At 40.6% G+C, this 57,671-nt stretch carries 56 protein-coding genes (2 of these 56 running past the window's edge); 47 read left to right on the top strand and 9 right to left on the bottom strand.

Features of this window, described 5'->3' with window-relative positions:
* The 11 genes from BN6559_RS09105 to BN6559_RS09055 all read left to right on the top strand — a co-directional run.
* Nucleotides 1-394, top strand: the final stretch of a protein-coding gene (locus tag BN6559_RS09105; protein WP_110954423.1) for an SLC13 family permease. 890 nt of this gene lie to the left of the window's left edge; the window shows 394 of its 1,284 coding nt (coding positions 891-1,284); the start codon falls outside the window, past its left edge; it ends in the stop codon at nt 392-394.
* Between the two features lie 40 nt (nt 395-434).
* Nucleotides 435-935, top strand: coding sequence for a hypothetical protein (locus BN6559_RS09100; RefSeq protein ID WP_110954422.1), 501 nt, complete (start codon nt 435-437; stop codon nt 933-935).
* A 12-nt stretch (nt 936-947) separates the two neighbouring features.
* Complete coding sequence (locus tag BN6559_RS09095) at nt 948-1,217, top strand: hypothetical protein (RefSeq protein ID WP_234407823.1); 270 nt, start codon at nt 948-950, stop codon at nt 1,215-1,217.
* Nucleotides 1,218-1,460: 243 nt separating this feature from the next.
* Nucleotides 1,461-1,964 (top strand): TraR/DksA C4-type zinc finger protein, encoded by a 504-nt coding sequence (locus BN6559_RS09090; RefSeq protein ID WP_199883883.1) that lies wholly within the window; start codon nt 1,461-1,463, stop codon nt 1,962-1,964.
* Between the two features lie 163 nt (nt 1,965-2,127).
* Nucleotides 2,128-3,225 (top strand): hydrogenase small subunit, encoded by a 1,098-nt coding sequence (locus tag BN6559_RS09085; RefSeq protein WP_110956349.1) that lies wholly within the window; start codon nt 2,128-2,130, stop codon nt 3,223-3,225.
* On the top strand, nt 3,225-5,129 hold the full coding sequence (locus BN6559_RS09080; protein ID WP_110954419.1) for a nickel-dependent hydrogenase large subunit: 1,905 nt from the start codon (nt 3,225-3,227) through the stop codon (nt 5,127-5,129). The genes BN6559_RS09085 and BN6559_RS09080 overlap by 1 nt, the downstream gene beginning before the upstream one ends.
* 50 nt (nt 5,130-5,179) lie before the next feature.
* The gene (gene cybH, locus BN6559_RS09075; protein ID WP_110954418.1) at nt 5,180-5,890 is read left to right on the top strand and encodes a Ni/Fe-hydrogenase, b-type cytochrome subunit; all 711 of its coding nucleotides are present in this window, start codon (nt 5,180-5,182) and stop codon (nt 5,888-5,890) included.
* 193 nt (nt 5,891-6,083) lie between these two features.
* Nucleotides 6,084-6,542, top strand: a complete 459-nt coding sequence (locus tag BN6559_RS09070; protein ID WP_110954417.1) for a MarR family transcriptional regulator — start codon at nt 6,084-6,086, stop codon at nt 6,540-6,542.
* A 115-nt stretch (nt 6,543-6,657) separates the two neighbouring features.
* Entirely contained in the window at nt 6,658-7,860 is a 1,203-nt protein-coding gene (locus BN6559_RS09065; protein WP_110954416.1) for an MFS transporter, read from the top strand.
* A 128-nt stretch (nt 7,861-7,988) separates the two neighbouring features.
* Nucleotides 7,989-8,324 carry an AbrB/MazE/SpoVT family DNA-binding domain-containing protein gene (locus tag BN6559_RS09060; protein WP_199883882.1) on the top strand — a complete coding sequence of 112 codons (336 nt, stop codon included), beginning with the start codon at nt 7,989-7,991 and terminating at the stop codon, nt 8,322-8,324.
* Nucleotides 8,317-8,697: a type II toxin-antitoxin system RelE/ParE family toxin gene (locus BN6559_RS09055; protein WP_110954414.1), complete on the top strand. Its 381-nt coding sequence runs from the start codon at nt 8,317-8,319 to the stop codon at nt 8,695-8,697. Before BN6559_RS09060 ends, BN6559_RS09055 begins: the two co-directional genes overlap by 8 nt.
* 154 nt (nt 8,698-8,851) lie before the next feature.
* Here the strand turns inward: BN6559_RS09055 and BN6559_RS09050 are convergent, their stop codons facing one another.
* Nucleotides 8,852-10,105: an S-layer homology domain-containing protein gene (locus BN6559_RS09050; RefSeq protein WP_110954413.1), complete on the bottom strand. Its 1,254-nt coding sequence runs from the start codon at nt 10,103-10,105 to the stop codon at nt 8,852-8,854.
* Nucleotides 10,106-10,452: 347 nt separating this feature from the next.
* On the opposite strand from BN6559_RS09050, the gene nikA reads away from it, so the two are divergent.
* The 6 genes from nikA to BN6559_RS09020 all read left to right on the top strand — a co-directional run bounded on the left by nikA (nt 10,453) and on the right by BN6559_RS09020 (nt 16,870).
* Complete coding sequence (gene nikA, locus BN6559_RS09045; RefSeq protein WP_199883881.1) at nt 10,453-12,039, top strand: nickel ABC transporter substrate-binding protein; 1,587 nt, start codon at nt 10,453-10,455, stop codon at nt 12,037-12,039.
* Between the two features lie 99 nt (nt 12,040-12,138).
* Nucleotides 12,139-13,074 carry a nickel/cobalt ABC transporter permease gene (gene opp1B / locus BN6559_RS09040; protein ID WP_110954412.1) on the top strand — a complete coding sequence of 312 codons (936 nt, stop codon included), beginning with the start codon at nt 12,139-12,141 and terminating at the stop codon, nt 13,072-13,074.
* A complete protein-coding gene (gene opp1C / locus BN6559_RS09035; protein ID WP_110954411.1) occupies nt 13,071-13,904 on the top strand; it encodes a nickel/cobalt ABC transporter permease in 834 nt (277 codons plus the stop codon). Before opp1B ends, opp1C begins: the two co-directional genes overlap by 4 nt.
* The gene (locus BN6559_RS09030; protein WP_110954410.1) at nt 13,901-14,725 is read left to right on the top strand and encodes an ABC transporter ATP-binding protein; all 825 of its coding nucleotides are present in this window, start codon (nt 13,901-13,903) and stop codon (nt 14,723-14,725) included. Before opp1C ends, BN6559_RS09030 begins: the two co-directional genes overlap by 4 nt.
* 3 nt (nt 14,726-14,728) lie before the next feature.
* A complete protein-coding gene (locus BN6559_RS09025; RefSeq protein WP_199883880.1) occupies nt 14,729-15,526 on the top strand; it encodes an ABC transporter ATP-binding protein in 798 nt (265 codons plus the stop codon).
* A gap of 27 nt (nt 15,527-15,553) precedes the next feature.
* Complete coding sequence (locus tag BN6559_RS09020; RefSeq protein ID WP_110954408.1) at nt 15,554-16,870, top strand: MATE family efflux transporter; 1,317 nt, start codon at nt 15,554-15,556, stop codon at nt 16,868-16,870.
* Between the two features lie 340 nt (nt 16,871-17,210).
* Here the strand turns inward: BN6559_RS09020 and BN6559_RS09015 are convergent, their stop codons facing one another.
* Both BN6559_RS09015 and BN6559_RS09010 read right to left on the bottom strand, forming a co-directional pair.
* Nucleotides 17,211-18,431, bottom strand: a complete 1,221-nt coding sequence (locus BN6559_RS09015) for an IS110 family RNA-guided transposase (protein ID WP_110953917.1) — start codon at nt 18,429-18,431, stop codon at nt 17,211-17,213.
* A 453-nt stretch (nt 18,432-18,884) separates the two neighbouring features.
* Nucleotides 18,885-19,217, bottom strand: coding sequence for a metal-sensing transcriptional repressor (locus tag BN6559_RS09010; RefSeq protein ID WP_110954407.1), 333 nt, complete (start codon nt 19,215-19,217; stop codon nt 18,885-18,887).
* Nucleotides 19,218-19,733: 516 nt separating this feature from the next.
* On the opposite strand from BN6559_RS09010, the gene BN6559_RS09005 reads away from it, so the two are divergent.
* The 12 genes from BN6559_RS09005 to BN6559_RS08950 all read left to right on the top strand — a co-directional run bounded on the left by BN6559_RS09005 (nt 19,734) and on the right by BN6559_RS08950 (nt 30,344).
* On the top strand, nt 19,734-20,831 hold the full coding sequence (locus BN6559_RS09005; RefSeq protein WP_110954406.1) for a hydrogenase small subunit: 1,098 nt from the start codon (nt 19,734-19,736) through the stop codon (nt 20,829-20,831).
* A complete protein-coding gene (locus BN6559_RS09000) occupies nt 20,828-22,738 on the top strand; it encodes a nickel-dependent hydrogenase large subunit (protein ID WP_110954405.1) in 1,911 nt (636 codons plus the stop codon). The genes BN6559_RS09005 and BN6559_RS09000 overlap by 4 nt, the downstream gene beginning before the upstream one ends.
* A gap of 98 nt (nt 22,739-22,836) precedes the next feature.
* Nucleotides 22,837-23,550 carry a Ni/Fe-hydrogenase, b-type cytochrome subunit gene (gene cybH / locus BN6559_RS08995; RefSeq protein ID WP_110956347.1) on the top strand — a complete coding sequence of 238 codons (714 nt, stop codon included), beginning with the start codon at nt 22,837-22,839 and terminating at the stop codon, nt 23,548-23,550.
* Nucleotides 23,551-23,571: 21 nt separating this feature from the next.
* Nucleotides 23,572-23,814 (top strand): hypothetical protein, encoded by a 243-nt coding sequence (locus BN6559_RS08990; RefSeq protein WP_110954404.1) that lies wholly within the window; start codon nt 23,572-23,574, stop codon nt 23,812-23,814.
* 44 nt (nt 23,815-23,858) lie between these two features.
* Nucleotides 23,859-24,200 carry a hydrogenase maturation nickel metallochaperone HypA gene (gene hypA / locus BN6559_RS08985; RefSeq protein ID WP_110954403.1) on the top strand — a complete coding sequence of 114 codons (342 nt, stop codon included), beginning with the start codon at nt 23,859-23,861 and terminating at the stop codon, nt 24,198-24,200.
* Complete coding sequence (hypB, locus tag BN6559_RS08980) at nt 24,200-24,859, top strand: hydrogenase nickel incorporation protein HypB (protein ID WP_110954402.1); 660 nt, start codon at nt 24,200-24,202, stop codon at nt 24,857-24,859. The genes hypA and hypB overlap by 1 nt, the downstream gene beginning before the upstream one ends.
* A 6-nt stretch (nt 24,860-24,865) precedes the next feature.
* A complete protein-coding gene (locus BN6559_RS08975) occupies nt 24,866-25,369 on the top strand; it encodes a HyaD/HybD family hydrogenase maturation endopeptidase (protein WP_110954401.1) in 504 nt (167 codons plus the stop codon).
* On the top strand, nt 25,366-27,609 hold the full coding sequence (gene hypF, locus BN6559_RS08970; RefSeq protein WP_110954400.1) for a carbamoyltransferase HypF: 2,244 nt from the start codon (nt 25,366-25,368) through the stop codon (nt 27,607-27,609). Before BN6559_RS08975 ends, hypF begins: the two co-directional genes overlap by 4 nt.
* A 1-nt stretch (nt 27,610) precedes the next feature.
* The gene (locus tag BN6559_RS08965; RefSeq protein ID WP_110954399.1) at nt 27,611-27,829 is read left to right on the top strand and encodes a HypC/HybG/HupF family hydrogenase formation chaperone; all 219 of its coding nucleotides are present in this window, start codon (nt 27,611-27,613) and stop codon (nt 27,827-27,829) included.
* Nucleotides 27,816-28,925: a hydrogenase formation protein HypD gene (gene hypD / locus BN6559_RS08960; RefSeq protein WP_110954398.1), complete on the top strand. Its 1,110-nt coding sequence runs from the start codon at nt 27,816-27,818 to the stop codon at nt 28,923-28,925. The genes BN6559_RS08965 and hypD overlap by 14 nt, the downstream gene beginning before the upstream one ends.
* A complete protein-coding gene (gene hypE / locus BN6559_RS08955) occupies nt 28,906-29,916 on the top strand; it encodes a hydrogenase expression/formation protein HypE (RefSeq protein ID WP_110954397.1) in 1,011 nt (336 codons plus the stop codon). Before hypD ends, hypE begins: the two co-directional genes overlap by 20 nt.
* Before the next feature lie 92 nt (nt 29,917-30,008).
* The gene (locus tag BN6559_RS08950) at nt 30,009-30,344 is read left to right on the top strand and encodes a hypothetical protein (RefSeq protein ID WP_110954396.1); all 336 of its coding nucleotides are present in this window, start codon (nt 30,009-30,011) and stop codon (nt 30,342-30,344) included.
* Between the two features lie 41 nt (nt 30,345-30,385).
* Here the strand turns inward: BN6559_RS08950 and BN6559_RS08945 are convergent, their stop codons facing one another.
* Nucleotides 30,386-30,988 (bottom strand): TetR/AcrR family transcriptional regulator, encoded by a 603-nt coding sequence (locus BN6559_RS08945; protein ID WP_110954395.1) that lies wholly within the window; start codon nt 30,986-30,988, stop codon nt 30,386-30,388.
* A 112-nt stretch (nt 30,989-31,100) separates the two neighbouring features.
* Between BN6559_RS08945 and BN6559_RS08940 the strand changes: the two genes are divergently transcribed.
* The 13 genes from BN6559_RS08940 to BN6559_RS08880 all read left to right on the top strand — a co-directional run bounded on the left by BN6559_RS08940 (nt 31,101) and on the right by BN6559_RS08880 (nt 43,303).
* Entirely contained in the window at nt 31,101-31,388 is a 288-nt protein-coding gene (locus BN6559_RS08940; RefSeq protein WP_110954394.1) for a YciI family protein, read from the top strand.
* Between the two features lie 325 nt (nt 31,389-31,713).
* Nucleotides 31,714-32,136, top strand: coding sequence for a PTS sugar transporter subunit IIA (locus BN6559_RS08935; RefSeq protein WP_110954393.1), 423 nt, complete (start codon nt 31,714-31,716; stop codon nt 32,134-32,136).
* A 12-nt stretch (nt 32,137-32,148) separates the two neighbouring features.
* On the top strand, nt 32,149-32,643 hold the full coding sequence (locus tag BN6559_RS08930) for a PTS system mannose/fructose/N-acetylgalactosamine-transporter subunit IIB (protein WP_110954392.1): 495 nt from the start codon (nt 32,149-32,151) through the stop codon (nt 32,641-32,643).
* Between the two features lie 91 nt (nt 32,644-32,734).
* Complete coding sequence (locus BN6559_RS08925) at nt 32,735-33,580, top strand: PTS mannose/fructose/sorbose/N-acetylgalactosamine transporter subunit IIC (RefSeq protein ID WP_110954391.1); 846 nt, start codon at nt 32,735-32,737, stop codon at nt 33,578-33,580.
* A 2-nt stretch (nt 33,581-33,582) separates the two neighbouring features.
* A complete protein-coding gene (locus BN6559_RS08920; RefSeq protein WP_110954390.1) occupies nt 33,583-34,395 on the top strand; it encodes a PTS system mannose/fructose/sorbose family transporter subunit IID in 813 nt (270 codons plus the stop codon).
* Nucleotides 34,396-34,566: 171 nt separating this feature from the next.
* Entirely contained in the window at nt 34,567-35,541 is a 975-nt protein-coding gene (locus BN6559_RS08915; protein ID WP_199883877.1) for a sugar ABC transporter substrate-binding protein, read from the top strand.
* A complete protein-coding gene (locus BN6559_RS08910; protein WP_199883876.1) occupies nt 35,538-36,863 on the top strand; it encodes a sensor histidine kinase in 1,326 nt (441 codons plus the stop codon). The genes BN6559_RS08915 and BN6559_RS08910 overlap by 4 nt, the downstream gene beginning before the upstream one ends.
* Nucleotides 36,838-37,512 (top strand): response regulator transcription factor, encoded by a 675-nt coding sequence (locus BN6559_RS08905; protein WP_234407820.1) that lies wholly within the window; start codon nt 36,838-36,840, stop codon nt 37,510-37,512. Before BN6559_RS08910 ends, BN6559_RS08905 begins: the two co-directional genes overlap by 26 nt.
* 12 nt (nt 37,513-37,524) lie before the next feature.
* Nucleotides 37,525-38,835 carry an ABC transporter substrate-binding protein gene (locus BN6559_RS08900; RefSeq protein ID WP_199883875.1) on the top strand — a complete coding sequence of 437 codons (1,311 nt, stop codon included), beginning with the start codon at nt 37,525-37,527 and terminating at the stop codon, nt 38,833-38,835.
* 27 nt (nt 38,836-38,862) lie between these two features.
* The gene (locus tag BN6559_RS08895; protein WP_110954387.1) at nt 38,863-39,678 is read left to right on the top strand and encodes a Cof-type HAD-IIB family hydrolase; all 816 of its coding nucleotides are present in this window, start codon (nt 38,863-38,865) and stop codon (nt 39,676-39,678) included.
* A gap of 273 nt (nt 39,679-39,951) precedes the next feature.
* A complete protein-coding gene (gene rbsK, locus BN6559_RS08890; RefSeq protein ID WP_110954386.1) occupies nt 39,952-40,872 on the top strand; it encodes a ribokinase in 921 nt (306 codons plus the stop codon).
* Complete coding sequence (gene dcuC / locus BN6559_RS08885) at nt 40,865-42,226, top strand: C4-dicarboxylate transporter DcuC (protein WP_199883874.1); 1,362 nt, start codon at nt 40,865-40,867, stop codon at nt 42,224-42,226. Before rbsK ends, dcuC (BN6559_RS08885) begins: the two co-directional genes overlap by 8 nt.
* Nucleotides 42,227-42,265: 39 nt before the next feature.
* Entirely contained in the window at nt 42,266-43,303 is a 1,038-nt protein-coding gene (locus BN6559_RS08880) for a nucleoside hydrolase (protein WP_199883873.1), read from the top strand.
* Nucleotides 43,304-43,473: 170 nt separating this feature from the next.
* Here BN6559_RS08880 and BN6559_RS08875 read toward each other — a convergent pair whose 3' ends face one another.
* The gene (locus BN6559_RS08875) at nt 43,474-43,827 is read right to left on the bottom strand and encodes a MerR family transcriptional regulator (protein ID WP_110954383.1); all 354 of its coding nucleotides are present in this window, start codon (nt 43,825-43,827) and stop codon (nt 43,474-43,476) included.
* 94 nt (nt 43,828-43,921) lie between these two features.
* Here BN6559_RS08875 and BN6559_RS08870 point away from each other — a divergent pair, with 94 nt between their 5' ends.
* Nucleotides 43,922-45,115, top strand: a complete 1,194-nt coding sequence (locus tag BN6559_RS08870; RefSeq protein ID WP_199883872.1) for an MFS transporter — start codon at nt 43,922-43,924, stop codon at nt 45,113-45,115.
* Nucleotides 45,116-45,286: 171 nt separating this feature from the next.
* Here the strand turns inward: BN6559_RS08870 and BN6559_RS08865 are convergent, their stop codons facing one another.
* Nucleotides 45,287-46,300, bottom strand: coding sequence for a LacI family DNA-binding transcriptional regulator (locus BN6559_RS08865; protein ID WP_110954381.1), 1,014 nt, complete (start codon nt 46,298-46,300; stop codon nt 45,287-45,289).
* 284 nt (nt 46,301-46,584) lie between these two features.
* On the opposite strand from BN6559_RS08865, the gene BN6559_RS08860 reads away from it, so the two are divergent.
* The 4 genes from BN6559_RS08860 to BN6559_RS19235 all read left to right on the top strand — a co-directional run bounded on the left by BN6559_RS08860 (nt 46,585) and on the right by BN6559_RS19235 (nt 54,106).
* On the top strand, nt 46,585-48,405 hold the full coding sequence (locus BN6559_RS08860; RefSeq protein WP_110954380.1) for a sigma 54-interacting transcriptional regulator: 1,821 nt from the start codon (nt 46,585-46,587) through the stop codon (nt 48,403-48,405).
* A gap of 305 nt (nt 48,406-48,710) precedes the next feature.
* Nucleotides 48,711-49,736, top strand: a complete 1,026-nt coding sequence (locus tag BN6559_RS08850; protein WP_199883871.1) for a zinc-binding alcohol dehydrogenase family protein — start codon at nt 48,711-48,713, stop codon at nt 49,734-49,736.
* Between the two features lie 52 nt (nt 49,737-49,788).
* Nucleotides 49,789-51,114, top strand: a complete 1,326-nt coding sequence (locus BN6559_RS08845; RefSeq protein WP_110954378.1) for an MFS transporter — start codon at nt 49,789-49,791, stop codon at nt 51,112-51,114.
* 10 nt (nt 51,115-51,124) lie between these two features.
* Nucleotides 51,125-54,106 carry a tagaturonate reductase gene (locus BN6559_RS19235; protein ID WP_199883870.1) on the top strand — a complete coding sequence of 994 codons (2,982 nt, stop codon included), beginning with the start codon at nt 51,125-51,127 and terminating at the stop codon, nt 54,104-54,106.
* Between the two features lie 141 nt (nt 54,107-54,247).
* Here BN6559_RS19235 and BN6559_RS08830 read toward each other — a convergent pair whose 3' ends face one another.
* From BN6559_RS08830 to dcuC (BN6559_RS08820), 3 genes are all read right to left on the bottom strand, one after another.
* On the bottom strand, nt 54,248-55,414 hold the full coding sequence (locus tag BN6559_RS08830; RefSeq protein ID WP_110954377.1) for a M20 family metallopeptidase: 1,167 nt from the start codon (nt 55,412-55,414) through the stop codon (nt 54,248-54,250).
* Between the two features lie 38 nt (nt 55,415-55,452).
* The gene (locus BN6559_RS08825; RefSeq protein WP_110954376.1) at nt 55,453-57,165 is read right to left on the bottom strand and encodes a M28 family metallopeptidase; all 1,713 of its coding nucleotides are present in this window, start codon (nt 57,163-57,165) and stop codon (nt 55,453-55,455) included.
* A gap of 73 nt (nt 57,166-57,238) precedes the next feature.
* Nucleotides 57,239-57,671 carry the 3' portion of a C4-dicarboxylate transporter DcuC gene (gene dcuC / locus BN6559_RS08820; protein ID WP_110954375.1) on the bottom strand. It continues 950 nt past the right edge of the window, so the window shows 433 of its 1,383 coding nt (coding positions 951-1,383); the start codon falls outside the window, past its right edge; its stop codon occupies nt 57,239-57,241.

Raw genomic sequence — 57,671 nt, 5'->3', positions numbered from 1 at the left:
GGATAAGAGCGGCGCAGGGAAATTGATTGCCGATCAAGTTGTAGGAATTTTAGGCGGAAATCCCAGTCCACTTATGGTTACGGCAGTACTGTTTGCTTTATCCTGTGGTTTGACACAATTTATGTCAAATACAGCATCTACAGCATTATTGGCGCCAATTGGTATTTCTATAGCAAAAAGCTTAGGTGCCAGTCCACATGCTGTATTAATGGCGATTGCTGTTGCAGCCTCTTGTGCATTTGCAACCCCAGTTGGTACACCACCCAATACTTTGGTGCTGGGACCTGGAAATTATAGATTCATGGACTACGTAAAAGCGGGAACGGGATTGGTTGTCGTATGTTTCATCGTATCTATTATTATTATTCCAATCGTATGGCCGTTTTTTCCTTAATAAATAGGCTGGATTATCAATGCATAATGGTGGTGAAATAATGGAGCAGTATAGAGAAACAACAATTTACAGTAAAGAAAAACTATGTTGGATGTGGCTGGCGATTATAGCCTTGGTTATATGGTTTTTCGTCGAGATAAAGGCAATTTTAAGTGGTCATTTAAATTTTGGCGGCATTGCATATATCCTGTTTTTCTCTGGATTGCTTATTTGGCGGTATGCTGTTTCGTATACCTATGCTTTAACGAAGCATGAATTGATGATTCATAGTAAATTTTTAGGTTTTTCTAAACATTTTATTGTATCTTTTGATGAAGTGGAAAGTTACTCCGATCAGTATATTAAAAAATTTTTTCGCCGTACGGGAATTGACACGTATAACCATCGTTATTGTTCTGGCGATGGGAAGATGACACGGATTCTGTTATTTAAAAAAAATGGCAAGAAACAGGCACTTTTATTTAAAGTGAGTGATACCTTTATGCTACAGCTGCAGAAGCAAATGCCGGAAAAATATTTGGATCTGAGAGAATGTCATTAGAAAGCGGGTGCCATGATGTCGGAAGCTGAACAAGCAATGAAGATTATATGTTCCTTTATCAATGCTATGTGTATCATTTATATTACTGCGAAATTGATTGGTGAAGAAAGAAAAGCAAAATGGTTTAAAAAAAGGCAAAAGTCCAATCTTTTTACGCGACGTGGTTTTTTAGGGGATACTTGTAATTTTGGAGTCCCGCAAAAGTGGCAAGGGTTCGTAGTGGCGGCCTGGCTTTTTAGCAGTATTGGCATGATGAGTTATATTGTCATTTTTAAGATGTAGAAGTAAGTTTATGAGCGATGTTTCCTATATAGAGAATGAAAAATAAAAGCTAAGAGAATGCGTCTGCAAAATATTAAATTTGTAGACGCATTTTTATGCTTAGTTTATGGGAATCAAAAATGTAGTTTAAATTTAGCAAATGCTAAAAAAACAAAGTTTCGGAAAAATTTGGCGTTTATAAAGCGTTGTATTATTTTGAATCTCGGAAATGATATGAATACCAGCAAAAAAGGAGCGCATAAAATGTCTGATATTTCAAAAGAGCAATTAAATTCATATGAAAAAAGATTAATTGATGAAAAAGAGCAGATTTTACAGACGATTTCGCATATCGAGGAAAACGGATTGGAGGAAACGATGGCTGAGACGTCAACGGAGCTTTCGATGTATGACAATCATCCTGCGGATGTGAGTGATCAACTTTTTGAACGCAGCAAGGACATCGCCCTGCGCGATCATGCCAATGTTTTATTAGAAAAACTTGAAGTTGCTTTAAAAAAGATTGAAGATGGATCGTATGGGATTTGCAGTCATTGCGGCGAAGCAATTGATAGAGAAAGATTAGAGGCTGTTCCATCAGCGGCCTTGTGTCTACCGTGCCAAGAAAAAGAAGATGAAATGAGATTGACTACGCGCCCAATGGAAGAGGAGATTTTAGCGCCGTTATTTCAAAAATCTTTTTTTGAAAATGGTGACGATATAGTTTTCGATGGTGATGATGTTTCTTTAGAGGGAGACAATGCATGACGGAAAAATTTTAATTGAATGAAAAACAACCAATCCTGCAAAGGGGATGGTTGTTTTTGCTTTGGAGTATAAAGTGGGCGATTGCGGTATAAAATACGTTTATAAAAAGCAATCAAAAGTTACATTCATGGATACAGAATCAAATGCAGCGAGGAGTGATGACATGGATAAATTAGAAACGATGTGGGAAGTCTGCCTTAGGAAAAATATCAGTCGCCGCAGCTTTCTTAAAGCGTGCGTGGCACTTACCAGTATCATGGGGTTTAGTACCGATATGATACCAAAGGTCGTTTTAGCGGCGGAAACAAATCCCTTGCCTGTGGTTCTTTGGCTGCATGGTCATGAATGTACCGGCTGTGATACATCTTTTCTCCGATCTGGGACGCCTCTTGCCACCGATGTACTTCTGAATTCGATTGCCTTGGAATATAGTGATACTTTGAGTGCGAGTTGTGGTGAACCTTTTGAAGAACATCTACATACGATTATGCAGCAATATGCAGGTAAGTATATTTTGATCGTGGAAGGTGCAGTACCAATTGCTGAAAATGGAATCTTTTGCATGGTTGCAGGTAAACCATTTTTATCGGCAGTAGAAGAAGTCGCAAGACAAGCTGCATTTATTCTGGAGTTTGGATCATGTGCAACCAGTGGCGGCATTCAAGCGGCAAAACCAAATCCTACAGGATCGGTCAGTGTAAGATCCGCGGTCGGCAATCATAAGCCGATTGTTAAGCTCTCCGGCTGCCCGCCTATTCCGGAAGTCCTGACAGGCGTTATCATGCACTATACGTTGTTTGGAAAATTGCCCCCACTTGACAGTGCGGGACAGCCAAAGCAATTCTATGGTAATCGCATTCATGACACCTGTTATCGTCGTGCATTTTTTGATGCAGGGATGTTTGCCGAGAAGTTTGATGATATCGGCGCTAGAGCGGGCTGGTGTTTGTACAAATTAGGCTGTCGTGGTCCGGAAACATATAACTGCTGTGGCAATCTGCGGTGGTGGAATGGCCTTTCCTATCCTATTCAATCGGGACACGGCTGTATTGGCTGCAGTAATGATCATTTTTGGGATGAGGATCCTCTTTACGAACGACTGCCGGCGTATGGCCCAAAACTTGTTGATGTCGATGAAATAGGCAAGGCTGCAGCCGGAATTGCCACGGCCGGTGTTGTTGTGCATGGGGCATTATCTGCGTGGCAAAAGAAAAAGCGTCAAACAAATGAAGAAACAACTGACGAGAAGAAGGAAGAATGATGAAGAGAATTGTCGTAGACCCGGTTACACGTATTGAAGGGCATTTGAGGTTGGAAATTAAAGTAGATGAGGGAACGGGGAAAGTAGAAGATGCCTTGTCAAGCGGTACGGCTTGGCGTGGGATTGAAGTCGTGTTAAAGGACAGAGATCCCCGTGATGCTTGGGCATATGCGCAAAGAATGTGTGGTGTTTGCACGACGGTACATGCACTCGCGGCTTTACGTGCAGTGGAAGATGCCTTAGAGATTGAAATCCCAAACAATGCGAATTATATAAGAAATATTATGGCTGGTGCACAATCGACGCAGGATCATCTCGTGCATTTTTATCATTTGCACGCCTTGGATTGGATTAGCCCGCTCGAGGCAGCCAAGGCGGATCCGATAGAAGCGGCAAAACTGCAAAATACAGTGCTGTCAACCTACAAGATGGATTTTAAAGGAGCAGAGGATTGGCATACAGAGGCTTATCCAAAAGAATTTCCAAAGGCTACAACGGCTTATTTTCAAATGATGCAGAAGAAAATCAAGGATGTCATTGAGAGCGGACAGTTGGGGATCTTTGCAGCTCAATGGTGGGATCATCCTGATTATCAATTACTGCCGCCAGAATTGCATCTCATCGCGTTAACGCATTATTTAGAAATGCTTGATAAACAAAGAGAAATTGTTATTCCACAGGTGATTTTTGGGGGTAAGAATCCACATCCGCATTATGTGGTGGGAGGAATGCCGTGTTCAATCTCTATGGAAGATATGAATGCGCCTGTTAATACCGAACGGTTGGAGGTTGTCAGCCGAGCGATTCATACGGGAGTAAATGCGGTTGAATTTTTTTACTTGCCCGATCTTTTGGCAATTGGGCAGATCTATGCCAAGCGGGGACGATTAGATGGCGGAGGTATGGCAAAGGAAAGAGTTATGGGTTTTGGCGCCTATCCTGATCAAACCTATACAAACACGAGTAAGGGTGGCTTTCAAAAACAGTTACTGGTTCGTTGTGATGGTGTCGTGGAAAACTTTAGTCAGGGTGTTAATGCTGCACAATTTTATGAATTTAATGCCAAAGATTTATCAGATCCAGAAGTTTTAAATGAAGGTGTAGAGCACTCGTGGTATGAATACCCGGGTGCGGAGGGAAAAGATCTTCATCCTTGGAATGGTGTGACGCAAGCAAAGTATACAGAGCCAAAAGAAGGTACCAAAACGAATTGGATTACATTAAATGAAGAAGGAAAGTATTCTTGGGTCAAGACGCCAAAATGGCGAGGGAAGATGACGGAAGTTGGGCCATTAGCGCGTTATATCGTTATGTATACCAAGATGAAAAAAGGTGTATTGAAAGATCCAACTTGGGCGGAAAAATTAATGGTGGATCAAGTTGAATTGGTATCAAGTGTATTACAGTTGGAACCAAATGTATGGATGCCAACAATGCTTGGTCGTACGATTGCCCGCGGCTTGGATGCGCAGATGCATACACATATGAGTCAGTATTTTTATGACAAATTAATTAAAAGCATTAAAGCAGGCGATACAAAAGTTGCGGATAGTACAAAATGGGAGCCTAAAACTTGGCCGGAGGAATGCAAGGGCGTAGGGCTTTATGAAGCAGCGAGAGGTTCTTTAAGTCATTGGGTTGTCATTAAAAATGGAAGAATTGCCAATTATCAAGCGGTTGTTCCGTCGACTTGGAATGCTTGTCCCCGCGATGCGAAAGGGAATCATGGCCCATATGAAAAGGCGATGATCGATACAAAGGTCAAGATTCTGGACAAACCGTTAGAGATTCTAAAGGTGGTTCGGTCCTTTGATCCATGTATGGCTTGTGCAACGCATTTGTATAACGTTGAGGGGAAGAAAATCAAAGTTGTGACAACAGATCCGTATGAATTGATCGAGTGAACCTCTAAGCATAAGATGATAAAAGGGGTTCGCAGGAAGGAGAGCACGGTGTGAAAAAGGAACCTCGGTTCATTTATTATTTATTCAGTCCATTTTTGCGAATTTTTCATTGGATCATGGTTTTTTGTACCATCGTCTTGTTTGTAACAGGATTATGGATTACAAAGCCTTTGTCTGGTGGTGTTAGTATGGAACCGATTTTTGGATCGATTCTGTTATCACTGCACTTTGTCCGTTATATGCATTCTTTTGCGGCATTCATTTTTGTTGCGGCATTTATTTTGCGTATTTATGGTTTTGTAATGTATAAAGGGGATCGTTTATTTCCTAGGTTTTGGGAAGAAGCTTTTTGGCGTGGTTCAAAGGATGTATTACTGCATTATATGTTTCTTCGTCCGTCACATAAACCGTACTTACGTAATCCATTGGCACGTATATCATATGTTGCAATTTATAGTATGATGCTGATTCAAATTGTTACGGGATTTGCAATGCGGGTTACGGTGGATCCAAATGCTTTTGGTGCAGGGCTCTTTAGCTGGATCATCCGTATTTGGGATAGTGAATTTATGCTTCATTTGATTCACCATTATGTAGCTTGGCTTATTGTGTTTGTTACGATTCCACATATTTATATGGTTGTTCGGGAGGATTTTATGGAACGTGAAGGTGAAGTTTCGAGTATGTTCTCCGGTGTAAAAATATTCAAACATAAACCTCTGGATCTTCGTGATATAGTAGATGAAAAAAATACAAAATAACCTAGGTTCATAGCTGCGACTTTTGGGGAAAATACGTTTCAAAGGATGAAAAATACCAACTTACTGATAAGAAATCTGCTTGTTTGAAGAAAATTTGCGGATTTTGGTAAGATGGTATTTTTAATTTTGTTTACAAGGAAATAAAATAATGTTACACTTGTATTGTTTCCTTGGAAACAAAGGGGGAGGTTCGTTGAAAACAGCGATACAAATTGTAAAATCATTGACGCGTATACAAGAGCGGTCAGATTTGTTAGAACAGCATCGGGATAAAATTTTCGCAGGCATTTATTTGGCGGAGGCACATTGCATTGATAAAATTGGTTCAATTGAGGATGCAAATGTAACCAAAGTGGCTGCTGAGATGCGGATGACAAGGGGGGCAATCAGCAAAATCTGCAAGAAATTATTGTGTAAGAAGTTTATTGTGAGCTATCAAAAGCCTGAAAATAATAAAGAAGTTTATTTTTACTTAACAGAGCAGGGAAAAGAAATATATGTGGCACATAAAAAATGTCATAATCAAGCGATGCAGGAGAAATTATCGCTTTTATCTGCGTATAGTGAAGCTGAACAATCGATTATTTTACGGTTTCTTGATGAAATAAATCAAATGTATGATATAGAAGAAAATGAGACGTTTGATGATTAGTCGGCAAAGTTTAAAGCCGTAGGATACACGAATTTTCGTCCGGTAGGGTACAGCGTAGTTGGGCGGGAAGTCGTGCGCGCATAGCAGGGGAGAGGTATACTAGGGGGAAAGAAAAATGAATCGAAAATATGTATATATAGTGGCTGCAGGTCATTTCTTTAATGATATAGGAATGGGTGCATTGCCTGCAATTCTGCCATTTTTTATATTGTATTATGGAATGGACTACAAAGCTGTAACGGGATTGATGTTTGCATCTTGTTTTTTATCTTCGGTTGTGCAGCCTACTTTTGGTTGGCTGGCAGATCGATCCTCTAAAACTTGGTTGATGCCATTTGGAATTTTATTATCTGGGGTTGCAATGGGGCTTGTTGGACTGTTTGAAAATTATTGGGCTATTTTTGCTGTGGTGACGGTGAGTGGAATTGGCAGTGCTATTTTTCATCCGGAGGCAGCGCGCATGATTCATAAAATTTCCGGAACCAAGAGAGGAACTGCTTTAAGTATTTTTTCTGTAGGTGGGAATAGTGGCTTTGCGTTTGGCCCGATGATTACCGTGGCAGCTGTCACAGCTTTTGGCATGAAGGGAACGATTGTGTTTAGCATCGTATCTTTTATTATGTCAGTTCTTTTATTGATCGTGTTGCCAAAAATGCAGGCAGAGATTGAAGGCGCTTCAACGGACGTAAAAAATGAGGTTAAGAAAGAAAATACGCAAAGCGAAAATCTTCAAAATGATTGGCGTTCTTTTGCGAGATTAACTTTACTCATTATATTTAGTTCACTTGTTATTTGCGGATTAAGAAGTTTTATTCCGTTATATTTAGTAGACGCTGCAGGCCTTTCTGCAGCAGCAGCAAGTTCAGCATTGACGTTATTATTTATGTTTGGTATTGTTACGACAATGCTTGGCGGATTGCTGGCAGATAAAATTGGCTATTTAAAAGTAGTGCAGATGAGCTATGTTCTTTTGGTGCCGATGGTAGCGTTGTTGTCACAAACAACGAGTGCGATTATCGGTTATATTTTAATGATACCAATAGGGTTTGCTGTGTTTTCGCCGTTTAGTTCGGTCGTTGTCTTGGGGCAGAGTTATTTAGCACGGAGTGTAGGTTTCGCATCCGGTGTAACGCTAGGGCTTTCCTTTAGTGTAGGTGGCATGTTTATTCCTTTGATGGGAATGTTTGCTGATCAGTATGGACTGACGGCAACGATGGAACTTTTGGCTGTCTTTGCTCTATTGGCGGCAATCTGTTCATTCATTTTACCGAAGCCTGCCGAGCATAAACATGAAGCAAAATTAAAAACTGTAGGATAAAAGAAAATCTGTCACATTAGAGATCTTAGATGATCGTGTGACAGATTTTTTCTTTACTTAAACTTGAATTCAGCTGATTGATCTAGTAAAATACAAGTAAGAAATCTTACTTCTTACAGGAGGTAATTATGGAATACGATGTAGTTATCAGCAGCAAGGGGCAGTTCGTGTTGCCAAAAGAAGTTCGGGATAAATTTAAACTTAAGGCAGGCAGTAAGCTTAAAATTATAATTGATGGAGAGACAATTATTCTTAAACCTCGTACTGTGGCTGATGAAATGCAAGATCTTATTCGTGCTGATTTGGCCAAAGATGGAAAATGCGTAACGAAGCAGACGGTAAAAGAATATCAGATACAGTTGAACGAGGCCTTGGATAGTTTAGTTGCTGAAGCAAAGCAGGCGTATAGTAAAAAAGAATATAGCTCTCTTTGCGACCTTAAAACGGAGAATGAAAATGTATGAATTGGTTGTACTTAATTCTGCCGTACGGGAACTTAAAAAGTTTGATAAACCTGTGCGAGCTAAGCTGCTAGTCGTTCTTGATAAGATTGCACAAAATCCGTTCATTGGTGATCTATTGAAAGGTGATCTAGCAACAATTTATTCATATCATGTAAAGATAAATGGTATTGCATATCGGATAGCCTATCAAATTGATGCGCAGGAAATCATTGTGGTGGTTATGCAAATTGGTACAAGAGAGAATTTTTATGAAGAACTAAAGAAACGCTTTAAAATAAAAATGGAGTATCGCAGTTTGCTTGCGATACTCTTTAGTCTTGTAGACAAACTATGGACAGATAGGCGGCGGGTCGGCAACCTATCTTCGTACTAGTTTATAAGTGGAACGGATTTCGTAATTTCTTAAGTTCTTAAGTTATAGATATGAATATGTTATTTGTCTATACGCTGAGGAGTATCGCAGTTTTATTGTGATACTTTTTTTCTGTTTGGTTTTTAAAAGTATGTTTCATAAATTAAGGGATTGATTAAAATCTAAATTCTAAACGACCGAAGATTCGTTCTACATCACGTTCGGAGCTGATATTTTCACCGTTGAAATAGGTGAGTTGTCCCATAATATTTTTATCGAGCATGTATTTTGTGCCGATTTCGTAGCCTTTTTCGCCGTTGGAACTGGCTACATAGGTAGGTGCAGATACGGCAAGATTACCGAGCTGACGATATGCTGCCCAGATGCCAAAACTGCCGGGAGCACTGCGTTTGATGCCTTTATAATCCAACTGTATATTGTAAGCTTGGTCTTCGTTGTCGCTTTTAAGATTAAATTGACTTGCATCAAGATTTGATTTTGCATAAGCGCCGCCGAATTTCAAGGTGTTTGAGAGTTTATAATCGGCAGCAACTTCAATAATGGACTGATTTTTATATAAGGCTTCATCGCGCAGTGAATGGTAGGCTGCGCCAAGCAGAAGTTTATCTGATGCGTTACCGGTAATTTGAATTCCGGCATAATCAATTGAGCTATTTGGATAATTGCTAAATCCATATCCAAAAGCTGTATTTTCGGAGTCCATGCGTCCGCCGGCAAGCGTTACTTTAACTTTATCGCCAAACACTGCTTTTGCCCCAGACAGGTAGTTATCAAAAACAAGCCCATAGGCAGCATTCATATTCTCAAAATCCGCATAGTCCACTTTACCTAAAGAGACTTTTCCGCCCAATAAGTTGCCGTTTGCGTAAGCCATTTTTAGCGTACCGGTTCCACCTACACCTGTTTTTAAATTTGTATCATAGTCAATTCTGGCTTTCATCTGCCAGTCTTCATTGACGAATGCAGTTGGTTCTAAACGAAGACGAGCTTTGGACTTTGTTGTGTTTTTTACTTCATCTTTGCTTGTATCTAAGCGAAGCAGACCGTTTATTTTTAAATTGTCGCTTTTTTCCTCGAGTTCTGTGACTCGGACCCCGAGATTATGGAGTTCATCGGCATATTCGGCAGATAATTGATCAAGCTGCGTTCTTGCGTTTGTACTCAGATTGGATTTTGCCATTGCTTTGGCAATGATCGTTGCCATTTCGTAGCGTGTAAGTTTAGCGTCACCACGGAACGTGCCGTCACCATAGCCTTCAATGACGCCTTCATGGGCTAGACTCGTCAGTGTATGTATTGACCAATGATCGGATGGCACATCAGAAAATGGGTTTTGGGCTGCAAAAGTTGTGCTTGTTGCATAAAGGCCCACAAGCAGGGATAGAGCCGGAATCGTAAGTTTTTTCATGTAAAATCTCCTCTTAAGCAATGTTTTTATAGTAAATAAAGCACAAAAAAATTCAGAAAATTTGAATTTTAGATTCAATATTTAGTGTAATATAAATAATTTCTTATCGAGCTTCTTGCGTTGTTATCTAAATTTAATTGAGAATTATTTTCAGTTAAATTCATTCTATCTATTGACAGGCATGCAAGAATTTGATAATATTTGCTCAATGCTAAAGATAGTGATTATCAATATCATAAGATGAGTTTACCTGTATGTCAAGCAAAGAATGCGTATTTATTACGCGGAATTTTCACAAACGTATGATCCATGCAAGAAAAAGTAACGAATTATGCGGAGGAAAAAGAATGAAGAAAACATGGAAAACAGTTGGTTTACTGGTGATGGTCTTTTTAGTGGGCGTTTTAGGCGGCTGCGGATCGGAAAGTAAGGAAAATGTTGAGAAAAAGGAATTAGTTTTTGCTAATTTTCGCGATATTCGGGATTTGAATCCTCATTTATATGGTGGGGAAATTTGGGCGCAGAATATGATTTTTGAATCTTTGGTTGCGATTACCGATGACGGTATTAAACCTTGGCTGGCGGAAAAATGGGATATTTCGCCGGATGGAAAAGTGTATACGTTCCATTTGCGTAAAGACGTGGAATTCTCAGACGGAGAAAAGTTTGATGCGAAAGCAGCGAAATTGAATATTGATGCAATTATGGATAATAAAGAGCGTCATACATGGCTGGAAATGATTCGCGTGATTGATAAAGTAGAAGTGGTTGACGATTATACGCTGAAGTTTGTTTTAAGCGACCCGTATTATCCTATGTTGACTGAACTGGCAGTAACAAGACCGTTTCGTTTCATTTCACCGAAATCTATGAAAGATGGACAAACCAAGAATGGTGTAACATCTTATGTAGGAACCGGTCCTTGGGTACTTGGTGACCACAAAACGGATGAATATGCAGTATTTACTGTCAATCCAAAATATTGGGGTGAAAAGCCAAAGCTTGAGAAAGTGACGATGAAGGTGATTCCAGATAATCAGACACGTGTTTTAGCGCTGAAAAACGGTGAAATTGATTTGATTTTCGGTAAGAATATGATCGATGCAGATTCATTTATGCAATTAAGTAAAGAAGATAAATTTACAACTTCGATGTCGGATCCTTCTTCGACGCGGATGTTATTAATGAATACAACAAGCGGGGCGCTAAAGGACTTACGCGTACGTCAGGCATTGGAACACGGTGTTAATAAAGAGGGCATTTCAACGAATATTTTTAATGGCAGTGAAAGTGTAGCAGATACGCTGCTTGCGAAAACAGTGCCGTATGCGAATCTTGATTTGAAAGTGTTTAGCTATGATTTAAAACGCAGTGCAGAGTTATTGGATGAGGCCGGGTGGAAACAGGCTGAGGGTAAAAAATATCGTGAAAAAGACGGACAGGAGCTTTTAGTGCGGATGCATTATAACAGCAACAGCGTTTTGGAAAAAACGATATCTGAGTATATTCAAAGTGAATTTGCAAAAATCGGTGTGCATTTAGAAATTAATGGAGAAGAAGAGCAAGCATATCGTGACAGACAAAAATCCGGCAGCTTTGATATCATCTTCAACATTTCATGGGGAACACCGTATGATCCGCAATCTTCTATTGCAGGTATGAAGTTGCCGGTGTATGGTGATTACTATGCACAGCAAGGCCTGAAAGATAAGAAAGCCTTGGATCAAGCAATCCATGATGTACTGATTTCTGTGGACGAAACGAAACGGCAGGAGCTGTATACCTATATCTTAACAACCTTGCATGATGAAGCCGTTTATATTCCTCTGACCTATGAAAGAAATCGTGCGGTCTTCAAGAAGAATTTAAAAGGTGTGACGTTCAATATGTCACAATTTGAAATTCCATTTGAAAAAATGTATTTTGAAAAATAATAAATAGAACGAACCATAATTTTTGTAGAGGGAAAGTTGTTTCTGCTGCCTGGAAACGACTTTCCCTCAAGTGTAATCGTGGTTAGGAAGGGGATAATTTTGCGAAATTACCTGATAAAACGATGTTTAGCGGTGATTCCGCTTCTTTTTGTGATTTCTTTTTTTTCGTTTGCAATTATCGCGATGGTGCCGGCAGATCCAGCGGAAGTTGCCTTGAGGGTAAATGAGGTTGTGCCTACACCGGAGAGTATTGCTTCGATGCGTGAACAATTGGGCTTAAATAAGCCGTTTTTTGCACGATATGTAGACTGGTTGGGAAAAGCATTGACGTTAGATTTGGGAAAATCTTATATCAATGATCGGTATGTGTTTGATGAGATCAAACGCTGCCTGCCAGCGACACTACAATTAACGTTTGCTACGATACTGATTATTATTTTTGTCAGTTTGCCAATTGGCATATTGAGCGCTGTTTTTGCCCATAGTTATGCGGATCGGCTGCTTCGTGTTTTGGTGTTTATTGGAACCGCTATGCCGGGATACTGGGTTGCTCTATTACTCAGCTGGTTTTTTTCTATTAAACTGAATCTTTTACCGACGAGCGGGAGCGGGGAACTCCGCCATTTGATATTGCCGGCGACAGCACTTTCCCTTACGTATATTTCTACGTACGTTCGGCTGATTCGCAGTAATGTTTTAGAGAATATGAAAGAGAATTATGTGCTTTATGGACGAGTACGGGGGTTAAGCGAGAAACGGATTTTATTAAGACATGTGTTGAAAAATTCACTTTATACCAGCGTTACAGCTTTTGGGATGAGTATTCCGCAGCTTATGGCGGGAACGGTGATTATTGAAAATATTTTTGCCTGGCCGGGTATTGGACGCCTCTGTATTTCTGCGATTTTTAATCGGGATTATCCGGTAATTCAAGGATATATTTTGCTGATGGCGATTTTATTTGTATTTTGTAATTTGATCGTCGATATTGTCCAGCATGTTTTAAATCCGCGGTTACGGGAGGAACAATCATGAGAGATTTGTTGAAACGTCTTCAGCGCGATTATCTGGCAATGGGAAGTTTAGTGATTATTGTGCTTACTTTGTTGGCGGGCGCTTTTGCACCATGGCTGGCACTGCACGATCCAAATCAGGTGGATGTCTTGCATAAATATGAGAGCTTTTCTCTGCAATATCCCTTGGGGGCAGATCAGTTAGGGCGCTGTATTTATTCACGGCTTCTTTATGGGATCAGAACGACGCTTTATTTGGCTTTATTCACGATGAGTGCGACCATTACAGTCGGGGTATTTTTCGGCATGCTTGCCGGTTATTTTCGTGGCTGGGTGGATGAACTGCTAATGCGCATTTGTGATGTGATGTTATCTTTCCCAAGCCAAGTTATGATTTTGGCACTTGTCGGTATGTTAGGTGTGGGAATCGGTAATGTGATTTTGGCAAATGTGATTGTAAAATGGGCTTGGTATACGCGGATGATTCGGAGTATCATTCGAAAATACAGCGCGAAAGAATACATTTTATTTTCTCAAACGACCGGCAGAAGTCAGCGATTTATTTTATTTAAGCATTTGCTGCCAAATGCTTTACCGGAGCTTGTGATTTTAGCGAGTTTGGATACAGGCTGGGTTATTCTGAATTTATCGGCATTATCTTTTTTAGGTTTAGGCGTACAGGCACCTACTGCTGAATGGGGTGCAATGTTAAATGAGGCACAGAAGGTTATGACCATTCATCCGGAACAAATGCTAGTGCCTGGCTTGGCAATTTTGACGTTGGTGGCAGCGTTTAATTTGTTAGGGGATGGGTTAAGAGACGCAACGGATGTAAAGGAAGAGTATAGATGAAAACGATATTGAAGGTACAAGATTTAACGGTAAAATTAAAGAAAGACGAACAGAGAGTTTTGGTGAATCGCGTTTCTTTTGCACTTGAAGAAAACGCTTGTTTAGGAATTTTGGGTGAAAGCGGCAGTGGAAAAACGATGTTATGCCGTGCTATTCTAGGTTTACTAGATGCAAATTTCACAATCACCGGTCAAGCCATTTTCAAAGGACAGGATCTGATGCAGATCAGTAAACTTGAAATGCAGTCTATCCGGGGGAAATCTTGCTGTATGGTTTTGCAAAATCCAATGACGGCATTTGATCCGACAGCGAGAATTGGTATGCAAATGACGGAGACTTTCTTAAGTCATAAAAGTATGCAGAAAAAGCAAGCGATAGAATTGGCACTGGATGTTTTGGCGAGAATGCAGCTGAAACATCCGGAGGAATTATTGGAGAAATATCCGCATCAATTGAGTGGGGGGATGCTGCAGCGTGTTATGATTGCAATTGCACTTGCGCTGGAACCGGATCTAATTATCGCGGATGAACCGACTACTGCTTTGGATTCGATCACGCAATTTGAGGTTATGGAGGAGTTTGCGCGTATTCGCGAGACACTTAAAACGGCAATGATTTTTATTTCTCATGATCTGGGTGTCATCAGTCGAATTTCTGATCATATTTTAGTTATGGATAAAGGCAATGTGGTGGAAGAAGGCAGTAAGAAAAAAATATTTTGCCAGGCAGAGAAAGAATATACGCGATATTTGATTCGGACAAGAATGGCGTTGATGGAAAAATATCGTTTGGCGGTTCGGGGAGAAGAGAAAAAGGGGTGAGATATGATGCTGCTTACAGTTGATCAAGTTTATAAATCGTTTCAGCAAAAGAACAGCTTGTTTTCGTCAAAGCAAAAGACCATTATCAATGGCGTATCGCTGCAACTGGCGCGCGGTGAATGCTTGGGGATTATTGGCGAAAGCGGTAGTGGAAAAAGCACTTTAGGAAAAATGATGCTGGGTATTGAACCGCCAAGTGCCGGACGGATCTTATTTGAGGAAGCGGATATTTATCAATCAGGGCTGGCAAAAAAATCATCGAATTGGCGGAGTAAGATTAGTGCAGTATTTCAAGATTATACTTCTTCAGTAAATCCTCGTTTTCGGGTGAAAGATATCATTGCTGAACCAATGGAAAACAGCAGTAAGGCAGAAGCAAAGGAACGCGTTGTATCTCTATTGGAAAAGGTCGGATTATGCGGTGATCATATCATGAGATATCCGCATGAACTTAGTGGAGGGCAGCTGCAAAGGGTGTGTATTGCCCGAGCTATTTCTATGAACCCAGCGTTTATTTTATTGGATGAACCCGTGAGTTCACTGGATGTATCTGTGCAAGTGCAGGTCATGGATCTTTTGCTTTCGTTAAAAGAAGAGTATAATTTATCGTATGTATTCATCAGTCATGATTTGGCGGCTGTTGCGTATTTTTGTGATCGTGCACTTTTCTTTGCGGAGGGAAAAATCGTTGAAGAAGTGCCGCATATGATGGAATTAGGAAACATTCAAAATGCTTATTCGCGTAAACTTTTGCATTCGGTCATGGATTTTTCTGACGTCTTAAACGATGCTGCAGGGTAATTTTAGTAAGGGAAAGGGTATCTTTGCATGAAAACAGAAAACTTAACGCAGCGAGCCTATTTAGCTCTGGTATTTCCATTTATTATATCCACAATTACTACGCCTTTAATGGGAGCGGTAGATACGGCGGTTGTTGGACGTTTATCCGACGTTTCCTACATCGGTGGGGTAGCTGTCGGTGCAGTAATTTTTAGTACACTATATTGGTTATTTGGTTTTTTGCGTGTCAGTACATCTGGGTTTGCTGCACAAGCTCTGGGGGCTAAGGATGATGAAATGTCTATGTTTGCCTTGATTAGGCCGATGGTCATTGGTCTATCAGTCGGCAGTATTTTCTTGATTTTTAGTGAACCGATTCTTGCCGGCGCATTGTATTTGATTCAGCCTTCGGAAGTTGTGGCTGTGCAGGTTGGCATTTATTTTCGGATTTTAATTTGGGGTGCGCCGTGTATGCTGAGCTATTATGTATTGCTTGGCTGGCTGATGGGAATGGTCAAATTAAGAGCAGTCTTATTTCTACAAGTCGCAATTAATCTATTGAACATTGGCTTATGCATTTTGTTTGTTCAAGTTTTTTATTGGGGTGTTGCCGGCGTAGCGGCGGCGACGTTGATTGCACAAATCGTTTCGGTTATTATGGCTGGCGTATTTGTGTATCGTTATGCCAAGTTTCCTTGGAAATCGCTGACTTGGTCCTGTCTGATTGAAAAAGAAGCATTGAAACGAATTGTTAGTGTGAATGGAGACTTAATGATACGCACCATTTGTTTGCTGACGATGACGAATTTATTTACGCGGGCAGGTGCGTCCTTTGGGGAAGAAGTCTTAGCGGCGAATGCAGTTCTTTTTCAGATACAATATATCATTGCTTATTTCTTCGACGGTTTTGCAAATGCTTCTAGCGTCTGGGCCGGAAAAGCGTATGGCAGTAAAGATCAGCGCATGTATCGGAAGATTGTATCCCTGTCATGGCAATGGAGCTTTTATGCCGCAGCCGGTTTGACGGCAGTTTATTGGTATGGAAAAGTTGGATTCATTCAACTGTTTACACATTTTCAAGAGGTTATTGCTTTATGTGAGCTTTATGCACAATGGATGTTGCTTTTTCCGATTTGTGCGAGTATTGGACTGATTTTTTATGGTGTTTTTACAGGAATTACCGATACGATAGCGATTCGAAATTCAACAGTTCTCTCCTTGCTCGTATATTTGGTGGCTCAAGCATTTTTGATTCCTGCTTACGGCAACCATGGCCTATGGGTTTCTTTTTTATTATTTACGGCAGGCAGGTCTTTATTTTTGATTCCTTATATTTTGCGTAAAAAAGTAGGCGTCAATTTGTAAAAGTGAGAAATGGGGCTACAAAAATTTTTGTGTAATGATTGGATCGCGAGCAAAAATTGTCCATATTATGAAAATGGGGCGTCGCTATTTTTTCGTACCTGGCTTTTCCGGAAAAATACGTTCCGAAGGATGAAAAAAGATCGACTTACGTGAAGAAATCCGTTTGTCTGAGCGAAAGCGAGTTGAGGATTTTAGTAAGTCGATCTTTTTTCAAGTATTTTGGAGGTTTGAAGCCTAGACTTTTTGGTCCTTTACTATGAAAAACTCTTCTATATCCTAGAAAAAGGACGCACAAAGACAAGCCCTATAATTCAGGACAAAAAATATCGTATATAGACAATCAGGTTGTAGCTGTGGTGGGGCGCTCCCAACCCAAAGCCGCTAATTTCTTCAAATAGGATTGTATTTTCTTCTCGCGGTTAAATTGGTTGTAATATTCTGAACCTAACTCTCGATAAGGAACTTTTGCTTTTAGTATGTAGTAAATAGCGATTAGTATGGAATGAGCCACAGCTACGGCGGCTCTGCTTTTTCCTCTTCGCGCTGCAATCCGTTGATATTGAGCTGAAAAAAAGCTTCCCTTCGTCTTTTGCGCAGCCTTGGCACATTGTACTAACATAGCTTTTAATGTTGTATTTCCATGCGTAGTTTTTCCACTCTTTCGTTTCCCTGCACTCTCATGGTTACCTGGCGCCACACCAGCCCAAGAACTAATATGTCTTTCGGTTGGAAACCGATTCATATTTAATCCGATTTCCGCTAAGATTGTTTCTGCACTGATTCTCCCAACACCCGGTATTTCATCTATGGCTGCGATGGCTTCTTCATATTTGTTCAAGTAGTCTTTGATTAGTTTGTCCATATCTTCGATACGTTTTGTCATATCGTCAATATGATCCAAGACATTACGAAGCAATCTGCGTTGCAAGGGCGAAATAATTCCATCAACACAAGCCATGATTTCATTGAGTTTAGCGTGCATACTAGGATGAAGCAGCCTTAAAATCTCGTCTTCATCAAGCTTTTTATCTTGGACAATGCTTTCCAGAAGTCGCCTGGAACTCTTGCCATTGATGGCACTTACTACACTGGATAGTTTCACATTGGCTCCTTCGAGCATTTTCTGCAATCGGTTCAGCTCTCGGCTTCGCTCATCAATCAAGCTCTTGCGATAGCGAGAGATTTCCCGTAGTTCCCGTTGTTCACGGTCTGGAATATAGCTTGCTTTTAGTAACCCATGTCGGAGCAGATCGGCAATCCATTCTGCATCTTTGACGTCGGTCTTACGACCAGGCAAAGCTTTCATGTGCTGGGCATTTACTACCATGGCATTGAGATCGGAAAGCTCAAAGATATTGTACAATGGTTTCCAGTAGGAAGCGGTACTTTCCATGGCAATCATTTGACAACCGGCGTCAACTAACCAAGCTGATAAATCTCTCAGTTCTTTTGTCGTTGTACCAAACTGACGAAGTTGCTGCTTTCCACCACAGATTAGACAGGCAACTATCATCTTTTTGTGTACATCAATCCCACAACAACGCTCATAAGTTATGTCCACAATACCATCCCCTTGTAGATAAAATATGGCGTGACTTCCTGTAAGTTATTACTTTACTACACGTCCTTTCGCCCGAAGGGGCTGGACAATATGTGGTGCAAGCAGGAAATCATATCAATTTTGTGGTCGAGTTCTTGACTCAAAAAGAATCGACCTTATGCCATACTTTAATTATACATCATTGTTTTCGTTCATGGTGATGCTACAGCTCGCGTTGCATCTTATTTTGTGGCAATGACAAAAGGACATCTATGCGTTTAGTGAGACAGTAAGATTTCTAAAAATAAAACTTTGGTGCGGCAGACCCTTTTTTATATAGTTTTAGATGATAAATAAAATGATCGAGTAAAAATATAGAATTTTATTTATGTTTCACCCATAAAATAAAAGCTCTGTTGTTGATCGCAGTTTTATGAAGACTGCGATCAACAACAGAGCTTTTATTTTTATTATTTATTTCATGAAACGATCAATTGCTTTATTGAGATTTTCCAGTGCTTGCGTATCGTTTTCTTTTACCGCATCGACGATACAATGCTCAATATGGTCTTTCAAGATGACACGGCTGACGCCTTGCAGGGCGGAACTGACTGCTGAAAGCTGGACTAACACCTCACTGCAATCGCGCCCGTTTTCCACCATTTTTTTGATGGACTCCATATGTCCGATTAATCTAGACATGCGGTTTAAAACGGCTTTTGTTTGCGTATGGGAATGTGTATGGCTGTGGGTATGTGTGATGATTGTTCCATCTTCCGCGATATGCTGATGTTTTTCATTATTCATATAGACACCTTCCGGCAAAAAAAAATTAAAAATTATCAAATTTACACGATAAAAATTGATGATACGATTGAAAATTTGTCTCTATTATAGCATAGATTTATCGTACAAAATTAAAATGTTTAATTTTGTACGATAAAATTTGGTATATTAAGAGGAATTTTTTTTACTGAGTATAAGAAAAATTTATGATGGATAATTCGTCTATAAATGTAGATTTTTCTATTATTAAGAGGTATAATGAAAGAAAATAAATAAAATAGAATATTTATTATGTAAAAGATTCTACATATAGTTGGATATTTTAGATAACATTCGATGGAATTGTCAAAAGATTGTAAGATAGTGATTGAGCAAAAATTGTTTTCGCCATTGAAGTGAAAATGAATAACTTCTTTAAGCGATAAAGGGGTTATTTGTTATATAAAAATGCGTTTGTCATAAGCAGCTGAGAGGCAGGCGATGCGAAGAGAAGATTTTGGTCTTTTTTTGTAATCAAATGAAATGAGGAGGGATATAGTGGCTAAGCTAGAATCTATGTGGGATGTATATCTCAGAAAAAACATCAATCGTCGTACCTTTGTTAAATCATGCGTGGCACTTACCAGTATTATGGGATTGAGCACAGATATGCTGCCAAAAGTAATCGCAGCAGCGGAGAGAAAGCCTTTGCCTGTGGTTATTTGGTTAAATGGGCATGAGTGTACTGGTTGCGACGAATCTTTCATTCGTTCGGGAACACCGCTCGCTTCGGATGTAGTTCTAAATTCAATTGCCCTAGAGTATAGCCATACATTAGGCGCTGGTGCAGGTGAACCTTTTGAGGAACATTTACACCAAACAATGCAGCAATATGCCGGTAAATATATTTTGGCAGTTGAAGGTGCAGCTTCTCTTGCAGAGGATGGCATCTATTGTATGACTGGCGGCAAGACGTTTGTATCTGTATTAAAAGAAGCAGCGAAGAATGCTGCGGCTATTATTGAATATGGAACATGCGCGACTGGTGGCGGAATCCAAGCTGCAAAACCAAACCCTACAGGTTCCGTTTCAATTAGTGATATTATTCGTAACAAACCTATCGTAAAAGTTCCGGGCTGCCCGCCAATTCCAGAGGTTATGACAGGTGTAATCATGCACTATGCTTTATTTGATAAATTACCACCGCTTGATGGTGAGGGGCGTCCAAAACAATTTTATGGAAATCGTATCCACGATACTTGTTATCGTCGCCCATTTTTTGATATGGGAATGTTTGCAGAAAAATTTGACGATGCTGGTGCGAAAGCCGGCTGGTGTTTATATAATCTGGGTTGCCGCGGCCCGGTCACGTATAATTCATGCGGTAACTTAAGATGGTGGAATGGTCTTTCCTATCCAATCCAATCCGGGCATGGCTGTATCGGTTGCAGCAACGATAATTTCTGGGACGAAGATCCTTTCTACAAACGTTTGCCGGAGTATGGGCCTTTACTTGGCGATATTGATAGAATCGGTACAATTGCGGCTGGGTTAACTGCAGCCGGTGTGGTTGCACATGGTGCAATGTCAGTTGTACAGAAGAAGAAACGTGATGCTGCCAAGGAAGAAGCTGAAGGGAAGAAGGTGGAAGAATGAAACGAGTTGTAGTAGATCCGATTACGCGTATTGAGGGGCATTTGAGGGTTGAGGTTAAAGTAGACGAAGCAACAGGTAAAGTAGAAGATGCATTGTCAAGTGGTACTGCTTGGCGTGGATTAGAACTTATTATGAATGGCAGAGATCCACGTGATGGCTGGGCTTTTATTCAGAGAATTTGTGGTGTGTGTACGACTGCACATGCACTTGGCTGTTTACGGGCAGTAGAAGATGCTTTAGGGATTCAGATTCCTAAGAATGCGAATTACATGCGTAATATCATGGCTGCGACGCAATCCGTACAGGATCATTTGATTCACTTTTATCATTTGCATGCGCTTGATTGGGTGAGTCCGGTTGAGGCATTAAAAGCAGATCCGGCAAAAACTGCAGCCTTGCAAAGTACGATTTTGTCAACGTACCAACTGCAAGTTGAGGTGCCGGAAACGTTAGATACAGAGGCCTATCCGAGAGAAGTCCCAAAAGCAACAGCCGGATATTATCAAAAAATTCAGAAAAAAGTGAAAGATATTGTTGAAAGCGGACAGCTGGGGATTTTTTCTGCGCAATGGTGGGATCACCCAGATTTTCAATTATTGCCGCCTGAAGTACATCTTATGGCAATTGCACATTATTTAGATATGTTAGATAAGCAACGCGAAATTATTATTTCTCATGTTGTCTTTGGCGGGAAAAATCCGCATCCGCATTATGTGGTAGGTGGGATGCCTTGCTCAATTTCGATGGATGATATGAATGCGCCAGTCAATACAGAACGTTTGGCGGTTGTAGACCGTTCTATTCATACAGCGATCAATTTAGTAGAATCTTTCTATTTACCGGATGTTTTAGCGATCGGAAAAATGTATGTAGAAAAAGGCTACGTTGATGGCGGCGGTTTAGCAAAGGAAAGAGTCATCGGATTCGGTGATTATCCGGACGAAACTTATAATGGAACGACCAATGGTGATTTCCATAAAAATTTATTGTTCCGCTGCAATGGTGTAGTTGAAGATTTCGGCAAAGGTTTGGAGGCTGCGAAATTCTATGACTTTAAGCCAGAGGATCTCTCTGATCCAGAGGTTTTAAATGAAGGCGTAGAACATTCCTGGTACACCTATCCAAATGCAGAAGGCAAAGATCTTCATCCTTGGGATGGTGTGACGAAACCAAAGTATACCGGTCCTAAAGAAGGTACGAAGACAGAATGGAAATACCTTGATGAAGATGGAAAATACTCTTGGCTTAAGACGCCAAAATGGCGTGGTAAAATGGCCGAAGTTGGGCCTGTATCAAGATATATCATCATTTATACAAAAGTAAAAAAAGGTTTGATTACAGAGCCGACTTGGGTCGAAAAAATGATCGTAGATCAGATCGAGGCTGTATCTAAAGTGCTCAATTTAGCACCGGAAGTATGGCTGCCAACCATGGTAGGCCGTACCGCGGCTCGCGCATTAGAAGCGCAGGTACATTCTCATATTGCAAAATACTACTACGATAAATTAATTAAAAATATTAAAGCCGGCGACACAAAAGTGGCAGACAGTTCGAAATGGGAACCAAAAACTTGGCCGAAAGAATGTAAAGGCGTTGGTCTTTATGAAGCACCACGCGGTGCGTTAAGTCATTGGGTTGTGATCAAGGATGAAAAGATTGCAAACTATCAGGCCATTGTTCCAACGACTTGGAATGCATGTCCACGTGATGACAAAAGCGGTCATGGTGCGTATGAAAAAGCGATGATGGATACAAAAGTAAAAGTGCCGGACAAACCATTGGAAATTTTAAAGGTGGTACGTTCATTTGACCCTTGCATGGCTTGTGCAACGCATTTATATAATGCAGAGGGGAAAAAGATAAAGATCGTGACAACGGATCCTTATGCGAGAGGTAACCAAGAGTAAGATTTCGCATGAGAATGAGGGGTAAAATACAAATGTATGTAAAATATAATGAAAGGAAAAGCTACGGGAAGGACAGTAGCAGGGATTGATTGATGATAGTGAGAGACGAACCTCGTAAAATATATTATCTTTTTAGTCCATTTTTGCGAATCTTTCATTGGATTATGGTCGTTTGTATCATGATCTTATTCGTGACGGGACTCTTAGTTACTAAACCTGTGTCCGGTGGTGTCGGCATGGAGCCGACGTTTGGCAACCTTCTTTTATCGCTTGATCTGATTCGCAATATACATTTTCTTGCAGCATTTATCTTCGTTGCTTCGTTTATATTGCGGATCTACGGTTTTATCATCAATAAAGGAGATCGTTTGTTTCCACGCTTTTGGCGACTTGATTTTTGGCGTGCAGTGATTGACGTATCCATGCATTATTCACTTCTTCAGCCGTCGCATAAACCATACTTGCGGAATCCACTTGCTCGTATGTCTTATGTAGGGCTTTACAGCATGGTGTTCGTAGAAATCCTTACGGGTTACGCTATGTATCTTATGGTGAATCCAAATAGTGCTTGGGCAGGGCTTTTTGGCTGGACCATCAGTCTGTTTGGCAGTGAATTTATGATTCATTTAATTCATCATTATATCGCTTGGCTGATTATGTTGTTTGTGATCGGTCATGTTTACATGGCAGTCAGAGCGGATTTCATGGAAGGTGAAGGCGAGGTTTCCAGTATGTTTTCAGGTGTAAAAATTTTGGAACATGAACCTTTGGATGTTGGCGAGATTTTAGACAAGAAGACCACAAAATCATAAAAAGAAACTGGGGGAACTATGATGTGTACAGAATGTGGCTGCGCAGCACAAGGCAGCAATACAAGAATTCAATTCTTTGTAAAAGGGTATCAAACAGATAATGTAGAGCCTGTTGAGAGAACATTGCTAGGATTACCTGGTGTTTATCATGTCCATATTCATGCACATGATGGACAAACAACCATTGATTATAATCCGGCAAAGACAAGATTATCGGAAATTACAGAAGTATTTACAAAACACGGGCTAGAAGCCGTTATTTAAAACAAACAGCCGGGCTTTTTAAGCCCGGCTGTGGAGGTTTTTATATGCATGAAATGGCAATTGCAGAAGGTATCTTGGATATTGCACTGGATTATGCGGCACGGAATCAAGCAAAAAAAATTCAGTGCATCTGCCTTCGTTTAGGTGAAATGTCGGGTGTAGAAACCGATGCGCTGCAATTTTGTTTTGCGGCATTGACGAAAGGGACGATTGCAGAAACAGCAGAACTAAAGCTTAATAAAATTCCTCTCGTGGGACGCTGCGGCGCATGTGGGAAGGAAACACGGATAGAGCGTTATAATTTTTTATGTCCAATTTGTTCGTCAGGGCAGTTGGAAATTTTGTCTGGCAGGGAACTGCAGGTGGAGTATTTGGAGGTGGACTGATGGAAATTCAGGTGATGGAAGATATTTTAGGAAAAAATGATCAGGTGGCGGCAGAAAATCAAGTGTTTTTTACTGAAAAGAGAATTTTCGTTCTCAATTTGATGGGGTCGCCGGGCTCTGGAAAGACATCTTTACTAGAGAAAACAATGGCAGCACTTAAAGATGAACTCCATATGGCTGTGATTGAAGGCGATTTGTTTACCTCAAAGGATGCGGATCGCATTGCAAAATATGATGTGCCTGTGATTCAAATTAATACAAGTGGCGGATGCCATTTAGATGCAGTCATGGTGAAGAAAGCATTAAAAGATTTAGAAATGGAGCATTTGGATTTATTGGTTGTCGAGAATGTTGGCAATCTTGTTTGTCCGGCAGAGTTTAACGTCGGGGAAGATGCCAAAGCAGTTGTATTGAGTATTACAGAAGGCGATGATAAACCTTTAAAATATCCTCTGATTTTTAAAGAATCATCGATTGCTGTTTTAAATAAAGTCGATTTATTACCATATACAAATTTTGATATGGGCGCAGCGAAAAAAGATATTACGAGTATTCATCCGGGAATTTCTGTAGCAGAGGTATCTTGTATGAAAGATGATGGACTTGATGTTTGGTTCGATTGGCTTAGAGACAAAGTTGCAGAAAAAAAAGGACGGTGAATTCATATGGAAAAAATTACTGTGCTGGGAATTGGCAATATTATTTTGCAGGATGAAGGCTTTGGTGTTCATGTTGTTGAGCAGTTACAGCAAGCCTATGATTTTCCGGAACATGTGCAAGTGCTTGATGGCGGAACACTCGGTATGGAGCTGATGAATTTTATCATCGGTACGGATAAATTAATCATTGTCGATGCCATTAATGGAGATAGTGCACCCGGAACATTTTTTCGCTTTGCCAATGAAGAAGTAAAAGCTTATTTTCAGGAAAAAGTTTCGATGCATGAACTTGGCATTCAAGATGTACTCGCTGCACTTGAAGTTACCGAACAGCCTGTAGGTGAAGTCATTGTCATGGGGGCGGAGCCTTTTGTTGTAGAAGCCGGTGTTGGCCTGACAAAAGAGATGTCAGGGTTGGTAGAACAAGCGAAAGCGCTTGTTTTAAAAGAGTTAAAGGCGTGGCAGATCGTGCCTGCATTTAAAACGAAACAAAGCGTACATACGATATGAAAAGGGCGGGTATCCGCGTAACTGGTATTGTACAGGGCGTCGGATTTCGCCCTTTTGTTTATCGGTTGGCGCAGGAATATAAACTTCATGGTTTTGTTTTGAACGATGAAAAAGGTGTTTGGGTTGAAGTTGAGGGCGAAGAGACTGTAATTGAAAGCTTCGTGAAAGCGTTGAAAGAAAGAAAGCCAGCTATGGCGATGATTGCTGATTTAGTGCAAAGTGAATTAACTTTGCAGTCGGAAAAGGACTTTGTCATTCAGGAGAGCCAGGCAGCAAAGAAAAGATTTGCGTTTATATCACCCGATCTTGCGACTTGTCCAGATTGCAGACGTGAATTAAAACATGCAGAAGATCGGCGCTATGGTTATGCATTTACGAATTGTACGAACTGTGGGCCGCGGTATTCAATCCTCAAAGATGTACCGTATGATCGTCCTAAAACGACGATGGAACGGTTTCGCATGTGTAGAGATTGCCAAAGAGAGTATGATGATCCTTTGAATCGCCGTTTTCATGCACAGCCGAATGCTTGCGCTGTTTGTGGACCGTCTTATTGTCTGCTCGATCAAAAAGGGCAGACAATAAAGTGTAATGATCCCTTGAAAGAAGCGCGTGCGCGGATCAAAGACGGTGCTGTTTTCGCGATAAAAGGAATCGGTGGCTATCATTTGGTTTGTGATGCAACCAATAAAGCGGCGGTAACTGCGCTGCGTACACGAAAGATTCGGGAGGATAAACCCTTTGCGGTGATGTGCGGCAGCTTGGCAAAAATAGAACAGCTTTGTTTTGTTTCTGCAAGAGAAAAAGAAATGCTGACGAGCGCAGCTGCACCGATCGTTCTATTGAAAAGAAGAGCTGAAACAATGCTCGCAGAGACTGTTGCACCAGGTAATTCTTATCTGGGCATTATGCTGCCTTATGCACCTGTGCATCATCTGTTATTAAAAGATGATGATATATGGGTCATGACGAGTGGGAACGTGAGTGAAGAACCGATTGCTTATAAAGATAAGGATGCGTATGCACGGCTAAAAGATATTGCCGATTATTTTTTGTTACATAACCGTGAAATTTATTGTCGTGTGGATGATTCAGTCGCGCGTGTAGTTCGGGAGAAACCCTATATTTTAAGACGCAGTCGCGGCTTTGCGCCGGCGCCGATTCATCTGGACAAGACGGGGCCGATGGTTTTGGCCTGTGGAGGGGAAGCAAAAAATACCTTTTGCTTAACGAAACAGGACGCAGCCTTTGTCAGTGCCCATATTGGTGATTTGGCGAATCAAGAAACGCTGCATTCCTATGTAGAAATGATAGGACATTATGAACGATTATTTGATATCAAGCCGGAGTTTGTTACCTACGATCTGCATCCGGAATATTTATCGACAAAATACGCAAAACAGCTAGATCTTCCGAGTATTGGGGTACAGCATCATCATGCACATATTGCTTCTGTGTTAGCGGAACATCATTTGACGGAGCCGGTGATTGGCGTGGCTTTTGATGGTACGGGGTATGGTGATGACGGTACGCTTTGGGGCGGCGAATTTCTACTCGCGGATTGCGCAACCTATCAACGTCTGGGGCATTGCTCGTATTTGCCGCTGCCGGGCGGAGAGAAGGCGGTGCGTGAACCTTGGCGTCAGGCTGTATGGATGATGCGAGCGTTATATGGTGATGATTTTTTAGAGAGACAGACGAAGTTTACACAGTGTTTGCCAAGGGGCTGGGACCTTTTACTGCAAGCGACGGATAAGGGCATCAATGCACCGCTTTCCTCAAGTGCAGGGAGACTTTTTGATACGGCTGCGGCACTGCTTGGACTTAGACTGTATAATCACTATGAAGGACAGGCAGCTGTTGAACTTGAATTGGCTGCGTGTAATAGTCGTGGCGAGGTTTTACCGTATGATATTACAGCGCAGCACGTACTGGACTTTCAGCCTACTTTTGCAGCGATGCTGGCGCGCATATCGAGTGCTTCACAGGCACAATTGGCGACAGATTTTCATTGTACGGTGGCAGCGGCTATTTATGACATGGTGCAGCGACTCAGTAAGAGCACTGGTATACGTAAAGTAGCATTAAGCGGCGGAGTTTTTCAAAATATGACGCTTTTAACGCAAGTCTGTTGTTTGCTAGAAAAAGAGTTTACGGTTTTGCTCAATTGTAAAGTTCCGACCAATGATGGCGGAATCTCATTAGGGCAGGCCGCAGTTGCGAGGAAAAGGGGGCGTTAGTATGTGTTTAGCAGTACCAGCAAAAATTGTAGAGAAAAAGGATCAGTTGGCGGTGGTTGAAATAAATGGTGTTCAGAGAGACGTGAGTTTACTGCTTTTGCCGGAAGCCAAAGTTGGTGATTTTGTACTTGTGCATGCGGGTTTTGCGATGCAGATCATTGACCAAGAAGAGGCCGAGTATACCACACGGTTGCTGAAGGAGATGAATGGCCTTGGCTAAACAGGAAACAAAAAAAATTGCCGATTTTCTGCTGCAAGAAATTGATCGGCTCATTACCCGCCCGGTGCGGTTAATGGAAGTCTGCGGTACGCATACCGTTGCGATTTTTCGCGCGGGTATTCGACAAGTACTGCCGCCGCAGGTGGAATTGGTCAGTGGCCCAGGCTGTCCTGTATGTGTAACGCCGGACGATTATATGGATCAGGCAATTGCTTATGCAAAACGGGAAGATGTCATTATAACGACTTTTGGTGACATGCTCAAAGTACCCGGTTCTGCATCGAGCTTAGGTGAAGTAAAAGCGGAGGGGGCGGATATACGTATCGTATATTCACCACTTGAAAGCTTGGAAGTCGCGGTAAAGCATCCCGAGAAAAAAGTGATTTTTTTAGCGGTTGGTTTTGAAACGACTGCCCCATTGGCGGCGGCAACGGTGTTGCAAGCGAAAGCTAGAAAGATTGATAATTTTTTTGTCTTATCAGCACATAAATTGGTGCCGCCGGCACTCCAAGCATTACTATCCGATCCTGAGGTCAAGGTGGATGGTTTTATCTTGCCCGGACATGTTTGCGCGGTGATCGGTGAAGCACCGTTTCATTTTTTGCCGGGAGAATATCAAATGCCCGCAGTGATTGGCGGCTTTGAACCATTGGAGATTTTACAGGCTGTTTATATGCTGGCGAAACAGATTCATGCAAGCAAGCCGGCAGTAGAAAATGCCTATCGTCAAGTAGTTAAGGCAAATGGGAATCCAGCCGCGTGGCAAGTGTTGACAGAGGTTTATGAATATGACGATGCCGTATGGCGGGGTATCGGTGTAATACCAACATCGGGATTACGTGTAAGGCCGTGTTATCAAGCTTTTGACGCGCAGGTGGCTTTGCCGATGCAGCTAGAAAAAGTAACCAAACAAACGGCCTGTCGATGCGGTGAAGTACTGCGCGGTTTGATTAAACCAGTTGAATGCCGGCTTTTCGGCAAGGCATGTTTACCGCAGCATCCAGTTGGCGCATGTATGGTATCCGTTGAAGGTTCTTGTGCTGCTTGGTATAAATATGGAAGCGGGAGGTACCACTATGGAACAGGAAAGAATTAAAATGGAACATGGCAGCGGTGGAAAATTGAGCAAGGAGCTTATGGAAAAGGTGATTTTGCCGGCGTACGGCAATCCTGTACTCAATGAAATGCACGATGGTGCCTCCGTTACCACAGCAGGTAAAAAAATTGCGTTTACAACCGATTCTTATGTAGTTAAGCCGTTATTTTTTTCCGGTGGTGATATCGGCAAGCTGGCAGTATGCGGAACGGTTAATGATTTAGCGATGTCCGGTGCAGTACCGCGTTATTTGTCTGTAGGTATGATTTTAGAAGAAGGTTTCCCGATTGCTGATTTACGCAAGATTGTTGAAAGTATGTGTAAAGCTGCGAAAGAAGCAGGTGTTATGATCGTTACGGGTGATACAAAAGTGGTGAATAAAGGTGCCGGAGACGGCATTTATATCAATACGGCTGGCATTGGCGATATCATAGAAGGCACCAATATTTCACCGAAACAAGTACAGCCAGGGCAGGATATTATTCTTAGCGGGTACCTTGGCGATCATGCGACTGCGATTATGTCAGGCCGTCATGAACTGGTTTTACCATCCTCCATTCAAAGTGATTGTGCACCACTGAATGGACTGGTGAAGGAAATGCTGACGGTTGTACCGCAAATTGCTGTTTTGCGTGATCCAACGCGCGGTGGTGTAGCGGCAACCCTCAATGAGATTGCAGAGCAATCGGGAACAGGAATTTTGCTCGAAGAAGAAGCGATTCCTGTTCGACCGGAAGTTGAAGCGGTTTGCGAAATTTTAGGATTTGATCCGCTTTATTTGGCCAATGAAGGGAAACTTGTCGCTTTTGTTGATGCGAAATACAGTAGAGAGTTGCTGGATATGATGCATGCGCATCCGTATGGGCAAGATGCACGTATCATTGGCAAAGTAACTGCCGATGCAGCCGGTCAAGTCGGTATGCGCACCAGTATCGGAGGAATCCGCATCGTTGATATGCCAATCGGTGGACCAATCCCTAGGATTTGTTAAATACATAGGCTCTTTGTAAATGATTTGAGTCAAGTGTTAGCTCTGCACAAAAAGATATTTACAGATTAGAATGAACCTATGAGGTTAGAAAAATGACGGATCGTGACCTTCTAGAAAAAATTTTATCTCAAATGAAGTTCGATATGGATGCAATACAATCGGTCGCATTGCAGACGAAGGCTAATACGGAAGCGATTCAGTCGAGCGCATCACAGACAAGAGAAAATACCGATATCATGAAGGCACTCTTGCATCGGACAGAGGAACTTGATGCGGAATATGACGGACTGCTGCATACGACAGCTTCAGGCAGAAGCAGAAATATCTGCATTGAAGAAGGTCAAGTAAATTGCTGCGACAATAAAGCCTTGTCCTGCTTCAATGGAAGCGTTAATACTAACGGATTCCTGCGCCAACGACAATGCTAGTGTTAGAAAGGACTGGAATTGCGCGATTATGCTGAAGCCGGTCAAGTTTGATATATACTGTAAACTGCATGATCGATATATTTTTTACCATATGAAACGATGCTGAAGGATTGATTAGAAAAGCACCAGGTTGCCATCAAACCTCGTATCATGCTCTCCAAATAGCAGTAAATTTCATCACATGAAAACACGGACTTGGTCGGACTTTGGGCGATTTCGTCATATAAAATTTTACTGAAAAATCTTTTTTCAGTATGTTCTGATGGGCCAGGCAAGCAGGCGTTTAGATTTAACGCGTATGCTAAACAAGTAAGTTCATAGCCGGTGTATTCAGCAAATGCGCATTCTAAATTTAAGAAATAGATAATACGTTCAATCCTGGAACTAGTTGGACATGCAGATGTGAATGCATTGTAATGTTCTTGTATGTATTCGCCCATATCAGCATAGTAGCTTTCTCTTACGATATCTTCTTTGGCATTGTAATAGAGATAAAAAGACCCTTTTGCTATTTTGGCAGTTTTGCAGATTTCGCTCACGGTAATATTGTAATAACCTTTACTTTTAATCAGTTGTACTGCTGTTTCAAAAATTATCTTTTTTGTTGCAGCAGCTTTTTCTTTTCGACTATTTTTTTGTTTCATCTTATTGTACCTCGCGTAATATTGACAATTGTGTAATGTATATTTATAATAATGACCGTAGTCACTGACTGCGGTCATTAAAATTTTATCATATTTTTATGGGAGGTACAATATGTTTATTCTTAATTTAACGTATAGGAAACCCCTTGCCGAAGTTGAGCAATTCTTGTCTGATCATATTCGGTTTTTGGATCAATATTATCAAAGGAATGTATTTATCTGCTCGGGGCGTAAAGTTCCGCGGACAGGCGGCATTATTCTTTGCAATTGTAAAGATAAAGACGAAGCAGAGACAATTATACAAAATGATCCATTTTACAGAGAAAAAATTGCCAAATATGAAATTGTGGAATTTGTTCCATCGAAAGCATCGGATCTGTTTAATTGCGCTTTGCTTTGACGCAGACAGAGTAAGGGGGATAGCGAAGATTGGATCATGATGAAGTAATAGCTTGAAAGCAAACTAGAAGAAGCGAGAAATCTCAGTGCGATAGGAGGTTCCTCACTTTCTCTAGTTTGCTTTGTTTTTTATAATTCCGGCAATATGATTTTTATCTGTTGTATATTGTATCCGGCGTACGTTTTGTTGATTTACATGACAAATGTCATGTAAATCAAGCGAAAGTGGTGACATTGTACAGCTGTTTTTCCTTTCCCGGTTTGCTAAAATCATAATTATCCGAAATTTATAAATTATTAAAATTGTGTGACGATGGGAGGGCGTTATGTTTTATTTGATTTTAGTGAGTCATGGGGACTTTGCACAGGGGTTGCAAAGTGCTTTAGAGATGATCGTAGGTAAACGTGAAAATGTTTTAGCGGTTGGGTTGAAAGAAGAATTAGGCGCAGAACGGTATGCCGCTGCTGTTGAAAAATTAATTGCACCGATTACAGCGCAAGACCGCATCATCCTTTTAGGGGATATTTTGGGTGGTTCTCCATTAACGACCGCAATGAAGGTATTAGCAGATAAAGGCCTGTTCATGCAGACGCGAGCATTTGGGGGAATGAATTTGCCGATGGCCTTGATGGCAGCTCTCAGCGGTGAAAATACATCGCCCGATGAATTGGGAAAAATGCTGCTGGGTGAAGCACGGAATGCCGTGCAGGAGTTTGCAATTGAGATTGCAGAGGATGAGGAAATTTGAGGAGGAACGGATATGTCAATTACATTTGTTCGCGTGGATGATCGTATGATACATGGGCAAACTTGCACGCGCTGGGCGCTGGAGTATCCTTGTGATGGGCTCATTGCTGTCAATGATGTTGCAGCGACGAATCCAATCTTAAAGGCGGCGTATAAAAATGCCTCGGAAAAAAAGACGTTTGTTTGGACAATGGAAGAATGGCAGAAAAAATGCCAAAAAGTCATGGAAAGTGATACACAGTATTTTTTAATTACAAAAGATCCAATTGATATGAAAAAAATTTTAGTGGATCAAAAATTTAATCCAGGAATTCAAACGATTATTATAGGGCCCTGCAACGATCGTCCGGGAACACAGCAACTGGGTAATAATCAGGCAATCACACAAGACGAAGCAGATGCATTGGAAGCGATTATGCAAGCGGGGTATGAGATCGAATTTGCCTTGATTAAGGAAAAGGCGATTGGCAATTGGAAGAAGTTCCGCAGTAGATTTGGTTTTAATTAACAAACTCCGATGACGAAAATTCAGGCGGGCTTAAAATCTTGTCTGCGTTAAGTCGCCAGTTATTTAATGAAGAGAAAGCGAGGACTTATTCATGGAAATTCATGTAATACAAGCAGCTTTGCTGGGACTTTGTGCATGCCTGTCAAGTATGCCGGGCTTGGGTGGTACGACTTTTGGAAATTATACGCTGGGGCGTCCTTTAGTAGCTGGTCTGATCGTAGGTCTTATTTTAGGTGATGTGCAATCCGGTATTATTATCGGAGCTGCGATTCAGGTCATTTATATCGCATTGGTAACCCCCGGAGGTACTGTGTCCGCAGACGTACGTGCGGTCAGTTATATTGGAATTCCCTTGGCGATTTGTGCCGTAAAGGGAATGGGGCTTGATTCGGCTTCGCCGCAGGCACAAGCGATGGCTGCAGCACTCGGAGCAGCCGTTGGTACCTTGGGGACGGTACTCTTTTATGGAACTGCAACCATGAATCTAATCTGGCAGCATATCGGTTGGAAAGCAGTAGAAAAAGGCGATTTTGGTAAATTATATCTTGTAGATATGGGGTTGCCGTGGATTTCTCACTTGGTTTTTTCTTTCTTGCCGACTTTTATTATCACGCTGTCAGGTGCCGGTATGGTAGATGTGATGAAAGCGTATCTGCCGATGGATGGGATTGCGATGAAGACTTTGTTTACGGTAGGCAGTCTGCTTCCGGCAGTTGGGGTTGCAATTCTTCTAAAACAGGTTGTAAAAAAAGTACTGGATTTTATTACATTCTTTTTTGGTTTTACCTTGGCAGCCTGCTTGGGTTTAAATCTGATTGCTTCAGCGATTATCGGAACCTTTTTCGCTATTGTCAATTATAAAATTAGTATGCTGCAGACGAAGCGTGTCGCTGCAGGGGCTGCGGTTTCCGATGACGATGATGAGGAGGATATTTAATCATGAAAAAACTATCAACTAAAACCTTGAATAAATCGTTTTTATCGTGGTTCTATGGAAATTTAACCTGTTTTTCTCAGGAACATATGCAAACGTTTGGCTATTTGTGTGCAATGTTTCCGGTTGTCGATGAACTTTATGATACAAAGGAACAGAAGAAGTTAGCGATGCAGACGTATACGGCTTTTTTCAATACAGAACCGCAAATTGGTGCTTTGGTTGTCGGGATGACTGCAGGCCTTGAGGAGGCAAAAGCCAACGGACAGCCAATTGACAGTGAAGCGATCAACGGTATTCGTGCAGGGCTTATGGGGCCGCTGGCGGGGATTGGCGATTCGATGATTGTTGGTACACTGATTCCGGTCTTGCTTGGTATCGGGTTGGGCTTATCCACTGGTGGAAGTCCATTGGGAGCGATTTTTTATATCGTCGTCTGGAATCTTTTGATGTGGTTTGGTATGCGTTTTGCTTACTTTAAAGGGTATGATCTTGGCGGTAAAGCGGTGGAACTGCTTGTCGGTGAGCAAGCGCAGGCGATTCGGGATTCGATCATTATGATTGGTACGATTGTCATCGGTGCAGTGGCAGCTTCTTGGATTAACATTCATACGGCACTGGTTTTACCGGGCGGCGGGGAGCTGCAAAAGACTTTAGATGGAATTTATCCTAAAATGCTTTCTGGGCTGGCAGTGGTGTTTTGTTGGTGGCTCATGACGAAGAAAAATATTTCGCCAACGATGGTGATGCTGTTATTGGTTGTGATTGCTTTCGTTGGTGTTCTAACCGGGTTCTTTGATCCTGGATTATCGTACTAGAGCAAGAAAAATATAAAGTCTTGTGCGTGGCAGAAACAAAGCAATGTTGCATGAAAGGGATGGATAGGCGGAGTGTGTGCCATATCATCCCTTTTTTGTCATTGTCATCGCTATTTTCTTTTTGAATGTAGTATACTTTTAGTAAATCTATTATTTGTGCGTGGAGGAGCTATGAAGAAGACCTATCGATGCGTGTTAAGTGGGATTGCCGTTTTTTTATGCAGTATGTTTCTTTTTTTACAAATACACAAGATGATTGAAACGGATTATTCATTGCGACAAAATGAGCATCGACTTAAATTTGGTGCAGTTTATATGACGTTGAATAATCCTTTTTATGAAGTTGTGGATGAAGAAATCCGCGCAGTTGTAGAGAATCATGGTGATCTTTTACTGACGCGGGATCCGGCGCTGAATATGGAGCGTCAAATGGACGAGATTGAGGAACTTCTTCATAGTGGTATAGAGGTTTTATTTCTAAATGCGGTGGATTGGAAAGAGATTGGTCCGGCACTTACAATGGCAAAGCAGGCGGGGGTTCCTGTTGTGGTGATTGATACCAATGTTGAAGATGATACGTTGGTAGCTTGTACGGTAGTTTCAGATAATTATATGGCAGGCGTAGAATGTGCACAGCACTTGGTGTCTCACTCTGCAGGCGGAAATATTGTTTTATTGCTGCATTCAGAAGCAAAATCAGCAGTTGACCGTATCCAAGGTTTTCAAGATACCATTGCAAAGTATCCTGCATTTCAGATCATTGACAGCGCGGAGTGTAAAGGGCAGTTAGAGCTGGCGATGCCGGTGATGGAGGAGCTTTTGCAAAAGCATGAGAAGATTGATATTGTTATGTCACTCAATGATCCGGCGGCAATGGGGGCGATGGCTGCGCTCAAAAATGCGGGGAAATTAAAGCAGGTTATGGTATATGGTGTGGATGGTGCACCGGAAACAAAGGACATGATTGTGCAGGGACATATGACAGCAACCGCAGCGCAGTCTCCGCGCCTCATTGGTCGATTAGCAGCAGCCAAAGCGTATGAAATCTTAGCAGGGGCAAATAAAGAAAGATTGATTAAGCTGCCGACACGTCTTTTGACAAAGGAAAATGTAGCGAGTGAAATACTGGAGGGATGGGACGGATGATGCAGCTTCGCCGCAGATTGACCGTATCGGTATTGCATGATGTACTGTATCTTTTTAATGGTATGGTCATTGTTCTTTTGGCAGGTTTTATGTATGTGACACAGAATAAAATTGTACAATCTATGACGGCACGTCCGTTTATAGATTCTCTTTCGGCTGTTCCATGGCCGGCACAACAGATTTTTTCACTGGCAATTGTATTTTTTTTATGTTTATTTGGCTTGAGCTCTATTTATCGAGGCGGGAAGATACAAAATTTTGCCTTGAAGTATAGCCTGATTGGGCTGGAAGTTTTCTTTTGTATTTTGGTCATGCGCAGCATTAATATGGCGTATGACGGCGTTGTTTTGCTGGTTGTAGCGGATTTGGTGCAGGGCTATGAGGGCAAAAGACAGCGGGTTATATTACTGGCGGCAATGCTCGGACTTTATCTGATTGCAAATTATAATCTTGCTGCTTTGCAAATGAAGATTGTTCCGATTGAAGCGTATTTTTCTTATTATACGCTGGCGGTGCAAGGCATGCTAAAAACGGTGTGCAATATATTTACTTCGCTTAATTTGGTGATTTTTGTGCTTTATATGACGATGCTCATGCAAAACCAGCAACAAGAAAAAGAACGAATAAAGTCTTTAAATACACAGTTGAATGTTGCAAATGATCAGCTTAGATCTTATGCAATTGAGGCAGAACGTATGGCGGAAACGCGAGAACGAAATCGCTTGGCACGGGAAATTCACGATACACTGGGACATGCGCTTACGGGTATTACGGCGGGCATTGATGCTTGTCTTGCAACCATAGATGCCGCTCCGGAATTTACGAAGTCGCAGTTGCAGAAAATCAGAGAGACGGCAAAGCATGGAATCACAGATATCCGACGTTCTGTAAAAAAGTTGCGTCCGGATGTATTGGAAAGGCTTTCGCTGCCGGAAGCACTGCACCAAATGGTCGATGAGTTTTCGGCTTCAACCGGGATGTGCATCCTATGGATACAAGAAGAATGGCCAAAGGTTTCGCGTGAAGATGAAGAAGAAGTGATATATCGTATTGTACAGGAAGGGCTGACCAACGCAAATCGGCATGGGAAAGCGACAAAAGTTAAAATTTCTGTACGAATGAAGATGGATGGATTAGAAATTGTCCTGCAGGATAATGGCAGTGGGTGCAGTCAAATTACGCCGGGGTTCGGTCTTCGTCATATGCAGGAGCGGATTGCTTTATTTAAGGGTAGCCTGCTTTATCTAAGTCAAAATGGTTTTATGATCAAAGCAGTGATTCCTATAGGAGGACGATATGATGATAAAAGTAATGATCGCTGATGATCAGGAGCTGATTCGCGAAAGTTTGAAGATTGTCTTGCAGATGAATGTGGATATGGAAGTGCTTGCTGTGGCGGAAAATGGGCTGGAAATGATGCAATTGCTGAAAAAACAGCAACCGGATGTGGTACTTTTAGATGTCCGAATGCCGGAGCTGGACGGTGTACAGTGTACGAATCTCATCAAGGAACAATACCCAAAGGTTAAAATCATCATCTTAACGACGTTTGATGATGATGAATATGTGTACAATGCTTTGAAGTTTGGCGCCAGCGGTTATTTGCTTAAGGGCGTGTCTGTGCCTGAGCTTTCGCAGGCAATTCGGACGGTAGTAAGTGGTGGGGCAATGATTAATTCCAATGTGATAGCCAAGGTCGTCAAACTATTTTCCGAGATGGCGCAGCATAATTTTGCGATCCAGGTGGAAGAAAAGGCTACGCAAGAGCTTACGCGTTCGGAGCGTAAGGTTGTAAAGCAGGTGGGCAGAGGGCTTTCAAATCGAGAAATTGCGGCGTGTTTGAACCTTTCCGAAGGAACGGTTCGCAATAATCTGAGCGCCGTGCTCAGTAAATTAAACTTACGGGATCGTACACAGCTTGCCATTTGGGCGGTACAAACCGGAATGGTGCAAATGGAAGAAGAAGGGTAGAGGCGGGAGAGCATGCATTGGCTTCAGAGAAGTAAAGGTAGAATGATCGGGGTATTGGTGCTTCTAATCTGTTTGGCAGGAAGCGGTTTTGTCTATACACAGCAGCAAAAGAAAACTTGCATTTTGCGGGTAGGCGTATTCGCAGGCAGCAATTGGAATGTGCCGGCAGGAGATTCCTATGCAGTGGTAGATGCGGCGATACACCGATTTGAGGAAGCACACCCGGGCGTTTCTGTACAGTATGTAAGTGGGATAAAAAAAGAAGATTATGCGGAATGGCTGGCGGAGCAGATTTTAAAGGGCGAGGAACCAGATGTCTTTTTTGTCTTATCCGATGATTTTAATTTGTATGCGTCCATGGGGGTATTACAAGATCTTGAAGACACAGCATCTTTTGATGCTGCAGTTTATTACCCACCGGCGCTGGCTTATGGGGAGTATGAAGGAAAAACTTATGCGCTGCCGTTTGAAAGTGTACCGACTTTGATGTTCGTAAATAAAACACTGCTGCGTAAGGAAGGAATTGCTGTACCCGATAACAATTGGACATGGCAGAATTTTATTGAAATCTGCCGCGCTGTGACGAAGGATATCGATGGTGACGGCAGCTTAGATCAGTTTGGTGTTTATGATTATACTTGGCAGCAGGCGGCAGTTACGAATGGACTTACCTTATTTCGCAGTGATGCGAATTTCTCTTACTTTGCGGATCCCAAGATGGAAGAGGTTGTTCGCTTTATGATGGATTTACGGGCCAATAACCGTGGGTATAATGTTACGGCAAAAGATTTCGATATGGGAAAAGTGGCCTTTCGTCCGTTTACTTTTGCAGAATACCGTACCTATAATCCGTATCCTTGGCGGATTAAAAAATATGCTACGTTTGAATGGGACTGCATAAAAATGCCTGCCGGACCTTCGGGGAAAAATCTTTCGCAGTTAGATACGCTGCTTGTCGGCATGAGTGCACGTACACGAGATAAAGATTTGGCAGGGGCTTTTTTAAAGCAACTTTGTGCTGATCCAGAAATACAAAAGTTGATATTGCGTGAATCACAAGGGCTGCCAGTACGCAGAGATGTAGTAGAAGCGAGTGATACACGTCAAATTTTGAGCAAAGATGCACCCGGGGATGCGAAAATGGATCATTTAATTTTCAGTGAAGTGATGCAGGAAGGCGTTGTTGCACCGAAGTTTCGCAAATATCATGCAGCCATGCTCATGGCGGACAATGAATTGAGGAAAATTATTGCAAATGAAGTTCCGTTTAATAATGCATTAAATAAATTACAAAAAGAAATGAATGCGTATTTACAATATTAATTGCTGAATACGAAAAGGGGGAAGAAAATGAAACCTTCGTATAAAATTGTTTTTTCTGATGTAGATGGCACTGTACTGAATCGCGACCACAAGGTACTGCCGGGAACAATTGCAGCGGTGCAGCTATTGGCAGCGAAAAAAGTGCCGTTTGTTCTTGTTTCTGCGCGTATGCCGGAAGCGATTGCACCGATTTTGCAGGAAATACAACTTCGTATGCCGATGATTAGCTATAGTGGGGCACTTGTTGTGGACGAAAATGGGAAAGAACTGCACAGCCGTACGATGCATAAACAATCGGTAAAGCGGGTACTTGCTTATTTGCAGCAAATGAAATCCGATGTTGTTATAAATTATTACGCGGGGAATACTTGGTGTGTAAGAGATCAAGCGCATCCTGCTGTAAAACGGGAAGTTAAAATCACAGGTGTTGTACCGAAACAGGCAGATTTTGAGACGCTGCTTATGCAAAATGTTTTGCCGCATAAATTATTATGTATGTGTGAGCCGGAAATTTGCGAACGGTTGGAAAGCAGATTACGTGCTGAATTTTCTGACGTGCGTGTGGTACGTTCCAGCTCGATACTCGTTGAAATTATGGAGCAATCTGTTTCAAAAGCGCAAGGAATGGAAGTTTTATTAGCGCATATGAGAATATCCCCTGAAGATGCCATTGCATTTGGTGATCATTATAACGATATAGAAATGCTTGATTTTGTGGGGCTTGGAGTAGCTATGCAAAATGCACCGGAAGAAATTCAGAAGCGAGTTTCTGCAGTAACAAAATCAAATGATGAAGAAGGAATTGCACATTTTCTCCATAAAATTGGTATATTGCAATCATAGAAATAAAAGATGATAAAAAACTGCTATGTCGGTGTAAATTTTTATAAAAGTAAAAATTTAGCCTTCTAGAAGAAGGCTGGTGATAAAACTTCTTCTAGATCATAGCAGTTTTTATATTGACGCAGATTTTTAGGGAAATAATACATGCGGAAATTTGGCGAATCTTGTTGATTTTAAAAAGAAAAAGAATTGACAAAAATTTTTTGCAATGCTAATATTAAATCAAGTTAAACGTTTAACCTTGTTCGATTTATTTATCAAGGAGGTGCATCTATGGGCGATGTAGCAGTAATTGGGAGTTTAAATTACGATACTTCTGTGCGCACAACACGAATTCCCGCTGTTGGAGAAACTGTGTTGGGCAGCAGTATTGCGTATCATTCTGGTGGTAAAGGGGCAAATCAAGCCTATGCTTGTGCGAAGGCAGGTGCAAAAACGTGTATGCTCGGCGCGGTTGGTGATGATACATGCGCAGAAATTTTAGAAAATTCTTTAAAGTCGGCGAATGTTTGCACAGAAAATTTACTGAAATTTCAAAATGTAAGTTCGGGCAATGCGATTGTTACGGTTGATGATGCCGGAAATAATGCGATTATCGCAATTCCTGGGGCGAATTATCAGATACTTCCGCAGCATATTTATGAATTTCGTGAGACTTTGCGTGCAGTAAGTGTGGCGCTTTTACAGCTTGAAATTCCTATTGAAACGATCTATGCGGCTATTGAAACTGCCAAGCAAGAGGATTGTCTTGTTGTTTTAAATCCTGCACCAGTTCAGTCGATTCAAAACGAATTTTTAGCAATGGTGGATTATGTAATTCCGAATGAAACGGAACTGCATCAGTTGGTTGCAGGGAATGCAAGTGCGGAAGATAAAGCTTTGAAGCTCATTGCGGATGGTGTAAAAAGCGTGATTGTTACCTTGGGAGAAAAAGGTGTTTTATATGTTGATGCACATAAAAATGTTCGTAAGTTTGCAGCGAAGCGTGTAAATGCGGTAGATACTGTCGGTGCAGGTGATTGTTTTTGCGGATATTTTACAGCAGCTCTTGCAAAAGGGGAAAAAGTTGAGACGGCAATTGAAGAAGCGATTGCTGCGGCAGCGATTAGTGTTACACGCACTGGAGCGCAGGAATCTATCCCGACCAGAGCAGAGGTTATGCAGTTGATAGGGGAGGAAAATGGAAATGTTTGATGCGTTTTTAATTTTTTTAACGGTTTTATCGGCAGTTATCGTTGCAAAATTTATTTTGAAAAAGTATAATGCAATTTTTGTATTTTTTGCTTCCGGCGTTGTTATTTTAATGTGTGCTAGCTTGTTGACAGGAACTTCTATTTTAGGAAAAGCTACGCTTGGAAATGTATTTTTGGATACCTTCGGATTTATAACGAAGACTTTTAAGTCTAATATTTCCGGTATCGGTACAATTATTATGGTGGTTACCGGTTACGCGGCTTATATGAAGCATGTGGGTGCATCGACCAAATTAGCTTATTTGGCAAGTAAACCACTTAGTAAGATTAAAAACCGCTATCTTGTGCTTAGCGGAGTTTTCATTATCGGAATGGCTTTAAAATTAGTTCTTACAAGTCAAGCGAGTCTTGCCGTTTTAATGCTGGCAACGGTATTTCCGATTCTGATTGCACTTCGTATTACGCCAATGACAGCGGCATCTACATTGGCTTTGCTCTGTCTTGATTATGGCCCGAACGATGGCAGTACGCTTTTTATGGCGAATATTGCGCAGATGAATGTGGTTGATTTATTTATTCTTTATCAATCCAAGGTGGCATTGTGTATCATTATTGTAACTGCAATTGTCATGCCGTTTTACTATAGTTATATGGATAAGAAAGATAAAGAAACTGGAAATTATGCTTTAGGTGAAGAAGTGACGTTAAAAAATCCGGATATTCCTGTTTTTTATGCGTTCTTGCCAATTGTTCCTTTGGCGATTATTTTCGTAGCATATTTCATTCCGACGGTAAAAATTGATGTAATTACAGCAAATGTTCTTGGTTTTGCAGTCACGTTTATTTGTGAATTTATTAGACGCGTAGATCGCAAGGAAATTCCAAAGGATATGGTTGTTATTTTAAAAGCAATGGGAGATATCTTTGTTTCTGTTGTATCGATTATTATTTCTGCTTCCGTATTTGCTGAAGGAATTAAAATACTGGGTGGTATCACGATATTTACGAATTTAATTTCGGAGATGCACGGAGCCGTTTTGATTGTCATGGTATTGTTAACAGGTATAACCTTTGCCTTTGCGGTTATTATGGGCAGCGGGGCAGCACCGTTCTTCGCCTTTGGACCTTTAACGCCTGAGATTGCAGAAAAGTTAGGCGTTCCTACCCTTACACTTCTTTTACCAATGGAATTGGCTACAGCACTTGGTAGGGCTTCTTCACCTGTTTGCGGTGCTTTAATTGCAGTTGCTGGTGTTGCCAATATTGCGCCAATGTCTCTTGCAAAACGAACAGCACCGCTTTTGGTACTTGGTCTGATTGTAAATATAATTGCTTCCTATATCTTTACGATATGATGATAAAAATAGGAAAATCAAATGGAGGGGAATTTTATAATGACAAAGAAAAAAATGATTTTAGACTGTGACCCAGGTTCAGATGATGCAATTGCGATTATGTTGGCACTTTATTCGGAAGATTTAGATGTGCTTGCAATTACAACGGTAAATGGAAATCGTATTGTTCCAAAAACAACGGAAAATGCACTTCGTGTTGTTCAATTTATGAATGCAGATGTACCAGTTTATCGTGGTTGTGAACATCCGATCATTTGTAATCAGATTCCAACAAGAAAACCAAATCTTCCACGTGTTACGTTAAATGATTGCCATGGCGATTTTTTGCCTATGCCAGAGGCGAAAATTAAGGTGCAACCAGAACATGCTGTATTCTATTTGGTGGACAAACTTATGAAGTCAGAGGGCGATATCTCTGTAGTTGCAGTTGGACCGCTTACAAATATAGCAATGGCACTTCGAATTGAACCAAGATTGGAAGATAAAATTAAAGAACTTATTATTATGGGTGGCGGCCATACTGGTTGTAATGCGAGTGCTGCAGCAGAGTTTAATTTCTTTGCAGACCCTGAAGCCGCAAAAATTGTAATGGATTCTAAAATTCCTAAAGTGATTTTACCGCTTGATGCGACGTGGCGTGCATGTATTACCGAAGATGAATGTGATGAATTAATTAAAATCGGTACACCAGCGGCAGTTAAATCGGCTGAAATTGTGAAACTTAGAATTGCAAATCTTAAAGTGAATGACGTTTCCCCACACAATTATGAGCTTCGTCATCAAGAAGGAACAGTTAGCAGCAACGTATTATATCGTTATGAAAATCATATGGCACCGATTCATGATGCACTTGCTGTTGCATATTTAATAGATCCATCGGTTGTTACGGAACTTGTAGATGCCAATGTCGATATTGATATATCTGGCGGTATTTGCGATGGACGCATGGTGGCAGATGTCCACAATACGAAAAAGAGCAAAGATCCTGTTACCGCAAAAGTTGCTTTGAATTCCGATTCGAAGAAATTTGTTGAACTTTTGTTCCACAATCTTTCAAAGTCTGAAATTGATCAATAATTTCATATAATTAAAATAGATTTTAATTAAAAATGCCGGCTTGCTAAAATCTGTGAAACGATTTCGTTTAAATACACAGATTTTAACGCAAGTCGGTATTTTTGTGTCTTGTCGATGCAGTTTGCGATCTCAGGGACGGGATTGTAGTTCCCCCGGATCCTGGTACTCCTTTAATTTACAAGATCGCACTTGATGAGAATATTGTCAATAAAGCTTTCTACCGTTCTTAAATGTTCAATTTGTAAATTGATTTTTTCTTTTTCAGTTAAGAGGAATATCCGTCTTTCTTTTTTTCCCTCATTGGCGTTATCAAAATAGTGGAAATATAATTCAATGTCTTCCAATGATGTTCCAATAATCTTAAAATTTTTAATAATTTTCAATCGAAACAAATCATTTTCAGAATAAATTCTTCGGTCACGGGAATCTCTTTTAGGAGAAATTAAATTCTTTTTTTCGTAGAATCGAAGTGTATGGATACCAAAACCTGTTGCTTTCGATATATCACCAATTAAATATACCATAAAGTAATTCCTTTCCTATTGACATAGACTTAAGTCTAGCATCTATCATTTATTATACTATCAATGATGAGAAAAGGAAGGGAGCTATCATATTGTGAGTGAAGCGAAAACAACATTTTTATCTATAGTATGCCTTATCATCACTACCAGCCTATATGCTGCGCAGCCAATATTGCCGGAACTTGCTGCTGATTTTCATTCAAGTATTTCCCAAATGGGAATTTTTATGACTTTGATTTTTTTTGGAAATGGAATCGCACAGGTTATGGTTATTCCACTAGCCGACAAGTACGAAAGAAGAAGCTTGGCACAAATATTTTTATTAATTGGTATTTTGGCAAACATTATGATGGCATTTTCGCCATCTATACAAATAGCTTTATTTGCAGGATTATTGATTGGTTTTTATAGTTGCGCCAATATGCTGATTCTTTCATTTGCAAGCAGTATAACGGAAAATGGCAGAAAGGGAAAAGTGACTGCTTCTATTATGGGCGGCGTCTTATCCGGTATATTACTTTCAAGAATGATTAGTGGCAGTATTACAGAACTTTATTCATGGCGTGCAGTTTATTTAGTAATTACTCTATGCTTAATCATTTCTTCTATTTCGCTTTTTCTATTTCCAAAATCTAAAAATGAATCAAATGGGGGTATTGCATATTCAAAATTGCTGCTATCAATTACCAGATTGATTCGTAATGAGAGGGGGCTGAGAAAACGTATGATTTCTGGTATGAGTAGTTTCTTGGTTTTTAATTTTCTTTGGACGGGGCTTACGTTTTTATTATCAAGTACACCATTTCATTTTGATAGCTTTACCATTGGTTTATTTGGCTTGGCAGGAATATCAGGAATTCTCGCTTCTAAAAAGGCTGGTTCTTTGTTTGACAGAGGATTAGGCGAGAAGGTTATTTTGTATGCATGGATCTTATTAGGAATCTCTTGGTTTGTCCTAATGAGTGTGCCTATTTTTTCTCCTTATAGTATTGTTGGTGCAATCATTCTTTTAGTGATTGGTATTATAATCCTGGATACTGCCATGCAAGCACAACACATAACAAATCAGACATTTATTTTATCATCATATGGAAAAGAAGAAAGTCGGGCATTAACAGCTTATATGTCTTGTAATCTATTGATGGCGTCTGTCTCTAATTTGATCACATCTTTATCGTATTCATATATACAATGGATTGGAATTTGTATTATCAGTATCGGGGTTTGTATAGTAAATGTTTTTATTCAAAGGAAATATATAAATATTGTGAAAAAACCTAATTTCTAACTCCAAATATAGGATGTAATTATTTGATTCGTTTTCAAAAAGAAGCATTTAAAATGAGGCAATCAAAAAATGCTCAACGCCAAAGAAATAGAACTGGTGAGTAAGTTCACGCGACTGTTAGATTACGAGTGAAAAGTGAAAATGAGTCCAATTTTAGGCTCATTTTTGTATTTATAGGTGCTTGATACTTTCTCTTTTTAATAGGCGAACCGGGAAGGTATATTTTTGCGCTGTTTTTGGCTTGTTATGAATAATATTTAGAATCATTTCTGCTGCTTTTTTACCGATAGAGGATATGGGTTGTTCTATAGTAGTCAATGGTGGCATCATGTAGTCTGAAAAAGCAATATTATCAAATCCAATGACCGATATATCATTGGGGATGCGGATGTTGTGCTCTTTAAATGCTTTATAAGCACCGAAGGCGATTAGATCATTAGAGCAGAATAAAGCGGTGATTTGTTTGTCTTTGATTGGGGCAATGAGTTTGCGGGCGCTTTCGTATCCGCTCATAATGGTTAAATCAGATTCGATGATAAATGCATCGGGAATGGTGAGCCCTTGCTGATCAAGAACTTCCTTAAAGCCATCTACGCGGTTTTTGATGTTTTGATAGTCTAATGAACCGCATAGGCAGGCGCATTTTTGGTGATGATTAGATAGCAATTCTTTCGCAGCTAATCTGCCGCCGGTTTTATCCGCAATGGAAATGGTATGAAAATCATCACGGCTGGTTAAGCGGTCAAAAATTAAAAATGGCGTTTTGGTCTTTCGTAAAATTTCAGATTCGAGGAAACTTTTGATATGTACTGAGGATATGATGAGACCATCAATGTTCCGATTTAAAAGATTTTGAATATAGGCTTGCTCTATTTTTTTATTATTATTGGAATTACATAAAAACAGGCTGTAATTTTCTTTACTTAAGCGAATTTCTATGCATTTGGCGATTTCGGAGAAAAATGGATTGGCGACGTCGGGGATCAATAGTCCGATGGTTTTTGTTTCGGAAGTGACCAAACTCTGTGCGATGACATTGGGTTGATAATTTAATTCGGCGGCAATTTGCAAGATTTTTTCTCTTGTTTTGTCAGAAATACGCTGATCTTTTTTATTTAAAACCATCGAAACGGTAGCGATGGATACTTGTGCTTTTTGAGCGATCATTTTTATCGTTGCTGTCATTTTACTACTCCAAAATAAATTTACAGATTTGTTTTAATATAGCTTAAATTGTAAACGATTATGAGCAAATGTACAATAGAAATGGGTTGAAAGAGTTTTTATCTGAAAAGAGAGTACTTAAATAAATCTAAGATATGCCGGAGGAGATATGAAAAATTTTTCGAAATACTAAGAGGAGAAAAAGCATAGTTCGTTTGGTCTGCTGGATCATAAGTTACAAATGATGAAAAAATATCTTTCGTTTAAATGTAGATATACTGAAAGTAAAAGAGGAGTAGAAAATTATGGAGTCGATTTTGTTTGTCGCGCCATCACAAAAGATAGCGGATACTGCCCAATATGTTATTTCAGAAATGAAACTGTCTATCCCTGTTATTGTTGCCAATAATAAAACCGCTTTGCAGGCAACCGAAGATTTTCCCAATGCGACGGTTCTGATCAGTCGTGGAGGGACAGCGGATGATTTAAAAGTTCTGCCGGAGAAGACAATTGTTGAAATCAATACTTCATTTACGGATATATTGATGGTGATAGAAAAAGCCTTACATGAAGGATATCGAAGAATTGCAATTGTGACTAAGGATAATATTATTGATAATATAGAAACCGATTTTAACTTTTTGGGTGCGAAAATTAAAGTTCGACCATGTCATAACGATAATGAAATAGGAAGATGGGTAAAGAGTTTAGAAAATGAGGGGATTGAATATATAATAGGCTGTAAATTGGCATTAGAAGCAGCGAGTGTTTGCGGTTTGCAACATGCGTATATTGAGTCGGGAGAAATATCGATTCGTAAAGCAATTCAGGAAGCAAAAAATATTGTGGATTCTAATGGTGTATCGAAACTACAGCTAGAGCGAATGAATGCAGTTATCAATAATATACAAGAGGGGGTAGTCATTCTTGATCGCAGACAAAAGCCGATATTTTCTAATAAAATCGCCAATAAAATATTGAGGAATGGAGGTGAAGCGCAATTATCGAGTCATATCCTTAATAAAATGGATGGATATGATAAAGAAAAAATCATTGAAATAGGCAATAATCAAATTTTATTGAAAAGTATTCCGCTTGAGGTTTATCATCAATATGAAAATGATGTATTGATTTTTGAAGAGATCAGTCGTATAGAAAAAACGGAACGAAAAATAAGATTGTCCATGTATAATAAGGGATTCTATGCGAAGTGGCATTTTGAAGATATTATAACATTCTCGCCTCTGATGAAACAGGTTATAATGACAGCTAAAAAATTCGCGCAGTCAAAGTCGAATGTCTTGATTTATGGAGATACAGGAACGGGTAAAGAAGGATTGGCACAAAGCATACATAATGCAAGCTTGCGAGCGAATCAGCCTTTTATATCGGTGAATTGCGCCTCGTTGCCGCCTAACTTAATTGAAAGCGAATTGTTTGGTTATGCAGAAGGTGCGTTTACCGGAGCGCGTAAGTTTGGAAAGTGCGGACTTTTTGAGTTAGCACATAAGGGGACAATTTTTCTTGATGAGATTGGTGAAATGCCATTGGATGTGCAAAGCCGTCTGCTGCGTGTGTTGCAGGAACGTGAAATCATGAGAATTGGCGATGACAAAATTATGCCGCTTGATATTCGTGTGATTTGTGCGACGAATCAAGATTTATTAAAACTGTCTAAAGAAGGGAAATTTCGTTTTGATCTTTATTATCGGATCCATGTGTTAAAGTTGCAATTACCTCCGTTAAAAAAACGCGGCGAAGATATTCTGCCAATTTTTTATTATTATTTAAAAAAATATCATAGGGGTGAAGGTGAGATACGGAAACTAGATGGGCAGAGTGAGAGGCTTTTACTGGAATATCGTTGGCCAGGGAATATTAGAGAATTGAAAAATGTAGCAGAAGTCTTGGCTTTTGAGGGGGAAACTATCAATGCTGCAAAGGTTGTAGAAATTTTAGATCCCGTTGCTGAGGCACAGCAAGAAGGTATTTATGTATCGACAGATCTTTCTTTAAAGGAAATGGAACGTGAAATTATACGGTATTTATTAAAAAATCATACGGCAGAGGAAGTCTGTGCAAAAATGGGAATGAGTCGTGTAACTTTATGGAGAAAAATGAAATAGTTTCAAAAATGTAATATATGAATTTCATTTTTGAAATAAAATTAGCTGAATTATGAGAAAAATCTAAATATATTTAAGATAATAAAAATCCGTTTAAATTTTTATAGACGGGTTTTTATTGCGTTTTGTGAGAAATAAAGGCGCTTTATTTAGAAAAAATACTTTGCATGTGAAAGTTGGCATTGTTATTGCTTTAATTTATCGTGTGATAATTTTACAGTATGGAATTTTTGTAATTATGGTTATAAGGAATTGTGCTTGTTTTCCATGTAAGATTTATCAAAACAAAGGTAAAGAGAGGTCTTATGAAAATGAAAAGTATTATCATTAATGAGCCGGGAAATGTGGAAATTCGTGAAGTCAAAGATCCGGTACTGAAAAAAGGAGAAGCTTTACTTAAGGTTTTATATGGCGGAATTTGCGGCAGTGATTTAGGGACGTATCGAGGAACTTTTGCGTACGCTTCTTATCCCAGAATTCCTGGGCATGAGTTTTCAGCGGAGATTATTGAAGTTGGGGTCAATGCACAGGGGCTTAAGGCGGGAATGATCGTGACTTGTAATCCATATTTTAATTGCAAAAATTGTTATTCTTGCGAACGCGGGTTAGTAAATTGCTGTACCCACAATGAAACGCTGGGGGCACAGCGAGATGGCGCTTTTTCAGAATATATTACAATGCCAATAGATCGAATTTATGATGGAAAAGGGTTGCCTGCGAAAACATTGGCACTGATTGAGCCTTTTTGTATTAGCTATCATGGTGTCAGTCGAGCGAATGTGCAAAAAGGAGATAGGGTTTTGGTCCTTGGTGCGGGAACCATCGGGGTGTTGGCGGCTGTATCTGCAAAAGCATTGGGCGCAAAGGTTTATATTGCCGATGTAGCAAAAGAGAAAATAGAGTATGCGATTCATACGTTTGATCTGGAAGGCGGCATTCTGAATGATACTGCTGAAAATTTCACGAAGAAAGTAAATGAGTATACAGTAGATAAAGGGTTTGACGTTACAATTGAAGCGGTCGGCTTGCCCGCAACTTTTCAAAATTGTATTGATGCGGTGGCTTTTGGCGGCAAAATGATACAAATTGGTGTAGGGAAAAAAACGCATGATTTTGATTTTACATTATTGCAGAAAAAAGAATTGAATGTTTTTGGTTCGAGAAACGCATTAAAAAAGGATTTTTTAGAATTGATTGACTTAGTGAAAAGCGGAAGAGTTGATTTAGAGAAAATTGTTACGAATACTTACAAGATGGAAGATGCAGCCAAAGCATTTGCTGATTTTGATAAAAATGCTGCTTCAATGTTAAAAGTAGTCTTGGAATTTTAATGAAATAAATCGTTTTGAAAGTCTGCGCAGTGTAATTTAAGGGGGTTGTAAAATGAAAGATGCAAAAACACAAAAAATGACAAAAGCAAGATATGTTGTAGCGCTATTTATGCTAGGTGCAATTGCAATTAATTATCTGGATCGCACAGTTATGTCTGCGGCTGCACCAACGATGATGAAAGAACTGAATCTGACTTCGACGGATATGGGATGGGTTATGTCGATGTTTTTCTTAAGCTATGCGTTGTTCCAAATTCCAACAGGGTGGCTGGCAGACCGCGTTGGCCAGCGATTGTGTCTTGCCGTAGCTGTTGTTTGGTGGTCTTTGGCAACGGCGGCAACCGCTGGCGCAAGAACCATCAGTGGTCTCATTGGAGCCAGATTGTTTATGGGGATGGGGGAAGCCGGGGTGTATCCTTGTAATGCTGGAATTACAGCGAAGTGGTTCCCCGATAATGAACGCGGAAAAGTGACGGCCTTGTTTGACAGTGGCAGTAAATTCGGTACAGCGTTTGCGATGCCGTTGGTTGCCTGGATGGTAATGGCGTATGGGTGGCAAGTTCCTTTTATTGTTTGCGGCGCGATTGGATTGGTTTGGGCGGTTGCATGGCTGGCGTATTATAATGATCCGGAAAGACATAAATTCATTAATGAATTGGAACTGCGGTATATTCGTGATAATCAAGTGAAAAAAGAGGGAATAGATAAAACCCAGCCAATGAAATGGTATGAATTATTAAAGTATCGTAATGTAAAAGCAATGTGCATTGGCTTCTTTTGCTTGAATTATGCAGTGTATTTTTTTATTACTTGGTTTCCGACGTATTTGGTCAATGACCGTGGGATGCAATTGACAACGATGGGGTGGATGGCGATGCTGCCACCGTTGTGCGGGATTTTAAGCCAATGGTTTGGTGGATGGTTTACGGATTATACGTATCAAAAGACGGGCAATTTAACGAAAGCCAGAAAAACCAATCTTGTCATCGGCATGCTTTTGGCGACTTCTGTTACGTTTGCTGGGCTTGTAGAGTCGAATGCGGTGGCAATGTTTTTACTATGTATTTCTTATGCAGGGTTAGCTTTTGCCGGTGCGGCTTTATGGTCACTGCCTGGTGATGTTGCACCGCGTAATATGACATCTGTTTTGGGTGGAATTCAAAATTGTGCATCCAATATCGGTGGTTTTCTTGGCCCGATTATTACGGGATATTTGATTAGCAGCAGCGGAAATTTTGGTACGGCATTGGTTGTTTCCGGGGCAGCTTGTCTAGTCGGTGCAATTACATATGGTTTTTATTTGACGGAATTGAAAGCAATTGAACCGGAACCTTGTTTTAAAAGTGGAGGCCAAACTTTATCTGGAAACGGAGAATAGAGGTTGCATAATGAAAAAGTTAAATTTGTCTTATAATAAGAATTTAGAAAGTGATTTGCCGGAGAAAATCATTCAGTTCGGTGAGGGCAACTTTCTGCGGGGATTTGTTGATTGGATGATCCATCAGTTGAATAAAAAAGGTTTGTTCAATGGACGCATTGTTGCGGTGCAACCAACGCCGCATGGTAAAGTTGTCGACAAACTCAATGCACAAAATGGTCTATATACAACGATTTTGCAAGGAATAAAAGACGGTCAGGTTGTCGATGAAAGGGAGATTATTACATCTGTAAGCCGAGGAATCAATCCCTATAAGGATTGGCATGATTGCTTAAAATGTGCAGAAAATCCGGAGATTTCTTATGTTTTTTCAAATACAACAGAAGCAGGGCTGCCCTACGATTCGAAAGATACGGCGGATATGGAGCCGCCACTATCCTACCCGGGGAAATTAACACTTTATCTATATCATCGTTATAAATTTTTTCAGGGTGCGGCAGATAAAGGCATGCTGATTGTTCCTTGTGAGTTGTTGGAGGAAAATGGTACAGTATTGAAAAAGCTTGTATTGCGATATTGCAGCGATTGGAAGCTACCGATGGGCTTTAAACAGTGGATTGAAGAACATAATCTGTTTTTAAATACACTCGTTGATCGTGTTGTTAGTGGTTATCCGAAGGCCAATGCCGATAAATTTGTCGCTGAACTTGGCTATGAAGATCAGCTCATGGTTTGTGGTGAAGTATTTCACTTTTTTGCCATTGAAGGTGATGCATCACTTGAAGAAAAGCTCCCGTTTTCCAAGATTGGTTTAAATGTCGTGATTGAACGAGAGATTGCGGCCTATCGTAAGCGGAAAGTGCGAATTTTAAACGGTGCACATACGGCAAGTGTTCCAGCCGCTTTTTTAGCGGGAATAGATACAGTTGGGGCAATGATGGCGGATCCAATTGCAGGAAAGTTTGTCCGGCAGACGGTATATAAAGAAATCATCCCTTCGATTGATTTGGATGGCGGTATGTTAACGTCATTTGCCGATGCAGTAATAGAACGTTTTCAAAACCCATTTATTACACATTATCTGTTAAGTATTTTGTTGAATTCATCTTCAAAATTTTATACAAGGGTGATTCCGTCTATTGAAGCATATATTGAAAAATTTTCTGCTTGCCCGGAAAGATTATTGTTTTCTTTTGCTGCTTATATCATGCTTTATAAAAATGACCGAGGTGCGGGTAATCTCGTACAAGGACAGCGTGGCAGCGAAATATACGAAATAATTGATGATGCCGCAGCCGTTGTTGCAATGCGTAAGGCTTGGCAGATGTATGAAGGTACACTTGTGTCAGCGAATCAGGTCGCGCAGGCGGTATTAAAAAGTCAAAAATTGTGGAAAAAGGACTCCAGTGTCTGCAAAGAAATGACAGAGCAGATTGGCGGATTTTTATTTGAGATGGATCGGAAGGGGATAGCGGCAGTAATGGCGCGGATTTGCGAAGTGCAGACAGTCGATGCACTGCATATCCATGAGGAGGATACAGTAGCAGTTGCTTTACGGGATTTAAAAAAAGGGTCAGAGGTTAGGCTTCAAGGTCAAAGTATCCTCTTAACAGAGACGATTCCTCGTGGACATAAATTTGCTTTGCAAAAGATTGGATCGCAAGAAGATATTATAAAATACGGTTTTCCAATTGGCAGCAGCAGCATGGTTATAGAGAAAGGTAGTTGGGTTCATACGCATAATATCGTGACAAAACTCGATGAAAAAAAAGAGTACCGATATGAGCCCGTAGCTGTACCGATACTGCCAAAGCAAGCACGAGTCTTTCAAGGATATCGACGCAATAATGGGAAGGTAGGCACTCGCAATCAAGTATGGATTATTCCGACGGTAAGTTGCGTAAATCGCACTGTGCAGCTTTTGGCACAGGCTGGGAAGAAGTTGCTTGGTCAATACGCGCATGTCGACGATTGTATTGCGCTTACGCATCCTTATGGTTGCTCGCAAATGAGTGAGGATCAAGAAGCAACGCAACAAATCTTAGCAGATTTCGTGAAACATCCTAATGCTGGAGCGGTACTCATCGTTGGATTGGGCTGTGAAAATAACAACGTCGAGGTATTCAAACAAGTATTAGGGGAATATGATGATAAACGCGTTAAATTTATTGTCGCCCAAGAAGCGGAAGATGAATTTGCGGCGGCTGAAAATCTTCTCAAAGAACTATTTACTTATGCAGGACAAAGTCGGCGAACATTGTGTCCATTTGAGGAATTGGTCGTTGGGCTTAAATGTGGTGGGTCAGATGGTCTGTCGGGAATTACGGCCAATCCATTGATTGGTACCTTTTCGGATCTTCTTGTCGGCAGCGGCGGGACAGCTGTATTGACGGAAGTGCCCGAAATGTTTGGCGCGGAAACGCTGCTGATGAATCGGTCACAAAATGCGCAGGTGTTTCACAAGATGGTGGATTTAATCAATTCTTTCAAAAACTATTTTGAAAGTCATCATCAGACGGTATATGAAAATCCTTCTCCCGGCAATAAAAAAGGAGGGATTTCAACCCTTGAAGATAAATCTTTAGGGTGTGTGCAAAAGGGCGGCAGAGCTGCAGTGGTGGATGTACTCGAATATGGGCAATGCGTTGAGAAAAAAGGATTACAGGTTTTGCAGGGACCGGGCAATGATGCTGTGTCTACGACTGCTCTGGCAGCAGCCGGCTGTCAATTGATTCTTTTTTCGACCGGGCGGGGTACGCCTTGGGGCACCGTCGTACCAACTGTAAAAATTTCCACAAATCATGCGTTATCTCTGCGTAAGCAAAATTGGATTGATTTTAATGCCGGAAGTTTAGTGAATGGACAAGAGATGAACCTATTGCGGGATGCATTGGTAGACTATATTATAGCGGTTGCTTCCGGACAAAAAGCCAAAGCGGAAGAAATGGAATTTCATGAAATTGCAATTTGGAAAAATGGTGTGACGATGTAAAAAAAGATAAATTTTACTTAAGATAAGTGAAATAAACAGAGCCTATAAACTTTTGTAGTTTATAGGCTCTGTTGGCGTCTAATATTCATCGATTATTTGCTGGTGGTGATCTTCAGCAAGATTTTAGTTTAATTGAATGTGTTATTCATGTAATACCGTATTTTTAAACTCGCTGTATATTTCTTCTTGCAATGTTTTGCTTGAAAATATATCTAGTGCAGTCATTGCTAGCCCTTTAGCTCCTTTTAGGAGCATTTCATCAGCCTTTTCCGATCGAGCGGCTTGTGCGAATTCTTTTGTATGGTTTTTAACTGTAGTAGGAGCAATTGCGATATATTCGTGAATCGTAGGTATAATCATAGATACGTTACCGATATCCGAGGAACCAACGGATAATCCTTTCGGCGGATGTTGCATCACTTCTCCTAACATAGCCATATTGTCTTTGAAGAGATTCCCCATCAATGCATTTGAATAGCGCTCGGTAGACATTAACCCAGATTTGATTTGTGGTTTTGCTCCGGTGATCATTGCTGCAGCTTCAACCACTCTTTCAATATCTTTTATCATTTTTGAAAGATATGCACTGGTTTTTGCTCTAACTGTAAAACGAGCAGCCGCATATTCAGGAATAATATTAGGGGCTATACCTCCAGCGGTGATAATGCCATTGATTCGTGCATCATCTTTCCAAACTTGTCGTAAAGTATCAATCCCACTAAAAGTTTTAATAATGGCAGTCAGTGCATTAATGCCTTCAGCAGGTTCCTTAGAATGCGCTGCCTTTCCCTGAAATTCAATATCCAGTACAACAGCTGCCAGGCCACCTCTTCCAATCAGATTTCTCGTAGATGGATGAATCATCATAGCATAATCGATACCTTCGAAGCCATCATTGTTGATCATAACGACTTTTCCTTTGCCGCTTTCTTCTGCTGGACAGCCTAGTACAATGATTTCACCATCAATTTTGTCTGCAATTTTAGACAGTCCGATGGCGGCGCCGACAGACATCGTAGCAATCATATTGTGACCACATCCATGTCCCACACCCTCAAGTGCATCATATTCAGCTAAAAAAGCAACACGAGGACCATTGCCATGTCCTTTAATCGTTGCTTTATAAGAAGTGTCTAATCCTGCAAAAGGTGTCTCTATACTAAATCCATGACTTTTTAGCAGCTGTGTCTGCCATTTCACAGCTTTTTTCTCCTGAAACCGGATTTCAGGATTTTGATGAATCGTATGACTTAAATTTAAGAGTTCTTCTTGAATTTTGTTAATTTCTTGTTCGATTGTATTTTTCATAATAATCGATCTCCTATTCTCAAAAGATATGATTAGGATTATTCCCGAAGAAAGTTCTGGACGATTTGCATTGCTTGTTCCAAGGCGTAGGATACGTAATTTTGACGTCGTACCAATTCTGTTAAGAGTACTTTTCTTTTATTTTCATCAGCTGTTCTTAATTCTTTTATAAGAGCCAGAGAGGGCATTGGCGGTTGAGAAATTGCTCTATCATTTTCAAAGATCTTGCCTTGGGTGTAGTTGAGTTGAACAAGAATACGCCCGAGCTTCAATAACGTGGCATTAAATTTCTTGATACTATCATTGTCAATACTTTCATTGGGTGCAACTAAGTATAGGCGTTTGACCTCTTCTTTAAGTAATTTAATTCTATGGATCGGTGTACTTAAATCAAAGAGTTCACCAGCTTGTGCCTGCCAATCTTGTAAAATCGTTTCTAACTCTTCTACAGAGCTGCGATAATCAAGGGGAATAATCGATCTAAAACAGAAATCTAAGGTAATAGCGGCAAAAATTCGACCATCTCTTAATAAATTGTCAGCGTCAACTTTATCCAGTGTGTCGTGTGGTGTATGCCACCACCAGCCGAGATCCGTTGGACCGCCAGCGGGCTGAACAAATGCGCCGTTTTTCTGATTTTTTACTACCTGTTTGGAAAATGATGCGAGTGCAGATGAAACTCCTGCGCCCCAAAATGATTGATCGGCATGTCTGGCATAACGTTTTCCCTTAAATTCTGCACCTGTAATTGTTTTGACGACATCCACAATGACGTCTTTTGTTTCAGCCATGGTTACTGCTCTGGTGACATCTTCAGCACCTTTACAACCAAGAACATCTACATTGATATTTAAGAAACAATTCTGATGCAGATCTTCCCAAAAATGATCAGCATACCAAGCTGAACCGGCATAGCGCCCTTGTGAATGACCGGAAAAGAAAACAAGACGTAATGTACGATGAAGTTTCGTTTTATTTTGGGCTGCTACTCTGCCTATTTCCAGCATTACCGAATTAGCGGCAGCATTGTCGGTTGCCCCGTAGTACCATGAATCCACATGACCTGAAAGCATAACGAATTTTTCTGGATTAAGTGTGCTTTTTATTTCAGCCGTTAAAAGTGGAATCTGACACCAGTGTGTTTTTACTGACGTAATAAGAGTGGCTGTAGATGGGGTATCGAAAATTTTCTTTTTAATTAAATCTCCGGTTGCTTGTGTGATTGAAATGACAGGAATTTTAGGAAGCTGCTCCAGTTCATCTTTTGTCGGGGAGCCCCAAACTTTTGAAATACACATCTCATGGATATTCTCACCAGAAATAAATATCACACCTGCAGCACCCAGATCTTGCGAGATCCAAACTGGTTCTGCGACAGCTCTTCCATCAATCATGACCAACTTCCCTTGGATATTTTCCTGGGATAATTGAGATTTCCCACCGGGAACATATACAATTTCTGCTTGCAGTCCTGTTGGGTCTGTTGAAGGAACCATTGAATGGGTTTGACAAGGAAATGAAGTTTTACCGATTTGTAGTGACGCGGATTCTGGAAGGCTAATATAGGCATCGTGGTGCAGGTATGTTACTTCCGCACCGATCGCTTCAAGTTGTTTTTTTATATATTCGAATGAGTTTGCTTCTTCTTCCGAACCAGCGATTCTAGCCCAACTAGAGATTTTTGCGACATGTTCCATTAACGTTTCTTTGGAAATATCTAAATCAAATAAATATTTCGGAACACATATCATAATACACACTCCTTTGAATGATTATTAAATAGCTAAACTTTGTTTGAATTTTAAGTGCAATATTTTTATGAGTTTAATTAAATATGAAAGTACAAATCGTCGATACCAGTAACGATAATATAACAGGTACGGAGTTGCGTTTGACTAATTCGACGGTTGATACGTTGGCAATGCCGGCTACGGCAATCATGACGGCACTAATTGGTGAAATAATGCGCCCTAAGCTAGAGGCATTTTGCATTGGAAGCAGCATTACCGCAGGATTTTCTCCTAATCCTTTTGCGATGTTTGGAATTAAAGGTGTAAAAGCAAACATAGGTGCTACACCGGAGCCCATAATGACACTAAACATTGTAATAATAGAGACAATACCTAGTGTGATGAATGATGCGCTGATGCCCATTCCTTGAGAGCCTTTCACAACAGCATCGACGACACCGATAGATTGTAAGCCATAGGCGAACGTTTCACCGGCTATAATAAGCGTTACGGTCATTGTAAATTGC

It is taken from the genome of Massilibacillus massiliensis, assembly GCF_900086705.1.
Taxonomy (GTDB): domain Bacteria; phylum Bacillota; class Negativicutes; order FLKF01; family FLKF01; genus Massilibacillus; species Massilibacillus massiliensis.
Note: the sequence above shows the minus strand (reverse complement) of the source record. Positions and strands in the feature narration are given on the sequence as shown.

Excerpts from the sequence above, each read along its gene's own strand:
- nikA (WP_199883881.1), top strand. The coding sequence starts at position 10,453 with ATGAAGAAAACATGGAAAACAGTTGGTTTACTGGTGATGGTCTTTTTA.
- BN6559_RS08900 (WP_199883875.1), top strand. The coding sequence starts at position 37,525 with ATGCATTGGCTTCAGAGAAGTAAAGGTAGAATGATCGGGGTATTGGTG.
- BN6559_RS08940 (WP_110954394.1), top strand. The coding sequence starts at position 31,101 with ATGTTTATTCTTAATTTAACGTATAGGAAACCCCTTGCCGAAGTTGAG.
- BN6559_RS08880 (WP_199883873.1), top strand. The coding sequence starts at position 42,266 with ATGACAAAGAAAAAAATGATTTTAGACTGTGACCCAGGTTCAGATGAT.
- BN6559_RS08895 (WP_110954387.1), top strand. The coding sequence starts at position 38,863 with ATGAAACCTTCGTATAAAATTGTTTTTTCTGATGTAGATGGCACTGTA.
- BN6559_RS08875 (WP_110954383.1), bottom strand. The coding sequence starts at position 43,827 with ATGGTATATTTAATTGGTGATATATCGAAAGCAACAGGTTTTGGTATC.
- opp1C (WP_110954411.1), top strand. The coding sequence starts at position 13,071 with ATGAGAGATTTGTTGAAACGTCTTCAGCGCGATTATCTGGCAATGGGA.
- BN6559_RS09065 (WP_110954416.1), top strand. The coding sequence starts at position 6,658 with ATGAATCGAAAATATGTATATATAGTGGCTGCAGGTCATTTCTTTAAT.
- BN6559_RS09055 (WP_110954414.1), top strand. The coding sequence starts at position 8,317 with ATGTATGAATTGGTTGTACTTAATTCTGCCGTACGGGAACTTAAAAAG.
- BN6559_RS08930 (WP_110954392.1), top strand. The coding sequence starts at position 32,149 with ATGTCAATTACATTTGTTCGCGTGGATGATCGTATGATACATGGGCAA.
- BN6559_RS08990 (WP_110954404.1), top strand. The coding sequence starts at position 23,572 with ATGTGTACAGAATGTGGCTGCGCAGCACAAGGCAGCAATACAAGAATT.
- BN6559_RS08830 (WP_110954377.1), bottom strand. The coding sequence starts at position 55,414 with ATGAAAAATACAATCGAACAAGAAATTAACAAAATTCAAGAAGAACTC.
- BN6559_RS08910 (WP_199883876.1), top strand. The coding sequence starts at position 35,538 with ATGATGCAGCTTCGCCGCAGATTGACCGTATCGGTATTGCATGATGTA.
- BN6559_RS09100 (WP_110954422.1), top strand. The coding sequence starts at position 435 with ATGGAGCAGTATAGAGAAACAACAATTTACAGTAAAGAAAAACTATGT.
- BN6559_RS09020 (WP_110954408.1), top strand. The coding sequence starts at position 15,554 with ATGAAAACAGAAAACTTAACGCAGCGAGCCTATTTAGCTCTGGTATTT.
- BN6559_RS08915 (WP_199883877.1), top strand. The coding sequence starts at position 34,567 with ATGAAGAAGACCTATCGATGCGTGTTAAGTGGGATTGCCGTTTTTTTA.
- BN6559_RS09085 (WP_110956349.1), top strand. The coding sequence starts at position 2,128 with ATGGATAAATTAGAAACGATGTGGGAAGTCTGCCTTAGGAAAAATATC.
- rbsK (WP_110954386.1), top strand. The coding sequence starts at position 39,952 with ATGGGCGATGTAGCAGTAATTGGGAGTTTAAATTACGATACTTCTGTG.
- BN6559_RS08865 (WP_110954381.1), bottom strand. The coding sequence starts at position 46,300 with ATGACAGCAACGATAAAAATGATCGCTCAAAAAGCACAAGTATCCATC.
- BN6559_RS08945 (WP_110954395.1), bottom strand. The coding sequence starts at position 30,988 with ATGAAACAAAAAAATAGTCGAAAAGAAAAAGCTGCTGCAACAAAAAAG.
- BN6559_RS09030 (WP_110954410.1), top strand. The coding sequence starts at position 13,901 with ATGAAAACGATATTGAAGGTACAAGATTTAACGGTAAAATTAAAGAAA.
- BN6559_RS09090 (WP_199883883.1), top strand. The coding sequence starts at position 1,461 with ATGTCTGATATTTCAAAAGAGCAATTAAATTCATATGAAAAAAGATTA.
- BN6559_RS09080 (WP_110954419.1), top strand. The coding sequence starts at position 3,225 with ATGAAGAGAATTGTCGTAGACCCGGTTACACGTATTGAAGGGCATTTG.
- BN6559_RS09025 (WP_199883880.1), top strand. The coding sequence starts at position 14,729 with ATGATGCTGCTTACAGTTGATCAAGTTTATAAATCGTTTCAGCAAAAG.
- hypF (WP_110954400.1), top strand. The coding sequence starts at position 25,366 with ATGAAAAGGGCGGGTATCCGCGTAACTGGTATTGTACAGGGCGTCGGA.
- BN6559_RS09060 (WP_199883882.1), top strand. The coding sequence starts at position 7,989 with ATGGAATACGATGTAGTTATCAGCAGCAAGGGGCAGTTCGTGTTGCCA.
- BN6559_RS08925 (WP_110954391.1), top strand. The coding sequence starts at position 32,735 with ATGGAAATTCATGTAATACAAGCAGCTTTGCTGGGACTTTGTGCATGC.
- BN6559_RS08920 (WP_110954390.1), top strand. The coding sequence starts at position 33,583 with ATGAAAAAACTATCAACTAAAACCTTGAATAAATCGTTTTTATCGTGG.
- hypA (WP_110954403.1), top strand. The coding sequence starts at position 23,859 with ATGCATGAAATGGCAATTGCAGAAGGTATCTTGGATATTGCACTGGAT.
- BN6559_RS08975 (WP_110954401.1), top strand. The coding sequence starts at position 24,866 with ATGGAAAAAATTACTGTGCTGGGAATTGGCAATATTATTTTGCAGGAT.
- BN6559_RS08850 (WP_199883871.1), top strand. The coding sequence starts at position 48,711 with ATGAAAATGAAAAGTATTATCATTAATGAGCCGGGAAATGTGGAAATT.
- BN6559_RS09095 (WP_234407823.1), top strand. The coding sequence starts at position 948 with ATGATGTCGGAAGCTGAACAAGCAATGAAGATTATATGTTCCTTTATC.
- dcuC (WP_199883874.1), top strand. The coding sequence starts at position 40,865 with ATGTTTGATGCGTTTTTAATTTTTTTAACGGTTTTATCGGCAGTTATC.
- hypE (WP_110954397.1), top strand. The coding sequence starts at position 28,906 with ATGGAACAGGAAAGAATTAAAATGGAACATGGCAGCGGTGGAAAATTG.
- BN6559_RS08825 (WP_110954376.1), bottom strand. The coding sequence starts at position 57,165 with ATGATATGTGTTCCGAAATATTTATTTGATTTAGATATTTCCAAAGAA.
- BN6559_RS08935 (WP_110954393.1), top strand. The coding sequence starts at position 31,714 with ATGTTTTATTTGATTTTAGTGAGTCATGGGGACTTTGCACAGGGGTTG.
- BN6559_RS08965 (WP_110954399.1), top strand. The coding sequence starts at position 27,611 with ATGTGTTTAGCAGTACCAGCAAAAATTGTAGAGAAAAAGGATCAGTTG.
- BN6559_RS08860 (WP_110954380.1), top strand. The coding sequence starts at position 46,585 with ATGGAGTCGATTTTGTTTGTCGCGCCATCACAAAAGATAGCGGATACT.
- hypD (WP_110954398.1), top strand. The coding sequence starts at position 27,816 with ATGGCCTTGGCTAAACAGGAAACAAAAAAAATTGCCGATTTTCTGCTG.
- BN6559_RS19235 (WP_199883870.1), top strand. The coding sequence starts at position 51,125 with ATGAAAAAGTTAAATTTGTCTTATAATAAGAATTTAGAAAGTGATTTG.
- BN6559_RS08845 (WP_110954378.1), top strand. The coding sequence starts at position 49,789 with ATGAAAGATGCAAAAACACAAAAAATGACAAAAGCAAGATATGTTGTA.
- hypB (WP_110954402.1), top strand. The coding sequence starts at position 24,200 with ATGGAAATTCAGGTGATGGAAGATATTTTAGGAAAAAATGATCAGGTG.
- BN6559_RS09000 (WP_110954405.1), top strand. The coding sequence starts at position 20,828 with ATGAAACGAGTTGTAGTAGATCCGATTACGCGTATTGAGGGGCATTTG.
- BN6559_RS08905 (WP_234407820.1), top strand. The coding sequence starts at position 36,838 with ATGATGATAAAAGTAATGATCGCTGATGATCAGGAGCTGATTCGCGAA.
- BN6559_RS09010 (WP_110954407.1), bottom strand. The coding sequence starts at position 19,217 with ATGAATAATGAAAAACATCAGCATATCGCGGAAGATGGAACAATCATC.
- BN6559_RS08950 (WP_110954396.1), top strand. The coding sequence starts at position 30,009 with ATGACGGATCGTGACCTTCTAGAAAAAATTTTATCTCAAATGAAGTTC.
- BN6559_RS09050 (WP_110954413.1), bottom strand. The coding sequence starts at position 10,105 with ATGAAAAAACTTACGATTCCGGCTCTATCCCTGCTTGTGGGCCTTTAT.